Source organism: Pseudalkalibacillus hwajinpoensis, assembly GCF_039851965.1.
GTDB classification, from domain to species: domain Bacteria; phylum Bacillota; class Bacilli; order Bacillales; family Guptibacillaceae; genus Guptibacillus; species Guptibacillus hwajinpoensis_E.
Genome location: NZ_CP156674.1, coordinates 2,937,999 through 2,994,919, shown reverse-complemented (window position 1 = coordinate 2,994,919; position 56,921 = coordinate 2,937,999). Strand labels below are relative to the sequence as shown.

The 56,921-nt window shown below is 40.0% G+C and carries 63 protein-coding genes, 4 pseudogenes and 1 riboswitch (2 of these 68 cut by a window edge); of the genes and pseudogenes, 27 read left to right on the top strand and 40 right to left on the bottom strand.

The genetic code is table 11. The features are described 5' to 3' along the window. From ABFG93_RS15515 to ABFG93_RS15500, 4 genes are all read right to left on the bottom strand, one after another. Positions 1–691, bottom strand: the 5' end (the start) of a protein-coding gene (locus ABFG93_RS15515) for a 3-hydroxyacyl-CoA dehydrogenase/enoyl-CoA hydratase family protein (RefSeq protein ID WP_347548924.1). Its footprint begins 1,706 nt before the window's first position; 691 of the gene's 2,397 nt are visible here — the first part of the coding sequence; its start codon is at positions 689–691; its stop codon lies beyond the left edge, outside the window. A 183-nt stretch (positions 692–874) separates the two neighbouring features. Beyond that, positions 875–1,789 carry a proline dehydrogenase gene (locus tag ABFG93_RS15510; protein WP_347548923.1) on the bottom strand — a complete coding sequence of 305 codons (915 nt, stop codon included), beginning with the start codon at positions 1,787–1,789 and terminating at the stop codon, positions 875–877. A 356-nt stretch (positions 1,790–2,145) separates the two neighbouring features. Then, complete coding sequence (locus ABFG93_RS15505; protein WP_347548922.1) at positions 2,146–2,406, bottom strand: YusU family protein; 261 nt, start codon at positions 2,404–2,406, stop codon at positions 2,146–2,148. Between the two features lie 45 nt (positions 2,407–2,451). After that, entirely contained in the window at positions 2,452–2,784 is a 333-nt protein-coding gene (locus tag ABFG93_RS15500; protein ID WP_347548921.1) for a hypothetical protein, read from the bottom strand. A gap of 437 nt (positions 2,785–3,221) precedes the next feature. Here ABFG93_RS15500 and ABFG93_RS23135 point away from each other — a divergent pair. The 9 genes and pseudogenes from ABFG93_RS23135 to ABFG93_RS15460 all read left to right on the top strand — a co-directional run. Then, positions 3,222–3,266 (top strand): annotated as a pseudogene (locus ABFG93_RS23135) (hypothetical protein); the annotation flags it as partial. Between the two features lies 1 nt (position 3,267). Next, positions 3,268–4,005 carry a hypothetical protein gene (locus ABFG93_RS15495; RefSeq protein ID WP_347548920.1) on the top strand — a complete coding sequence of 246 codons (738 nt, stop codon included), beginning with the start codon at positions 3,268–3,270 and terminating at the stop codon, positions 4,003–4,005. Between the two features lie 52 nt (positions 4,006–4,057). Then, positions 4,058–4,237: a hypothetical protein gene (locus ABFG93_RS15490; protein ID WP_347548919.1), complete on the top strand. Its 180-nt coding sequence runs from the start codon at positions 4,058–4,060 to the stop codon at positions 4,235–4,237. A 76-nt stretch (positions 4,238–4,313) separates the two neighbouring features. Continuing rightward, a complete protein-coding gene (gene trhA / locus ABFG93_RS15485) occupies positions 4,314–4,955 on the top strand; it encodes a PAQR family membrane homeostasis protein TrhA (protein WP_431522005.1) in 642 nt (213 codons plus the stop codon). 137 nt (positions 4,956–5,092) lie between these two features. Beyond that, the gene (locus ABFG93_RS15480) at positions 5,093–5,947 is read left to right on the top strand and encodes an ABC transporter ATP-binding protein (protein WP_347552863.1); all 855 of its coding nucleotides are present in this window, start codon (positions 5,093–5,095) and stop codon (positions 5,945–5,947) included. Then, positions 5,944–8,181, top strand: coding sequence for an ABC transporter permease (locus tag ABFG93_RS15475; protein WP_347548918.1), 2,238 nt, complete (start codon positions 5,944–5,946; stop codon positions 8,179–8,181). Before ABFG93_RS15480 ends, ABFG93_RS15475 begins: the two co-directional genes overlap by 4 nt. A 16-nt stretch (positions 8,182–8,197) precedes the next feature. Then, entirely contained in the window at positions 8,198–8,764 is a 567-nt protein-coding gene (locus ABFG93_RS15470) for an RNA polymerase sigma factor (RefSeq protein ID WP_347548917.1), read from the top strand. Next, positions 8,745–9,539 carry a hypothetical protein gene (locus ABFG93_RS15465; RefSeq protein WP_347548916.1) on the top strand — a complete coding sequence of 265 codons (795 nt, stop codon included), beginning with the start codon at positions 8,745–8,747 and terminating at the stop codon, positions 9,537–9,539. The genes ABFG93_RS15470 and ABFG93_RS15465 overlap by 20 nt, the downstream gene beginning before the upstream one ends. Positions 9,540–9,549: 10 nt before the next feature. Continuing rightward, positions 9,550–10,407, top strand: a complete 858-nt coding sequence (locus tag ABFG93_RS15460; RefSeq protein ID WP_347548915.1) for an ABC transporter ATP-binding protein — start codon at positions 9,550–9,552, stop codon at positions 10,405–10,407. Positions 10,408–10,442: 35 nt separating this feature from the next. Here the strand turns inward: ABFG93_RS15460 and ABFG93_RS15455 are convergent, their stop codons facing one another. The 3 genes from ABFG93_RS15455 to ABFG93_RS15445 all read right to left on the bottom strand — a co-directional run bounded on the left by ABFG93_RS15455 (position 10,443) and on the right by ABFG93_RS15445 (position 12,381). Next, positions 10,443–11,447: a S8 family peptidase gene (locus ABFG93_RS15455; RefSeq protein WP_347548914.1), complete on the bottom strand. Its 1,005-nt coding sequence runs from the start codon at positions 11,445–11,447 to the stop codon at positions 10,443–10,445. 133 nt (positions 11,448–11,580) lie between these two features. Next, positions 11,581–12,150 (bottom strand): GNAT family N-acetyltransferase, encoded by a 570-nt coding sequence (locus ABFG93_RS15450; protein ID WP_347548913.1) that lies wholly within the window; start codon positions 12,148–12,150, stop codon positions 11,581–11,583. A 93-nt stretch (positions 12,151–12,243) separates the two neighbouring features. Next, entirely contained in the window at positions 12,244–12,381 is a 138-nt protein-coding gene (locus ABFG93_RS15445; RefSeq protein ID WP_347548912.1) for a hypothetical protein, read from the bottom strand. A gap of 132 nt (positions 12,382–12,513) precedes the next feature. Between ABFG93_RS15445 and ABFG93_RS15440 the strand changes: the two genes are divergently transcribed. Together ABFG93_RS15440 and ABFG93_RS15435 are read left to right on the top strand one after the other, a co-directional pair. Beyond that, positions 12,514–12,672: a Fur-regulated basic protein FbpA gene (locus tag ABFG93_RS15440; RefSeq protein WP_347548911.1), complete on the top strand. Its 159-nt coding sequence runs from the start codon at positions 12,514–12,516 to the stop codon at positions 12,670–12,672. A 139-nt stretch (positions 12,673–12,811) separates the two neighbouring features. After that, positions 12,812–13,084, top strand: coding sequence for an HU family DNA-binding protein (locus ABFG93_RS15435; RefSeq protein ID WP_347548910.1), 273 nt, complete (start codon positions 12,812–12,814; stop codon positions 13,082–13,084). A gap of 232 nt (positions 13,085–13,316) precedes the next feature. Here ABFG93_RS15435 and ABFG93_RS15430 read toward each other — a convergent pair whose 3' ends face one another. The 3 genes from ABFG93_RS15430 to ABFG93_RS15420 all read right to left on the bottom strand — a co-directional run bounded on the left by ABFG93_RS15430 (position 13,317) and on the right by ABFG93_RS15420 (position 14,896). Continuing rightward, entirely contained in the window at positions 13,317–13,958 is a 642-nt protein-coding gene (locus ABFG93_RS15430) for an MOSC domain-containing protein (protein WP_347548909.1), read from the bottom strand. Between the two features lie 90 nt (positions 13,959–14,048). After that, positions 14,049–14,171: an FbpB family small basic protein gene (locus ABFG93_RS15425; RefSeq protein WP_347548908.1), complete on the bottom strand. Its 123-nt coding sequence runs from the start codon at positions 14,169–14,171 to the stop codon at positions 14,049–14,051. Positions 14,172–14,284: 113 nt separating this feature from the next. Further along, positions 14,285–14,896: a TetR/AcrR family transcriptional regulator gene (locus ABFG93_RS15420; protein WP_347548906.1), complete on the bottom strand. Its 612-nt coding sequence runs from the start codon at positions 14,894–14,896 to the stop codon at positions 14,285–14,287. A gap of 148 nt (positions 14,897–15,044) precedes the next feature. On the opposite strand from ABFG93_RS15420, the gene ABFG93_RS15415 reads away from it, so the two are divergent. The 6 genes from ABFG93_RS15415 to ABFG93_RS15390 all read left to right on the top strand — a co-directional run bounded on the left by ABFG93_RS15415 (position 15,045) and on the right by ABFG93_RS15390 (position 20,416). After that, entirely contained in the window at positions 15,045–15,932 is an 888-nt protein-coding gene (locus ABFG93_RS15415; protein WP_347548905.1) for an ABC transporter ATP-binding protein, read from the top strand. Further along, complete coding sequence (locus ABFG93_RS15410) at positions 15,929–16,735, top strand: ABC transporter permease subunit (protein WP_347548904.1); 807 nt, start codon at positions 15,929–15,931, stop codon at positions 16,733–16,735. The genes ABFG93_RS15415 and ABFG93_RS15410 overlap by 4 nt, the downstream gene beginning before the upstream one ends. 21 nt (positions 16,736–16,756) lie before the next feature. Continuing rightward, on the top strand, positions 16,757–17,209 hold the full coding sequence (locus ABFG93_RS15405) for an NUDIX hydrolase (RefSeq protein WP_347548903.1): 453 nt from the start codon (positions 16,757–16,759) through the stop codon (positions 17,207–17,209). 271 nt (positions 17,210–17,480) lie between these two features. Beyond that, entirely contained in the window at positions 17,481–18,569 is a 1,089-nt protein-coding gene (locus tag ABFG93_RS15400; RefSeq protein ID WP_347548902.1) for a hypothetical protein, read from the top strand. A gap of 233 nt (positions 18,570–18,802) precedes the next feature. Beyond that, a complete protein-coding gene (locus tag ABFG93_RS15395) occupies positions 18,803–18,958 on the top strand; it encodes a DUF4021 domain-containing protein (RefSeq protein WP_347548901.1) in 156 nt (51 codons plus the stop codon). Between the two features lie 567 nt (positions 18,959–19,525). Further along, on the top strand, positions 19,526–20,416 hold the full coding sequence (locus ABFG93_RS15390) for a fructose bisphosphate aldolase (RefSeq protein ID WP_347548900.1): 891 nt from the start codon (positions 19,526–19,528) through the stop codon (positions 20,414–20,416). A 177-nt stretch (positions 20,417–20,593) separates the two neighbouring features. On the opposite strand, the gene ABFG93_RS15385 is transcribed toward ABFG93_RS15390, so the two are convergent. Then, complete coding sequence (locus ABFG93_RS15385; RefSeq protein ID WP_347548899.1) at positions 20,594–21,316, bottom strand: YebC/PmpR family DNA-binding transcriptional regulator; 723 nt, start codon at positions 21,314–21,316, stop codon at positions 20,594–20,596. Positions 21,317–21,504: 188 nt separating this feature from the next. Between ABFG93_RS15385 and ABFG93_RS15380 the strand changes: the two genes are divergently transcribed. From ABFG93_RS15380 to ABFG93_RS15370, 3 genes are all read left to right on the top strand, one after another. Continuing rightward, the gene (locus ABFG93_RS15380) at positions 21,505–22,566 is read left to right on the top strand and encodes a P1 family peptidase (protein WP_347548898.1); all 1,062 of its coding nucleotides are present in this window, start codon (positions 21,505–21,507) and stop codon (positions 22,564–22,566) included. 322 nt (positions 22,567–22,888) lie between these two features. After that, positions 22,889–23,539, top strand: coding sequence for a hypothetical protein (locus ABFG93_RS15375; protein ID WP_347548897.1), 651 nt, complete (start codon positions 22,889–22,891; stop codon positions 23,537–23,539). Positions 23,540–23,678: 139 nt separating this feature from the next. After that, positions 23,679–23,993: a hypothetical protein gene (locus tag ABFG93_RS15370; RefSeq protein ID WP_347548896.1), complete on the top strand. Its 315-nt coding sequence runs from the start codon at positions 23,679–23,681 to the stop codon at positions 23,991–23,993. A 9-nt stretch (positions 23,994–24,002) separates the two neighbouring features. Here ABFG93_RS15370 and proB read toward each other — a convergent pair whose 3' ends face one another. The 3 genes from proB to ABFG93_RS15355 form a co-directional block, all read right to left on the bottom strand. Further along, complete coding sequence (gene proB / locus ABFG93_RS15365; protein ID WP_347548895.1) at positions 24,003–25,124, bottom strand: glutamate 5-kinase; 1,122 nt, start codon at positions 25,122–25,124, stop codon at positions 24,003–24,005. Positions 25,125–25,288: 164 nt separating this feature from the next. Then, positions 25,289–26,326: a ribonucleotide-diphosphate reductase subunit beta gene (locus ABFG93_RS15360; protein WP_347548894.1), complete on the bottom strand. Its 1,038-nt coding sequence runs from the start codon at positions 26,324–26,326 to the stop codon at positions 25,289–25,291. 12 nt (positions 26,327–26,338) lie between these two features. After that, complete coding sequence (locus ABFG93_RS15355; RefSeq protein ID WP_347548893.1) at positions 26,339–28,564, bottom strand: ribonucleoside-diphosphate reductase subunit alpha; 2,226 nt, start codon at positions 28,562–28,564, stop codon at positions 26,339–26,341. A 132-nt stretch (positions 28,565–28,696) separates the two neighbouring features. Then, positions 28,697–28,872: riboswitch (cobalamin riboswitch) on the bottom strand. Positions 28,873–29,086: 214 nt separating this feature from the next. Between ABFG93_RS15355 and ABFG93_RS15350 the strand changes: the two genes are divergently transcribed. After that, on the top strand, positions 29,087–29,221 hold the full coding sequence (locus ABFG93_RS15350; protein ID WP_347548892.1) for a hypothetical protein: 135 nt from the start codon (positions 29,087–29,089) through the stop codon (positions 29,219–29,221). Between the two features lie 55 nt (positions 29,222–29,276). Here the strand turns inward: ABFG93_RS15350 and ABFG93_RS23130 are convergent. Then, a pseudogene (locus ABFG93_RS23130) lies at positions 29,277–29,507 on the bottom strand (sensor histidine kinase). Between the two features lie 75 nt (positions 29,508–29,582). After that, positions 29,583–30,674 (bottom strand): mechanosensitive ion channel family protein, encoded by a 1,092-nt coding sequence (locus ABFG93_RS15345; RefSeq protein ID WP_347548891.1) that lies wholly within the window; start codon positions 30,672–30,674, stop codon positions 29,583–29,585. Positions 30,675–30,779: 105 nt separating this feature from the next. Between ABFG93_RS15345 and ABFG93_RS15340 the strand changes: the two genes are divergently transcribed. Both ABFG93_RS15340 and ABFG93_RS15335 read left to right on the top strand, forming a co-directional pair. Beyond that, positions 30,780–31,319, top strand: coding sequence for a DUF4349 domain-containing protein (locus ABFG93_RS15340; protein ID WP_347548890.1), 540 nt, complete (start codon positions 30,780–30,782; stop codon positions 31,317–31,319). Next, the gene (locus ABFG93_RS15335) at positions 31,294–31,629 is read left to right on the top strand and encodes a DUF4349 domain-containing protein (RefSeq protein WP_347548889.1); all 336 of its coding nucleotides are present in this window, start codon (positions 31,294–31,296) and stop codon (positions 31,627–31,629) included. The genes ABFG93_RS15340 and ABFG93_RS15335 overlap by 26 nt, the downstream gene beginning before the upstream one ends. Positions 31,630–31,672: 43 nt before the next feature. On the opposite strand, the gene ABFG93_RS15330 is transcribed toward ABFG93_RS15335, so the two are convergent. Together ABFG93_RS15330 and ABFG93_RS15325 are read right to left on the bottom strand one after the other, a co-directional pair. After that, on the bottom strand, positions 31,673–32,632 hold the full coding sequence (locus ABFG93_RS15330) for an ABC transporter permease (protein WP_347548888.1): 960 nt from the start codon (positions 32,630–32,632) through the stop codon (positions 31,673–31,675). Next, a complete protein-coding gene (locus tag ABFG93_RS15325) occupies positions 32,616–33,542 on the bottom strand; it encodes an ABC transporter ATP-binding protein (protein ID WP_347552862.1) in 927 nt (308 codons plus the stop codon). Before ABFG93_RS15325 ends, ABFG93_RS15330 begins: the two co-directional genes overlap by 17 nt. Positions 33,543–33,880: 338 nt before the next feature. Here ABFG93_RS15325 and ABFG93_RS15320 point away from each other — a divergent pair, with 338 nt between their 5' ends. Further along, positions 33,881–34,483 (top strand): class F sortase, encoded by a 603-nt coding sequence (locus tag ABFG93_RS15320; protein ID WP_347548887.1) that lies wholly within the window; start codon positions 33,881–33,883, stop codon positions 34,481–34,483. A 428-nt stretch (positions 34,484–34,911) separates the two neighbouring features. On the opposite strand, the gene ABFG93_RS15315 is transcribed toward ABFG93_RS15320, so the two are convergent. The 4 genes from ABFG93_RS15315 to ABFG93_RS15300 all read right to left on the bottom strand — a co-directional run bounded on the left by ABFG93_RS15315 (position 34,912) and on the right by ABFG93_RS15300 (position 40,365). Beyond that, positions 34,912–36,321 (bottom strand): alanine/glycine:cation symporter family protein, encoded by a 1,410-nt coding sequence (locus ABFG93_RS15315; RefSeq protein WP_347548886.1) that lies wholly within the window; start codon positions 36,319–36,321, stop codon positions 34,912–34,914. Between the two features lie 212 nt (positions 36,322–36,533). Further along, positions 36,534–37,172: an SDR family oxidoreductase gene (locus tag ABFG93_RS15310; RefSeq protein WP_347548885.1), complete on the bottom strand. Its 639-nt coding sequence runs from the start codon at positions 37,170–37,172 to the stop codon at positions 36,534–36,536. A gap of 82 nt (positions 37,173–37,254) precedes the next feature. Next, positions 37,255–38,319, bottom strand: a complete 1,065-nt coding sequence (locus ABFG93_RS15305) for a GGDEF domain-containing protein (protein WP_347552861.1) — start codon at positions 38,317–38,319, stop codon at positions 37,255–37,257. Between the two features lie 123 nt (positions 38,320–38,442). Further along, positions 38,443–40,365: an endonuclease MutS2 gene (locus ABFG93_RS15300; protein ID WP_347548884.1), complete on the bottom strand. Its 1,923-nt coding sequence runs from the start codon at positions 40,363–40,365 to the stop codon at positions 38,443–38,445. 676 nt (positions 40,366–41,041) lie between these two features. Here ABFG93_RS15300 and ABFG93_RS15295 point away from each other — a divergent pair. Then, positions 41,042–42,394: an alanine/glycine:cation symporter family protein gene (locus tag ABFG93_RS15295; protein ID WP_347548883.1), complete on the top strand. Its 1,353-nt coding sequence runs from the start codon at positions 41,042–41,044 to the stop codon at positions 42,392–42,394. A 167-nt stretch (positions 42,395–42,561) separates the two neighbouring features. Here the strand turns inward: ABFG93_RS15295 and ABFG93_RS15290 are convergent. From ABFG93_RS15290 to ABFG93_RS15225, 14 genes and pseudogenes are all read right to left on the bottom strand, one after another. Beyond that, positions 42,562–43,032 (bottom strand): annotated as a pseudogene (locus ABFG93_RS15290) (glycine betaine ABC transporter substrate-binding protein). A gap of 64 nt (positions 43,033–43,096) precedes the next feature. Continuing rightward, positions 43,097–43,390 (bottom strand): glycine betaine ABC transporter substrate-binding protein, encoded by a 294-nt coding sequence (locus ABFG93_RS15285; protein WP_347548882.1) that lies wholly within the window; start codon positions 43,388–43,390, stop codon positions 43,097–43,099. A gap of 23 nt (positions 43,391–43,413) precedes the next feature. Then, positions 43,414–44,004, bottom strand: a pseudogene (locus ABFG93_RS15280) (ABC transporter permease). Positions 44,005–44,148: 144 nt separating this feature from the next. Next, the gene (locus ABFG93_RS15275) at positions 44,149–44,535 is read right to left on the bottom strand and encodes a hypothetical protein (RefSeq protein ID WP_347548881.1); all 387 of its coding nucleotides are present in this window, start codon (positions 44,533–44,535) and stop codon (positions 44,149–44,151) included. Between the two features lie 26 nt (positions 44,536–44,561). Next, positions 44,562–45,131: an ATP-binding cassette domain-containing protein gene (locus ABFG93_RS15270; RefSeq protein WP_347548880.1), complete on the bottom strand. Its 570-nt coding sequence runs from the start codon at positions 45,129–45,131 to the stop codon at positions 44,562–44,564. Between the two features lie 16 nt (positions 45,132–45,147). Continuing rightward, positions 45,148–45,801: an ABC transporter permease gene (locus ABFG93_RS15265; RefSeq protein WP_347548879.1), complete on the bottom strand. Its 654-nt coding sequence runs from the start codon at positions 45,799–45,801 to the stop codon at positions 45,148–45,150. A 197-nt stretch (positions 45,802–45,998) separates the two neighbouring features. Continuing rightward, positions 45,999–47,372: a hypothetical protein gene (locus tag ABFG93_RS15260; protein ID WP_347548878.1), complete on the bottom strand. Its 1,374-nt coding sequence runs from the start codon at positions 47,370–47,372 to the stop codon at positions 45,999–46,001. Positions 47,373–47,556: 184 nt separating this feature from the next. Further along, entirely contained in the window at positions 47,557–49,314 is a 1,758-nt protein-coding gene (locus ABFG93_RS15255; RefSeq protein WP_347548877.1) for an ABC transporter ATP-binding protein, read from the bottom strand. A gap of 164 nt (positions 49,315–49,478) precedes the next feature. Further along, positions 49,479–50,114, bottom strand: coding sequence for a nitroreductase family protein (locus ABFG93_RS15250; protein ID WP_347548876.1), 636 nt, complete (start codon positions 50,112–50,114; stop codon positions 49,479–49,481). 102 nt (positions 50,115–50,216) lie between these two features. Then, positions 50,217–50,717 carry a Crp/Fnr family transcriptional regulator gene (locus ABFG93_RS15245; RefSeq protein ID WP_347548875.1) on the bottom strand — a complete coding sequence of 167 codons (501 nt, stop codon included), beginning with the start codon at positions 50,715–50,717 and terminating at the stop codon, positions 50,217–50,219. A 71-nt stretch (positions 50,718–50,788) separates the two neighbouring features. Further along, positions 50,789–51,205: an RrF2 family transcriptional regulator gene (locus tag ABFG93_RS15240; RefSeq protein ID WP_347548874.1), complete on the bottom strand. Its 417-nt coding sequence runs from the start codon at positions 51,203–51,205 to the stop codon at positions 50,789–50,791. 70 nt (positions 51,206–51,275) lie between these two features. Continuing rightward, positions 51,276–51,626 (bottom strand): IDEAL domain-containing protein, encoded by a 351-nt coding sequence (locus ABFG93_RS15235; RefSeq protein WP_347548873.1) that lies wholly within the window; start codon positions 51,624–51,626, stop codon positions 51,276–51,278. An 87-nt stretch (positions 51,627–51,713) separates the two neighbouring features. Beyond that, positions 51,714–52,715 carry an LLM class flavin-dependent oxidoreductase gene (locus ABFG93_RS15230; RefSeq protein ID WP_347548872.1) on the bottom strand — a complete coding sequence of 334 codons (1,002 nt, stop codon included), beginning with the start codon at positions 52,713–52,715 and terminating at the stop codon, positions 51,714–51,716. Between the two features lie 193 nt (positions 52,716–52,908). Then, the gene (locus ABFG93_RS15225; RefSeq protein WP_347548871.1) at positions 52,909–53,670 is read right to left on the bottom strand and encodes a DeoR/GlpR family DNA-binding transcription regulator; all 762 of its coding nucleotides are present in this window, start codon (positions 53,668–53,670) and stop codon (positions 52,909–52,911) included. Between the two features lie 163 nt (positions 53,671–53,833). Between ABFG93_RS15225 and purU the strand changes: the two genes are divergently transcribed. Continuing rightward, positions 53,834–54,745 carry a formyltetrahydrofolate deformylase gene (purU, locus tag ABFG93_RS15220; protein WP_431522095.1) on the top strand — a complete coding sequence of 304 codons (912 nt, stop codon included), beginning with the start codon at positions 53,834–53,836 and terminating at the stop codon, positions 54,743–54,745. A 46-nt stretch (positions 54,746–54,791) separates the two neighbouring features. Here the strand turns inward: purU and ABFG93_RS15215 are convergent, their stop codons facing one another. From ABFG93_RS15215 to ABFG93_RS15200, 4 genes are all read right to left on the bottom strand, one after another. Then, positions 54,792–54,878, bottom strand: a complete 87-nt coding sequence (locus ABFG93_RS15215; protein ID WP_136948892.1) for a YjcZ family sporulation protein — start codon at positions 54,876–54,878, stop codon at positions 54,792–54,794. A 39-nt stretch (positions 54,879–54,917) separates the two neighbouring features. Next, positions 54,918–55,097, bottom strand: coding sequence for a YjcZ family sporulation protein (locus tag ABFG93_RS15210; RefSeq protein WP_347548869.1), 180 nt, complete (start codon positions 55,095–55,097; stop codon positions 54,918–54,920). A gap of 306 nt (positions 55,098–55,403) precedes the next feature. Continuing rightward, positions 55,404–56,021, bottom strand: a complete 618-nt coding sequence (locus tag ABFG93_RS15205) for a flavodoxin family protein (protein ID WP_347548868.1) — start codon at positions 56,019–56,021, stop codon at positions 55,404–55,406. 148 nt (positions 56,022–56,169) lie between these two features. Further along, complete coding sequence (locus tag ABFG93_RS15200; protein ID WP_347548867.1) at positions 56,170–56,427, bottom strand: EthD family reductase; 258 nt, start codon at positions 56,425–56,427, stop codon at positions 56,170–56,172. A gap of 449 nt (positions 56,428–56,876) precedes the next feature. Between ABFG93_RS15200 and ABFG93_RS15195 the strand changes: the two genes are divergently transcribed. Continuing rightward, on the top strand, positions 56,877–56,921 hold the 5' portion of the coding sequence (locus ABFG93_RS15195; RefSeq protein ID WP_347548866.1) for a hemolysin family protein. 1,245 nt of this gene lie beyond the right edge of the window; only the first 45 of its 1,290 coding nucleotides appear in the window; it begins with the start codon at positions 56,877–56,879; its stop codon lies off the right edge, out of view.

Below are 56,921 nucleotides of genomic sequence, written 5' to 3'. Positions count from 1 at the left end.
AAAAGCCTCTATTCAGCATTTCTCTCACGGTAACGAGGAGGCCATACGTACCGATTCGATTCGCAATAAAGTTCGGGGTATCTTTTGTTTCCACAACACCTTTACCTAAAACACCCTCCCCAAACGTCTTCATATAAGAAAGGACTTCAGGGTCTGTGTCCTTAGTAGGAATTACTTCAAGAAGCTTTAAGTATCTAGGCGGGTTAAAGAAATGAGTACCAAGAAAATGTTTCCGGAAATCTTCTGAACGTCCCTCAGCCATTGCTTCAACTGAAATACCAGACGTGTTTGAGCTGACAATTGTGCCAGGACGTCTATATTCATCTACTTTTTCATACACTTTCTTTTTAATTTCTAGATTTTCAACAACAACCTCAATCACCCAGTCAACTTCCTGTAATCGCTCCATGTCATCTTCCATGTTCCCCGCTTCAATTAACTGAATATGGCCTTTCTTTGAAAGCGGAGCTGGCTTTTGTTTCTTAAGCTTTTCTATCGCTTCAGAAGCCAGACGGTTTCTTACCGAACGATGCTCAAGAGTTAGACCGCTCGCTTTTTCTTTATCATTTAATTCATTTGGTGCTATGTCTAATAATAAACTCGGAATTCCTACATTCGCCAGGTGTGCGGCAATGCCTGATCCCATTACTCCTGCTCCTAGTACAGCAACTTTATGAATGCTACGTGTCATAGCGAACCTCCCTTATTGAATGAATGCTCATTCATTTTTATCTAAAAAAAAGAGCGAGATCATTTCCTCTATCTATACTATAAAATATATTCTGAAATTTAGCAATATACTGTTCAGAGTTTTTTCCATTTTTTTGTGCTCTTCATTTTGCGGTTGGAAAAGCGGACCATGGCCCGCTTTCATTCATTTCATCATGCCTTTAAGAACAAAAGCTACGTTTGCTGGACGTTCGGCAAGTCGTCTCATAAAATATCCATACCAGTCTTTTCCGTAAGGTACATAGACTCTCATCTTATAGCCATCTTTGAGAAGCTTTTCTTGCCTCTCTACACAGATTCCATACAGCATTTGAAATTCAAATTGTGTGCGGGGAATATTGTATTCTTCAACTAGCTTTTTTGTGTATTCAATAATCTGGTCATCGTGGGTAGCAATCGCTGTATAATTCCCGTTTAAGAGATGCATTTTGATAATTTTCCTGAAGTTTTCATCGACGTCCTTTTTATCCGGAAACGCTACTTTTGCAGATTCTCTATAAGCCCCTTTTACCAATCTAAGATTGGGAGATAGCTCATTTAACTTCTCGATGTCTTCAGCTACTCGATACAAGTATGCCTGAAGTACGGTACCAATGTTCTCGAACTCTTTCTTAAGTTCGGTAAAGATATCTATTGTCTTCCCACATCTCTCGAAATCTTCCATATCAATTGTTACAAAGACGTTGTTCTTATCGGCAGCTTCAAGAATCCTTCGCATATTCTGGACTGTCATATCATAGTCAACATCGAGACCCATTGACGTAAGTTTCAGAGAAAGCTGGGAGTCCAGGTTTTCTGCAGCAATTCGTTCGATCGCATCTATACAGTGCATGGTCATCTCACCAGCTTCTGCTGCATTATCGACAAATTCACCAAGATGATCGATTGTTACCGAAAGGCCCTTTTGATTCAACTTCTTGATCGCATTAACAGAGCTATCAAGCGATGCCCCTGCCACAAATCGACTAGCCCCGAAACGCATCCCATATCGCTTAGCTACTTTCGTCGCTACTCTATTCTTTCCCATGTATAAAAAGAAATTACGCATTACCTGTTCCATTATAATCCCTCCGTGAAAACGCATACATTGCATTATAAAAAATATATAGCGGAGAAAAACGGCATATCATCTCATAAACAGCCATATTTCGCCTTCAACTCTATTCTACCATGAAATGCTTTGAATAGACCTGTTTTTGATAGATTTTCTCCATGGTTTGTTTTGTTAATATTTTACTGATTAATTGTACATTACCCCCCATTTAGTAAACTAAAAACATAGGATTATTCTATTCTATTTTTATTCTTCTTTACTTGATACTCCAAAATTCAGCTATACTAGAGACTTTGTGAATAAACGGTCAACTAACCGAGCCAAATAAAAAAGAAGCCAGGTTTCCCTGACTTCTTCAAAAGTCAATCATTAGTATCTTGAGACTTTCGATGTTCTTCGTTCAGCTTCCTAATTTCAGAAATGAGTTCTTTCATTTCATCTTTTGCATCAGGATAGGTCTGGTTCCAATGTTTGGCGAGTGGTGGCATTGTTTTGGAGAGATGCGTATACATCGCCCAAAGCTTCACCTTTTCTTTCAGCTCTGGACTACTATCGCCGAGAAGAAGTTCGGTATATTTCTCCATTAACCCATCAACTTGTTCTTGAAGTGTTTCAAGACTCATCCGATTCACCCCGATCACTGACAGAATATCCTGATTATAGCATATTTATTGAGAAACCCGTCCATTGAACTGAAGGTCCCGTAATCTTTCATAGTCAATTCTTTGCTGATTATCTTTAATTGCCATGATCAATTCTTCTATTAGAACTTTTTCATCTGTAACAATAAAAAAGCGACATGAAATCATCGCGAAGTCTCCGAAGAAAGCTTTGCAACCGGAATATCTTTTTGCATCTCGAACTGGCTGGTATGGAAAAATAAAATTCCCACTCTGCTCAAATGCTGGATCTAGTGGCTGTTCTTCCAGTATCTTGATCAGCTCACGGATCGTTAGTTCTCGACCGTGTTCGTTTCGTCCTATTTCAATAATCTCAAGCAAGGTTCATTACCCCCCTTCTTTAAAGAGTTCGAATAAGAATTGTGTTGATCGAGGGCCGAAATATGTAAACTGTCGTAACTATAGATTATCAGCTTTTCTCTCATACTAAAAAAAAGTGAGCCAGGCATTCTCCTGGCTCCAATTATGGGTCACAAGAGTGAGTTTGCGAAGGGGGACCTGGCCTCACTCTTACTTTATCTTATGTACCACTTTCTACATTGGCTGGACAAGTAGCTTGGGTCAAACATGGAATTTTATATCATTATGACCATCTACCTGTTACATCTGGTTACTTCTCTCACCATCGCACACACATCCATTGATGCCTTCACCATTTTTTAGCATTATAATAAAATTAGACAAAGTTACATCGTGGAGGGGTTTAGGTGGAGATCATTGTGATTGGAGCCGGGATCGCCGGTCTTACTGCCGGTGCGATGCTTACGAAAGTTGGGCATGACGTTACCTTACTGGAGGCTTCGAATGAATGGGGAGGTTCTGCAGGGAAATTCCGCAGAGGCAAAACGCTGGGTAGCGGTTGTTCAAAAAGGCGAAAGCTGGAGAGCCGACCATCTAGTTTGTAACCTACCTGTACAAGGATTTGTTCCACTTCTACCTGATCCAATTCTGAAACAACTGCCAGAGAAACTTCTGAAACGAAGTAAGATTTCACAATGGGGCGCTTTTACAATGTATCTTGCACTAAATGAAGATGTTATCCCTCCTTATACAGCCCTCTTTAATCAGGTTCTTTCATCCAATGGATCTATGACGGAGGGAAATCACCTGTTCCTCTCACTTTCAGAAACTGATGATACACAACGGGCTCCAGATGGTTTCCGAACGTTGACCGTTAGTACCCATACTGAATTACATCACTGGAATACGAAGGAGAAATATGATCTTTATAAAGAAGAACTAACAGAAAAAATTCTGTCAGGGATCGAACGCGTGATTCATGTAAGAGATGGAATCGAGTTGCAAATGACCGGTGCTCCTAGAGCCTGGGAGAGATTTACGAATAGACCAGGAGGAATGGTTGGTGGATTCCCTCAAACTAACGAGTATAGTCTTTTTAATAGTTTATCTCATCGTACTGGGATAGATGGACTATGGCTATGTGGAGATAGTGTCTTTCCTGGAGCAGGAACAATTGGTGTATACAAGCGGTTATCACATCTATCAATCCATCTCAAATTGTTAATCAAGAATATTTTTTGACGTTCTTTGGAAGAATGATACTATCATTCAATAGAAGGGACGGAAATAACACATGAACGCCAAAAACAAATTAGTAACACCAGAGGCGACGCAACTGCTGGCCTCTGTACGTGAAGAAATTGCAGAGGAATTTTTGGTAATGGAAGCCGTCACAGAGCAAGTGGAAGAAAAAAATTTCTACACATACCATCTCTTAAAAGAAGCTGAAAAGCTTAGAGACAGCGCTAAATAAGACATCTTTGATAAATGACGAACCAGCATGAGTGTAGTATACTTTCAGTAACTGATTTAAAGGAATGATGCGAAATATGACAACACATACATTTACTGTTGGTGAAGAGCGTGCGAATTATATAACTCATGGAATTGGTGCCCTGATAAGCCTTGCTGCTCTTGTTGTCTTGATTGTCTTTGCATCTCGATACGGAACAGCCTGGCATATTGTAAGCTTTACATTGTTCGGAGCATCGATGTTACTCCTATATACAGCATCTACACTAGTTCATAGTTTTCCACCGGGTAAAGCTAAAGACTTTTTTGAAATACTTGATCACTCTTCCATTTACTTTTTCATCGCTGGAACCTATACCCCATTTTTATTTATTGTAATTGAAGGAGCGCTTGGCTGGACCCTATTTGGCATCGTATGGGGACTCGCAATTGCTGGAACAGTGTTCAAAGCATATTTTGTGAAAAAGTTCTTATTTATTTCTACGATTCTTTATGTCTTAATGGGCTGGTTAATCGTCCTAGCATGGAATCCACTTACACAGAACTTGCATCCTAATGGTTTAACGCTACTTGTAGTGGGTGGAATTCTGTATACGATTGGTGCAGTTTTCTATGTTTGGAGAGCGTTTAAATATCACCATGCGGTCTGGCACCTATTTGTAGTCGGTGGCACTCTCGCTCATTTCTTCTGTGTTTTGTTTTATGTACTACCTTTGTAGGTGCAGGCATCACCCCACCCCTCTGTATGACCTTTGTGCAGAGGGGATTTTTGTGTCCAGCTTTCTTAGAACCTTTTGTAGTCACTATTCGTCTTATTTGTAGAATATCAGTTAAAGGATGAACTATTTTGATAGAAGTGTCGCAGCTTTCCAAACGATATAAGAATAAAATGATTCTTGAAGATCTTAATGTATCTTTAGAAGGTGGAATGGTTGGACTGATTGGACCTAACGGTGCTGGAAAAACCACCTTCATGAGGTTACTTTCTGCAGTTTCAGCGCCAACTTCAGGAGATATTACCGTGAACGGCTATTCGATGAAGCATAAAGCTTCCCATGTTCGGAAGCACATCGGCTACCTTCCACAGCATTTTCAACTCTATCCACAGCTTACAGCTGCCCAGTTTCTTGATTATGTTGGTAACTTAAAATCCAATGGCAAGTGTGACCATGAAAAAGAAAAATCATGGTTGCTCAATGCCCTAAACTTAAATGATCAAAAGAACCAGAAGATCAAAACGTTCTCTAATGGAATGAGACAGCGACTCGGCATCGCTCAAGCTCTATACGGTGAGCCTGACATCATCATATTTGATGAGCCCTCAGCTGGGCTCGATCCTGAAGAGCGTTTACGCTTTCGAAACTTAATGGCAGACGTATCAAGTAGGAAAATGGTTATCCTCTCCACGCATATTGTTGAGGATATTGAAGCAAGTTGCGATACACTGATCGTGCTAAACAACGGAAGGATTCTTTTTCAAGGAACTCCGGCAGAGTTACAGAACAAAGGGAACGGCGTTGTTTGGGAATTTAATCTGGTGGGTGAAAACTGGAATATGCTTTCAGGGTTGCAAGCTACCTTAACAAAGCGAACGTCTGAGGGCCTGCATTGTCGCGTCATTTCCCCTGTGGCCCCTTTCCCATTTGCAGAGGCCTCAGATCCTACGCTTGAAGAAGGATACATGGCTTTGATTGGGCGTGATCATCTGTGAAAAAATGGGTTGTTCAATTCAAGCTTGAGTTAACTTTCTTATTTAAAAACTGGTTCTTCACACCATTGCCTTTTCTTTATTTAATCTGGTTAGTATTTAGCATGGGAGCAGGGCCAGAAGAAGTAAATGGAAATTTGTATCGAACCACTTACGAGACGACCCATGCGCTTATCTTTATTCTCTTAGTTGGCCTGAGCATTTTAATTGGTGTCTACATCATCCGCCGTGATGTGGGAAATGAAGCATTTGAATGGCATCGCGCCTTCCCTGTTTCCAATTTTGTATTCATAAGTGCTAAAATATTGTCCGGTTTAATCTACCTGTCTATTTTTACGTTATTAATGGCGACCATGTATGCACTATTCGCTAACAACCGTGGGATTCCGAATGAAGAGACGATTTCTGTTCTTAGCTTTTTTATAGTTCAATATGAAGTCGCTTTTGTAGTTAGCTTATCTCTTGGAATGCTTTTATCTGTCCTCATACGAAATCGGTTCGTTTATTTAATAGCTTTTTGTGCCTGGATGTTTGGTACTTTATTTATGGAAATATTTATTATCCAACGAGGGGATTTGTTTTTCCTTAAAGCATTCCATCTTACATATCTATTTAATAACTCGATTCTTGTAAATGGAACATGGGGCATCGAACTTCTGAGTGAAGAAGTAAAATGGCAAAGATTGTTTGTTCTAACGTTCTCGTTATTATTGCATACGCTTATCATGCTGATCCTCAATATGAAACGACCTAATCAATACCATAAACTCTGGAAAGGAATCGCGATATTCAGTATCCTCCTGGGCCTCCTTTCCTTCGTTCCATATGGTCAGTTCTGGGACAAAAGAGTCACTGAATTTGACCAGGTTAAAGAACAATCGCCTTTTATAACAATGGAAAACGAGCAAGATGAGGACATATACATGAAATCCCCTCCTCTCTCCCATCCTGATGGCATAGTTGTAGGAGAAGGTGAGCTTTATAACCCGGACCGGTTTCTCGTTAAAGAATTCGATTTAAAAATCGATAATGATAACGATTTTCTTACAGTATCGGCTGAGCTCTCCCTCCCAGAAGATGTCTTTCAAAACAGAGAAGAGTTAGCATTTACCCTAAACCGCACCTTCGAAGTTAAAGCGGTTTATATTGATCAATGTGCTATTCCTTTTGAGCAAGAAAATGACTTTGTCACGATCAGCTTACCTGACACCATTCATGATTTTAGTGTCACCTTGCAATATGAAGGAATGTATCAACTCTGGAGTTACCATTCAGGTCAAGAGTATTATCCAGGCTTCGTTAGTGATGATCAGCTCGTCATGCCATCACAAACAGCATGGTATCCATTACCCGGACACCAGTATTTGTTCGATATGTACGGGACATCCCGTACGGATGTTGGCTTAATGAATAGAGCGGAATTTAATGTCTCGCTAACAGGAGTAAAGTCAGAGGTATTTAGCACGATTCCTGTGATTAGTGACACTCCCTATCAATTTAAAGGTGAAACCGCCAAGCTTGATCTTTATGGTGGTGATTTAACAGAAGTCACCTCGACTCATTACCCATTCTCAGTCGTCACGACCTATTATAATCGTAATTTAGCTGAACAGCTTATTGAGAAGTTAGATGAACGAATGCTTTATACAGATCGTTATGTAACAAAGGATATCCAAACAATTCGACACTTATTTTATCTCCCGGTAGAAAATATCAGATGGACAACTTACTTTTCCCAGCAGGGATTTATTGACCAGAATTACCTACTTAACGATACACCCACATTCGCATTTAATACTAATCATCATTATTTTATTACTGAACTACTCAAAATAAATCTATTTCATGAAGATATCGGTATCACTGGAAATGGTGAAGGTGAAATGGTAACAAGCGTCATCCAATCCGCCTTCAATTACATTTATGAACTAGAGCACGGCATGTTAGCGGAAGCAAATGAAACGCGATCTTCTGTTGTTTATACCGGTAATGAGATTAGTGAAGATGATCGAAGTGCTGAAGAAAAGAAAGCGATACAGGTTTACGCTATGATTAAGAAGGCGATGAACCAGGGCAAAGAAAAGCAAGTAAAAGAAGTGCTGAACCGTTTCTATAGCGAAAAGTGGGACGACCCTGGTTTCGCTAATGATTTCAATTTATACCATGAGCCATCAACCATCATTACGTTTGCAGAATGGAAAGCTGTTTGGAACGATGTCATGAAACATAACAGTTAGAAAAGGGGGGCTTGAGATGACAGATGAAGAATTAGTCATTGCAATGTCCAGGGGAAATCAAGCTGCCTTCGAGGCATTTGTTCATCGCTATCATGCTCCATTACTTGGTTACCTTGAGAGAATGCTGCGCGATCGGAAAAAAGCAGAAGATGTCGTACAGGATACGTTTCTTAAACTCATTAACCAGCTTAAATCCAAGAAAATACCTGACAAAGTGAAACCATGGCTATACCAGGTGGCAACGAATCAGTGCCGAGATTACTGGAAAAGCTCAGGTTATAAATCAGAAAAACAGATTCTCGACAACATACCAGATCAACCTGACCATGAACCCTCCGTTGTTGAACTATTTGAGAGACAGGAAGCAAGAAAGGAATTTCTAGAAAAGCTTGATACGTTATCAAGTACACAGAGAGAAATCGTCTACCTGCGCTTTTATCAGGAGCTAAAATATCAAGAAATCTCAGAAACGCTTGAGTTACCACTCGGTACTGTGAAATCGAATTTGTTCCATGCTTTAAAGAAACTGAAAGTATCACTAGAACGAAAGGAGGAAGTTAGCCATGCGAGACATCGATCTTGAGTTAGATAATTTAGAAGACGAAATGGAACAGCCTCTCAAATCATATTTAGCAACGTCACCACGTTCTGAAGATACCCAGAAGCTCATCATTTCCCTTCAGGATTCCTTTGATGACCTTAAACCATCGCAAATCGAGTTTGACTTTGATACTGAACCGGAAAGACCTTCCTTGTATAAACAGTGCTTGAATCAATTTCGCTCGTACCACTGGGCTTACTGGTTAATTAGTCTACTTATCTTTACGATGTTAACGATAATCTCTTCAGGATCTATTGACTCCGAGAGTATGTTTCCTGTGGTCGTACCGATTTATCTCCTATTTAGTGTGCTTTATAGCTACAAAACGTGGAATAGAGAAATGCGAATGGTTGAGTCAATAACTCCTTTTCCACCAGCATTATTGCTACTAAGCAAGTTACTCGTTGTGCTAACCGTTAATATTGGATTTAGCCTTGTTTCGACAATTTTTATTGTTTCAGGGAATCCCTATACGGACCCACCTTTGTTTCTTTTGCACTGGTTTGCTCCATTGCTTTTCTTAACAGGGCTTCTCGCCTTCGTCATGTTTCACAAAGGGATAATCGCAGGATTCGTCGCAGCACTTGCTGGATGGGCCGTAACATTCTTATTACTGCCGCTCATGCTTTTCGAAGCATCTGGGATGGCGACTCAACAGGATCTACTATTTGTCAGTTCTCACCTTTTAATCTTAAGCCTTGGCGTAATGATGTTATTCTTATCTTACCGAAAAAGTTTGCACCTACAATATATGTGAGGTAATCATAATGATTTCAATTAGTCACTTAAAGCATACTCGAAAAAATTTCCGCCTATCCATCCCTGAGTTAACCCTTACACCAGGGATTACGATTTTAGTTGGTAAAAATGGGGCAGGGAAATCCACTTTCCTTCAACTTCTAGCTACCGCTCTCAAGCCCCAGCAAGGAACCATTGAATATGGTGGAAAGACAACCGATAAGTCTCTACCATTTATTCGAAAGCATATTGGGTTTCTTCCAACAGGGATCGAATTGTACGATGAGATGAAAGTAAGTCGATTCCTTACCTATATGTGTGAATTAAAGGGTGTGTCCAATCCGCAAGCAGTTGACCAATCGATAGTGGCACTATCGATTGAAAATCTCAAAAGGAATAAGATTAAAACGTTATCTCAGGGAATGAAGCAGCGGATCGGTATTGCACAGGCACTGCTTGATTGTCCACCCATGCTCCTACTTGATGAACCATTAAATTATCTAGATAGTCACGAACGAAAAAATGTTGTATCGCTTTTGTCTCGTTACGCAGGGAATAAACTTGTCGTCATTGCGACACATGAATTAAACGAATGGGAAGAACTCGCAGATGATGTCATCTGGCTACATGAAGGAAAAATGCTTTATCACGGATCAATCAACTGCTGGAAGAACCAGCTACCGGATCGAATCTGGCAGGGAAAAGTCTTGCCAGAAAAGATGGCGCTTCTTGATCAAGACCGAATCATCCATATCAAACGGAGAGACGGCAGCATCTTTCTTAAATACATGCATCCATCAAAGCCATTTGAGCATTTTACTGAAATACCACCCCGGATAGAAGATGCCTATTTCATTCGAAAAAAAGCATGGGAAAACGGTCGTTAATCCGTCCCATGCTTTTTTTCACAAATCTTTTCTCGTCATTTTGTCACCTTTTCAGTTTTTACTTCAGTTTGTTTCCAGTTCGTTGTGTATACATTAAAGAGAGATTCAAGCTGGTTTACTAATCCCAGTGCTAGAAGACCATTACCCTCTGCTTGCCTTGAACATCCGATTGGAATCGTCCGTTTAATAAGCTGCGAATAGATTTCAGCTTCACTAAGTGTTCGGTTGAAGTCACGTTCAGAAATATTTATCAATAGTGCAAGTGCACCAGAGACATGCGGAGCTGCCATCGATGTACCAGAAAGCACGGCATATTCTCCCTTAAGATAAGTGGATAAAATATCGACACCTGGAGCGATAAGATCAATTTCGTTATTCGTGTTTGAGAATGGAGCGAGCGTTCGCTGAAATGAAGCAGCTCCTACTTCAATTACTTCATTGTAAGCACCTGGATAGGCATATTCAGAAGTATCTTCCCTGGCATCCCCTTCATTTCCCGCCGCACAAACAACTGAAATATTCCGATTAACAGCTTCCTTTATAACATCGTGTAGTTCTGGGAGATCTGTTGGTCCTCCAAGCGACATCGAAATCACGTTTACTCGCTCTCCATCCGGACCCTTCCAATCGATTGCATAGCGAATACCATTAATAATAGACTCATAAGATCCACTACCAACGCCGTTAAGTACCTTCACAATAACGAGATTAGATTCAGGAGCAACTCCTGACAAACCATTTTCACCACTCATCGCTGCAATCGTTCCTGCAACATGTGTGCCGTGCCCGTTGTTATCATCATACTTATCAGATGAACCACCGTAATCAGCAGTAAAGTTCTTACCATCAATAATTCTCGATTGGAGGTCCGGATGATCCACCTGACATCCGGTATCTATTACTGCAACGACTTTCCCTTTTCCTTTTTGTGACGCTTCCCATATGGCCGGGGCTTGAATCATTTCAACTCCGTTTGGAAGAGCATCAACCTGTTGAACGACAGCTTCTACTTTAAACGGAATTAACCTCATTTCACTCATGATTTATCCCTCCCTCTCTTTTAACAGAATTATCTGATAAAAACGCAAGGTTTGTCCAGTTCCATATGGGCCATTTTCCCATTTTTTCATTCTTTTAATTTCGTACATTTGTACTAGTTGGAGAAGACGATGCTTATTCAGTTAAACCGAATTTCTCTTCCCCCTTGTCATAGATATATTGTTTAAAAACGGCATATTCTGAAAATCCTAGTTTCTTTACTATAGGTTCAGAAGTGCCCTTTCTAGCCTGCATTACAGCTACCTTGCATCCCCTTTTCTTGGCTTCAACCAAGCGCTTAGCAACCATTCCACGGTAAATTCCTTTACCTTGATATGTCGGTAGTACTCCCGCTCCATTTAAATAGAGCACTCTCCCATCTGCACTGTATCGATAATTTGAATAACCAATTGATTTGTCACCATCGAGAGCAATCATGTACCCTCCACGACGGTCCGAGAACTTTATATAATTCATCCGCTCTTGAAATGCTGCTTTTCTAGCCGTTTCATTATAGTTCCAAATTTCAGTTGCTACTTGAACATGTGCCATCACATCTTCTACTGTACTAACCTCTCTAAATGTGTAAGCTGACACCGGTTCGTACTCATAATCAAGTATCTTAGCTAGCCCCGAATAGGTATCAAAGTGCTTCATTCCATGATGAGTCAATACCCTTTCAAAGCGATCTGATTCGTGATTCATTTGCAACCACCAGGAGAACGGAGTGTTCTCAAAAAAAGCAAACACCTCATCAATTTCCTCATAACTCTTCTCAAACCTGACCACTTTGTTTGCTTAGAAACTGGCGGATTTTTCATTTTTTATGATCACAATGTCATCTTTTTGAATATAGTGAATAGATTCAGGTACAAGAGTTTCTTCATAATCCCATTGAATCGCTTCAATTGCCTTGATCATTTGTAAATCATTCATTGTGATCCTCCTAAGAAATTGACATCATCTGTTTATTAACTAATCTGTCACATCTGAAATCTGAATTGTGATTAAAACACATAAACTCGGGAGATACTGGGAATGAAAAAAAAGGATAAGGAGGTTGTGCTCATGGAAACAAATCAGCTAAGGAAAGCGCTCGAACAACGGAGACATTATTATATTTCAAAGCTGATTGAAGCAGGTGCGTATTCAGCTGCTGATCGTCATCTTTATCAGTGTACGCTGACAGATCTTGAAAAAGAGTACAAACAACTCTCCAACTATTAACTTAACAAAACGTCAAGAGATTCGATCAGAGTCTCTTTTTTTATGTAATCAAAAGTAAATTCAAATGTATAAAAAGGCTATGGGATGGTGAGAATGGTGCTATAGAATTGAAACTAGCAAAAAAGAAAGGATGAATGAAATGAATAAAGCAGAATTGCTGTCAACTGTTGCGGAGCGTGCTGAAATGTCAAAAAAAGATACTGCAAGAGTGGTAGACACATTGATGGATACGATTGCTGAGGCGCTTGCAAAAGGTGAGAAAGTTCAACTTGTAGGCTTTGGTAACTTTGAAGTAAGAGAACGGTCTGCCCGCAAAGGCCGTAATCCGCAGACTGGTGAGGAAATCTTAATTCAGGCTTCAAAAACCCCTGCCTTTAAGCCAGGGAAAGCCTTAAAAGAAAAAGTAGTCTAATAATGAAACTTCTCATCAGATGGACTTCATCCCTCTGATCGTTAGTTGAACCAACCACACCTTTAGAGGCAATGGGAAAATTATTGAAAGCTGGGCCTCTGCGGTCCCAGCTTTTCTCATGAGGAGAATAAAATGGACTATATTAAACTCATTAAATATAGTGTCACTTTAGCTACAATAATCATGCTAATCATCTTCTACTATCGTATGGCTAAAAAGAAATAGCGCTCGTTTAGAGCGCATCTAATTGTTTGCGTAATTTGTTGTACCAGCTTTCCGAAAGCTCTGTGGCAAGCATCGCCTGTTCAAGCCCTTTGTAATCAGAGCGATCATGGTAGGTTAGTCGATTTATGAGTGAAACAGTCACATCATGAGTTGGGCGATTTTCAATCCTAACGTCGTCCCCTTCTTTGACATACCCTTCTTCAAGCACTCGCAAGTAATAACCGCTATACCCATTCTCCATTACAAAAAGATGCATGTTATCAATTTCAAATTTTTTCGCAAGTTTGTAGCATGGCTGCCGCGGTAAACTTACCTGCACGGTAATTTCCCCAATACGGTAAACGTCGCCAATGCGTGCTTCATTTTCATCTAAACCAGATATCGTAAAATTTTCTCCGAAAGCTCCAGGAACTAGCTGACGTCTGAGCTTCTCTTCCCAGAAGGAATAGTGATCGCTCGAGTAAACGCAAATCGCTTTCTCCGGTCCCCCGTGATGAACTAAATCCGACTGTGCGTCACCTTCAACCTGAACACTGGAAACATAAACAGCTTCTTTCACTGATTGTTTATAAATTCCTGTTTCAATCTGTTTCCCCTTGTACTCTGTTTCAATAGGCTTTCCTACGTTCACGCTTACTAATTTTGGCATCGCTCCACCCTCCTCACACCTTATTTTAGCACATGAGATTCAAGTCTAAATACGATCAAATAAACGAAAAAACAGCCGTTAGACGACTGTTTAAACGTGTTTATTATCAATTCGCTTTTCTATTTCAGCAAGTTCCTTTTCATTCTTTAGAAGTTCTGCTTTATTCTGATCTACAAGTTGTTTAAAAGTTAATTTTTTCAGCTTTTTCAACAAAATTCACCAACTTTCCCTCTGCATGAGTACATTATACAACAGAAGCATGTCAGATAAGTTAACAAACTATTAAAATTTTGTGAAAATTTACACACATTTCAGTTTATGAATGTTTATTCTTTTTTATAACTTGAGTTAAATGATTTACCACTTAACCCATAGAAAAATAAGTGTAAAACGTCATCCAGAAAATCCTCTCGCTGTGACCAGGTTTCTGCTGGAACACGTTGTACCTCAGATTTTAATGCATTGAGATATAGCATCACTGCTTCGATCGACAAAGAAGTAGTGATTTCACCGCGCTCTCGGGCTCTTTCGAGTACTTGAATAAATATCGGGAGAGTTTGCGTTTGATAAAAATGATCAACATATTCTTTCAGTTCTTCATCTGAAGTTAACATTTCCTCGAGAAAAGAAGGATCAAGACTCTGAACAGCCTGATGCTTCTGAAATATAACCATTTCAATAATTTCAGAGAAAGTATAGTCTTCCCGGGACATCTCTTTAAACGCAGTAAATTGTGTGTTCATATAATCCTTTATAACCTCTCGCACAAGTTCTTCCTTGCTAGTAAAGTGATTATAAATGGTTACTTGAGATACATTCGCATCCTGAGCAATATCACTTATTTTCACTTTCTTCACACCCTCTTGATTAAACAGCTTAAAAGCAGAAGTCATAATATCTTTTCGTTTCTGTTGTTTACGCATTTCAAATCCATTCATTTTCATCACCACCCTAACTATACCATTTAATGAACTATTTATTAAATTTTAGTTCATTAAATATTGATTAATTTTGACCAGTCATTTATGATAAAAATGAAATATATAATTAATTATAGTTCAAAATTTAACTGAGGGGGAAACCTCAATGATTGAATTAAATGGATTAACAAAGAAATTCTCAAATGGAAAAGGGATTTTTGATGTTACATTTTCCATTTCAAAAGGCGAAGTTTTTGGTTTTCTTGGGCCGAATGGTGCTGGAAAGTCTACAACAATTCGCCATTTAATGGGATTCATGAAACCATCAAGTGGCTCTGCATCAATCTCTGGTTTGGATACGTGGAATGACGCTGCAAAGATACAGCATAAGGTAGGATATCTTCCCGGTGAAATCTCTTTTCTAGACGGTATGGATGGATTGGAATTTCTTAGATTAGTAGGTGGAATGAGGGGTCTTAAAAATACGGACTACCGCGATGAGCTCATTCATCGGCTTCAATTCGATGTCAAAACACCAATTCGTAAGATGTCAAAAGGAATGAAACAGAAAGTAGGCATTGTCGCTGCTTTTATGCACCAACCTGAAGTTATCATTCTCGATGAACCTACTTCAGGTCTTGACCCTCTTATGCAACGAATTTTCATTGAAATTGTTACTGAACAAAAGGAAAAAGGGACAACATTTTTAATGTCATCTCATAGCTTTTCAGAAATTGAGCGAACGTGTGATAGAGCGGCCATTATCAAAGATGGAAAGATTGTCGTCGTTGAAAATATCCATGATCTGCAGCAGAAGCAACGCAGGATATTTGATGTTACATTTGGTTCAATTGAGGAAGCTGGAAAGGTGAAGCTGAGCGGTTTGGAGGTAGTCTCTCTTAGTGAGAACCGTGCTGAAATTGCTGTCCAGGGAGATTATAATCAATTCATTCAAGCACTCAGCTCCTATCATATTCGAAACATTGATATTCACGAACAGAACCTTGAAGAGGTATTCCTCAATTACTATGATAGGGAGGCAGATCAATCATGAACATAACACTTTATGCAAAGATGCTTAAAGTGCATGCGAAATCAATTTCAAGTTATGCAATTGGATCTGCTCTTTATTTACTGTTGATCATTGGCATCTATCCTTCCATCGCAGATGCGCCGGGCCTTAATGAACTAATGGAATCTATGCCTGATAGTTTTCTCGCAGCTTTCGGAATGGAAGGTGGCTTTCAACATGTTAGTGATTTCATTGCTGGAGAATATTACGGATTATTGTATATCGTTATCCTTTCGATCTTCTGTTTAATGACCTCTTCTCAGCTCATGGCGCGACATATTGACCGCGGCTCGATGGCATACATTCTAGCAACACCGAACTCCAGAACAAAAATCGCTTTTACACAGGCATTTGTACTCCTTACAGGGCTTCTCATCATCGGCTTAACGACGGCGTTTGCAGGTGTTGTTGGCACTGAAGTCTTAATCGACGATAAACCTTTTGAAGCAATGACTTTTATGAAAGTAAACCTTGTTGGTATTCTGTTGTTCTATGCGATTTCTGGTTATTCGTTCCTTTTCTCTTCCTTATTAAATGATGAAAGACAGGCGCTCGGAATATCAGGGCTATTAACAATTGTTTTCTATGGCATGGATCTTGTAGGTAAAATGAGTGATAAGCTCGATTGGTTGGTGAACCTTTCCCTTTTTGCTACATTTAGACCAGTTGAAATCGCAAGAGGATCAGTCGACATTTGGCCCTCAGTCACGTTCCTTCTTCTTCTCGGAACTTTTCTTTATGGCCTAGGAATCTTTCTCTTCTCTAAAAGAGACCTTCCTTTATAATATGACGATGGAGGCATGCATTTGAATTATGTAAAAGAACTTCGCAACCTGGTCGGACACCGTCCCCTCATTCTTGTTGGCGCAGTGGTTTTGATTTTTAACGCTAACAGAGAAATCCTCCTGCAACAGCGGAATGAACGGAATAAGAGATGGGGATTACCAGGGGGGCTAATGGAGCCAGGGGAATCTACTGAAGAAACAGCTACAAGAGAAACATTTGAAGAAACGGGCTTAACTGTGCACAACCTTAACCTCTTTAAACTTTACTCAGGAGAAGAATTTTTCACAAAAGCGGATAATGGAGATGAGTTCTTCTCTGTTACGACTGCTTATTATACAGATGAGTACTCAGGAGCAATTAAGCTCACTCAGGAGAGCCTCGCATGTGAATACTTTTCCTTAACGAACCTACCCGAAAATATGGTAGGTAGCCATCGACGTATGATTATTGATTATTTCAATGATCATGGATGAAATGAACTTAAAAAAGCAGTGGAGATCGCTCTCCATTGCTTTTTTTGGTGCTTTTTTTCAAATTTCTTAATTGACCACTTTGTATATTCTTAGTATACGAAATAACAGATTCCCTTATCTCCCCAATTCCCTCCTTATACTCATCTACCTATTTCGACCTAATTTTCATCTCCCCTTCGAATTCTGTAAGGTTATGTTAGAATAAGAGGGTTGTTTTTCGGAAATGAATCTTTGAATCTATCAATTAATATTACATAGGGATGTGAACATTATGAAGAAGTTATTTCTGTTGCTACTATTAGCTTTGATTGCTACTATCGTTACCGCTTGTTCTGAAACAACATCCACCTCCACCGATAATAAGATGGATGGAAAATCTGAACAGCAAGCATCAAACGAAGGGGAGAAGAAAGAGAAAAAACCCCAACCTTTTGAACCACTGACACCTTCCAAAGACGCCAAACCCTTAAAGGAAACAATGTCTGATGAAGAATTAGCTAAGATGCCAGTCGTTGAAGCACATGGAGAGGACCGAACAAGGAATACACCTGTTGGTCAAACGTTAATTGAAGGAAAAACTGATAAAACAGAAGGGCTTTTGAAGAATTACCGCCTTGTCGCCTATTATGGACAACCAAACTCTACCAAGATGGGGATTCTCGGTGAGATGGAGCCAGATGCTTTGATGGCAAAGTTAAAGGAGCAAACGCAGGCGTATTCAGATGCTGATCCCTCTCATCCGGCCATACCAACAATTGAGCTGATCACGACGATCGCTCAACGTGATCCTGGACCTAACGGGTTATACTATCATATGACATCAGAAGAGGATATTGACGAATACGCGAAGCTCGCTAAGGAAAACAACGCCTTGCTGATGCTAGACGTTCAGCTCGGCCGTGACACCGCTCTTCATCAGGTACAGTTGCTTGAAAAATGGCTGAAGCTTCCTTATGTTCACGTCGCAATCGATACGGAATTCCACGTCGATGAGGGTCAGACGCCAGGCGTTGATCTCGGTAACGTGGATGGTTCTGAAATTCAGGAAGCCGTCGAATATGTATCAGAATTCGTAGAAGAGAATGATTTGCCTGACAAAATCATCCTTGTCCACCAGTTCACCGACCATGCAGTCACAAACAAACATAAAATCAAACCTACCGATAACGTTGAAGTTGCCCTGAATTTCGACGGTTACGGGGACTATGCCACTAAAATGTCCCTCTACCGCAAGTTCGTCCGTGATGAAGCAGTACAATACGGTGGCTTTAAGATTTTTTATAACAAAGACGAACCAGTCCTGACACCATCAGAAGTCTTGCAGCTCGATCCAAACCCCGCGATTATTAATTATCAATGAAGAATGTTTAATCAGAAACTCAAAATTAAAATTGAATAAACCCGATGGATCGTTGTAAAGTCGCATCTCAATCTATTTTGGATTGAGATGCGACTTTAGTTTGTAGCGAGGTCTAAATTAACTAAAGCTCCACTAAAATTAAACAATCTATTTTCTTCCTACAGTTGCTATCTATTCCCTAATAGGTATATTAATTTTGCTTTGAGCCACCATAAATATTGGAGGTGATGCACATGGATAAGAGAACAAATAACAAGGAAGTCATCGAAAATAAGAAATTGAATAAGAGCTCCAATGGCTTAGGTGTTGATCAAGATGAACAGGAAATGAATGGATTATACGGGATGTTAGAAACTAAGCAGGAAGATAGGATTCATGATTCAAAGTAACAAAAAGTGTAGGCATAGCTGTAAAGTTGTGCTTACAAATTCAAACACATCTGCGTCGTTAGCACACGCCATGATTTTATTCTTAACACCATTCTCTTCTTTTGCATGGCATGAGAATGTTTCCTTGCCTTCCAAACGCTCATCTTGATGTTCCTTACCACTTAACAACTTTAAAAAATTCACCAGCCTAAAACTTACAAACCTAGCTGTTTAACTTGATATCCTAATGGGAAACAGCTATGTAAATTCGTTTAAAGCGGACACGGATTAGTTTATGATGAGAAAGAAAAGTTTAATGATGAATTGCTAAAACTGTTAAAATAATTAACCAACAGGGCTGTATGCTGAGAGGCAAATGGTCCTGTTTTTTGATCCAGTGATTTCGAATTTTTGTGAATTCAGTTCGTGATATTGATCTCTTTCTTGTATCGTTCAACATTAAAATTCATATGCTCCATTCCTTTCTTCACAGAAAAAAATTTCGTGTTAAATATGATGGAATAATGGGAAGAGTATAGATGGATGTTTTTTTAAGACTAGAAACAAAAACAAAAAGGAGTGAATAACATGAACAACAGTCAATTCGACAAAATCAAGAACGGTAAAGGGTTTATCGCTGCGCTCGACCAAAGTGGCGGTAGCACGCCAAAAGCATTGGCAGAGTACGGCGTGCTTGAAGATTCTTATTCTGGCGAGGACGAGATGTTTGATCGGGTACATCAAATGCGGACCAGAATCATCACATCCCCTGCCTTTAGTGCTGATCATATACTTGGCGCTATCCTATTCGAGCAAACGATGGATCGTGAAATTGAAGGCAAATATACAGCGGATTATCTTGCCGATAAAGGCATCGTCCCTTTCCTGAAGGTGGATAAAGGACTAGCGGAGCAGGAAAATGGCGTCCAGCTCATGAAACCAATTCATGATTTGGATGAGACTCTACGCCGTGCCAACGAACGAAAGATTTTCGGTACTAAAATGCGCTCTGTGATCCATGAGCCGAATACAAGCGGGATCAAGGCTGTAGTGGACCAGCAATTCGAAGTTGGAAAGCGTATAGTCAACTCCGATCTGATCCCAATTATCGAACCGGAAGTTAATATTCACAGTGAGAATAAGGAAAAATCCGAAGAAATTTTGCGGGATGAAATCATCAAACACCTGAATGACTTATCGGAAAATGAAAACGTGATGCTGAAGCTCTCGATTCCAACGAAAGCCAATGCATATAAAGAATTGATTGAGCATCCGCGTGTTATACGTGTTGTCGCTCTCTCAGGCGGCTATTCCCGTGATGAAGCAAATGAGAAGTTGAAAGAAAATGATGGTCTAATTGCGAGCTTCTCTAGGGCATTGGCTGCTGACTTAAATGCCAATCAGTCTGAGGAAGAGTTTAATAAGGCGTTGAAGAGTGCGGTAGATACGATTTACGATGCTTCTGTTAATAAAAAATAATCGTATAAGCTTTGATGGATAGATAATTCATTATAGACAAACTGAAAAAAACCTTTATGGCAGGACTTATGCCGCAAATGGGACATGAATAGCAGTAACAAGCGTGAAGCACTATTCAAAGTAATACGAAAGAGAGGGCCTCCGGATTTCGGTGGCCCTCTCTTTCGTTAATCTAACCTACTCTTCACCTAAGTCAACATTATGATAGACCTGTTGCACATCTTCCAATTCCTCTAGTGCATCTATCATTTTTAAGAACTGCTCCTGATCTTCATCTGGAAGCTCGACATCATTTTGCGCGAGCATTGTCAGTTCTGCAACGGTAAATTCTGTAGTCCCTGCGTTTTTAAATGCTTCTTGAACCGCATGGAACTGATCAGGTTCAGCATACACAATAACGACCTCATCTTCTTCCATAATGTCACGTAGATCAAGATCCGCTTCCATTAAGAGTTCAAGAACCTCGTCCGCTGTCTTTCCTTCTATCCCAAATACAGCTGTTGCATCAAACATGTAGGCAACAGATCCGTTCACACCCATGTTACCACCGTTTTTCCCAAATGTGGAACGGACGTCTGATGCTGTCCGGTTTACATTGTTCGTCAGCGTGTCGACAATAACCATTGACCCACTCGGACCAAACCCTTCATAACGAAGAGTATCATAATTTTCATCTGCTCCGCCTTTTGCCTTCTCAATAGCACGATCAATAATCGCTTTAGGGACATTGTACGTTTTTGCACGTTCAAGAACCAATCGTAGTGCCTGGTTTGAAGCTGGATCAGGTTCTCCCTGCTTTGCTGCTACGTAAATCTCACGTCCGAATTTTGCATAGATACGACTAGTATTCGCATCTTTTGATGCTTTCTTTTCTTTAATGTTATTCCACTTTCGCCCCATACTATTTCACTCTCTTCTACAATTATCTCTTCCATGACAAAGTTCACATTACTAGTTATACGTCTCTTCAATTATACCATATTTCACAGTTAAAATTCGGTTATGAGAATCTGTGCTCCTCCTTATCTGTTTTGGTAGAGTAGAAAGAATAGTAAGATGAAAGAAGAAAGAAGAAAGAGGTGATGAGGATGAAGCAAAAGAGGTTACGAGAATTTGGTGTGATGATTGGTGAGTTAGAACCTGGAACGAGGAATTCCATTACTGATGTGGAAGGAGTGACGGTTGGCCATACAACTCTGAGCGAGGGCGAAATTCAAACTGGCGTGACGGCCATACTCCCTCATCAGGGGAATACCTTTCAACAGAAGCTACTTGCTTCAAGCTACGTTCTTAATGGCTTTGGAAAAACAATGGGGACAATCCAAATGAACGAGCTTGGCACGCTTGAAACACCGATTATTTTGACGAACACGTTGAGTATTGGAACTGCAGCAGATGCATTAATTGATTATATGCTTGAGCGCAACCCTGAAATTGGGAGTACGACAGGTACGGTGAATCCGATCATAGGTGAGTGCAATGATATGTTCTTAAATGATATTCGGGCGCGTTCTGTTTGTCAGCATCATATACACGATGCCATCGCTAATGCTTCTTCTATAACGGAAGAGGGATCAGTCGGCGCCGGCACAGGCATGTTGTGCTATTCATTAAAAGGAGGGATAGGTACTTCTTCAAGAAAGATCACCATGCAGCATGCTACATATACGATCGGCGTATTGGTTGTGACCAATTTTGGAATTCTTCGTGATCTGGTTGTAAACGGGAAGGCTGTCGGACAGGAGCTAAAAGAAGCCCTACTTCAATCGTGGAATGAAAAAGATAAAGGTTCAGTCATGGTGATCGTTGCTACAGATCTTCCCGTCTCTGAACGCCAGCTTCACCGGATTATTAAAAGGGCATCCACAGGCTTAGCACGAACAGGTTCAATCATCACAACCGGCAGTGGGGAGATCATCATCGGCTTCTCAACAGCTAACAAAATTCCTCATCAGTATGGTCTGACCACACTACCCATTGAAACTATACACGAAGAAGAGATTGATACTGCTTTTCGTGCAGTGGGAGAAGCTACGGAAGAAGCGGTCTTAAATTCACTCGTCACAGCTACTCACGTTGTTGGCCGCGATGGGAATGAAAGGCCATCACTAAAGGACTTACTTGATCAATTTAATATTAAACTTACGTAAGAAGCGGCCTGTCATTATTTTGACAGGCCTACTTCTTCGGCCCACTTATCCTAACACTCGACATTGAAATTATTGATCATCTATTTCTAACTTCTCCTTTTAACCTGATTCTTCTCAGAAAAATGGTGTTATTTGTAAGCTTACTCTTTATACTATAAAAATATCTATATAACAGTAATCGAATCAAAGGGGCTTCATCTATGTTATCCAATCAAAGACACCCTAGAGGAGTTATGTCCTCATTCACCTTAAGTCATATTCACCTGCGAAATCCAAATGCAATTATGTGGTGGTCAGCCCCCTGCCCGGATTTGGTCATATCATGCTATGCAAATATTTACTTGGCTCCGTGTTAATTCTCTGGGAATTTATTCTCAATACACAGGCGGGACTAAATTTAGCAGTAATTTATTCCTTTACAGGCCGCTTTGATCTTGCAACTCAGGTTCTTGATACTCGCCTGGCACTTCTTTATATCCCTATCTACTTTTTTGCAATTTGGGATAGTCGACGAATTGCAATCGATTTGAATAAGTTTGCGATTTTGGCTGAACGAAAAGGATCAACACTTCAACAAATTAAAATTACCTCTCTTGAAGTGAATTATTTATCGATTCGAAAACCAATCTACACTGTTATCTGGAGTTTTCTTTGTCCTGGCCTCGGTCATATTTATATTAATCGGTTATTTACTGGACTTTATGCAGTAAGCTATTTTGTCATTTGTGTTTATTTCTCTAATGTACTCCCAGCTTTGCTTTACTTGATTGAGGGCGGTCTCAAGCAATCTGTTGCAAGCATTAATCCGGAGTGGTTTCTATTCCTTCCTTCTCTGTATGGCTTTAGTGTCAGCGATTCTTTTACTAACGCTATTGAATACAACCGACTTTTCAAAATGGAACAGGCCCAGTATTTAGAAAATACGTTTCAACCAGCAAGCTTTCCTTTACACGTCATGTTCAAGAAAGAGTGATGTTATGTTTATCGTTTCTTCTTTTAATCATAATGTGTCACTTGAACTCGCCCTCATTGACCTTGAATAAAGCGGCATTTCTAATAATCGGATTCTCGCTATCCCTCTCGTAAAACAATCGAATCATCAGCAAGGCCTTTTGCATGGAAATGTATCTAACCGAATTGACTCTCCCATGGGCTGGGGTACTGCTATTTCCGTCATCAGCTCTGCAGTTGGATTTATCTTAAAATGGGGACCCATCATCTGGGGATTAATTGGTTTTGTCATCGGCGTCCTTCTCGGCTTTTTAATCCAATTCACTCTACATAAAGTAAAGAATAAAAAAGGAAATAACACAGAAGTATTTGTTCTCATTCATTGTACAGAAGAGGAAGTGGAAGGAATAAAAGAGTTGCTAAGGACCCATCAGACGCTTGGTATGGCAATGGTCCATCATTTAAAAGAGAGCTAATAGAATCTTCTACCTGGAACTTCGATATAACTCGTTCAGCCCCATGATCCATTGATTACGATGTATAACCTCCTGGGTAGGGTGTGATCGACCGATTTCTTTTGGATCGGTCCTGCAGATAATATTTTCTAACGCTTCTGAAGAGTAACTGATCTGTCCATGTCCAAGAAAGCCTGTTGTTCCATGCACTTCAACAACATCTCCTTCCTGGAAGTTCCCCATCACTTCCTTAATCCCATTATGAAGCAAGCTTTTTCCATTCGATACAAGTGCTTCTTCTGCCCCTTCATCAATCCTGATTTTACCCGAAACCGCAGAATGCATCGCAATCCACTGCTTTTTAATCGTGACGGATGACACCCCCGCCGTAATGTATGTGCCATCACCCTGTCCAGAGAGGATCTTATGAAATTTATGTTGTCCTGATTCTTTCCCAATGAAAACTGGTACTCCAAGAGTTATCGCAGTCTTCGCTGCAAGTAATTTGGATTTCATTCCTCCGGTGCCTCCACTCGTCCCCGCTCCCCCAGCATTTTCAATCATCTTAGCACTAATATCGGTTAATTCATTGAACTTTTTGGCATCAGGGTTCGTTCTTGGATTCGATTCATAGATTCCGTTAATATCTGTTAAAATAAACAGGTGATCGGCATGAATAAGACCACTAACGAGTGCCGAAAGCATATCATTATCTCCAAATTTTAACTCTTCAGTTGAAACCGTATCATTTTCATTAATAATTGGCATTACGCCTCTTTCTAATAACTCTGAGATCGTATCAAACGCATTTCTATATTGAGCTTGATTGGAGAAGTCGGGTCGGGTCAGCAGAATTTGGGCTACCGATAGATTCATTTGTTGAAATTTCTCAATATAAGATTTAATCAGTAAACCTTGACCAAGTGCAGCTGCAGCCTGTTTCCCTTTCAGTGTAACTGGTCGAGCCGGGTACCCAAGCTCTTTGAATCCAGCAGCTACAGCACCAGAGGAGACAAGGAGTACCTCATGCCCCTCGTGACGTAGAGATGTAATCGCATGAATATGATCATCTAATTTGTCGTGATCAATTTCTCCCCTGCCATTCGTTAATGAACTGCTTCCAATCTTAACCACAATTCGTTTCTTTCCCATGATACATCTCCTCGAATTTATGCATCCTGTCCCTCACAGCACAAAATGAAATTTTTAAAATTTTAACACATAAATAGAATTCTGTGTTATATTTCTTCTCCGCTTATTTCATATCGTTAAAAAAGACCAACTCAAAATTGAGATGGTCTTCTTCAACGCATGTTCTATAAATCATCAAATCCATTATCATCAGACACTTTTGTATACTGACGCGATTTCTGCTCGAAAAAGTCACTTTTTCCAGCATTCACGTCCGAGTAAGCTTTAATCCAGCGTATTGGATTTTCTCGATGTCCTTCAAAAGGGCGCTCAATGCCGAGCTGGTTAACCCGTTTATTCGCCATAAATTTAATGTAGTCACTGAGCTCGTTCATTGTAATACCAGGAAAGCGATTTCCAATGATATAGTTACCCCATTTTATTTCAAGATCGGCCGCCTTCTGGAACGTATTTGTAATAAAGCTATGATTTTCCTTCGTATTTAATTCAGGGTGCTCGTTGAACAGTTCCTTCACAATGTTTACAAAAAGCGTCACGTGCAGCTGTTCATCTCGGTTAATGTAATTAATCATTGTTGAGGTTGATACCATCTTTTGATTTCGAGCTAAATTATAAAAGAAAGCAAATCCTGCATAAAAGAACAACCCTTCTAGAACAATATCGTACACAATCGACTCAAAAAATGTTTGTGGTGAAGGATTTTGTACAAATTGTTCGTATCCGGCTGCTATAAATTCGTTCCGTTCTAAGAGAACGTCGTCGTGCTTCCAGTATTCGAAAATACGATCCTGTTCCTGTTTATTTACGATGGATGATAACACATAGCTATAAGACTGGTTATGCACCACTTCCTGAAAAGAAAGAACCTGCATCAGTGCCGAAAGACTTGAATCTGTTAAATAATCCGCTACTTTACTTGAATAATCAGTCTGAATGGAATCGAGAAACGCGAGTAATCCAATAATTTTCTTAAACGTATCCTGTTCCTCTTCGGATAACGACTCCCATTGTTTGACGTCTGAAGACATATTAATTTCAAAAGGAGTCCAGAAGTTTCCTAGCATATTTTTGTACATTGGATAAGCCCAGTTGAAACGGACATCATCCCAGTTCAAAACATTTGAACTTTCTCCATTGATAATCCCAGTCGATCCATTTGGCGCACTAATGTCATAAAGCTTTCGTTTCTGTAACGTACTCATCTTATCCCTCCTTTAGCTAGCACAGCTATCACAGTCTTCAATTTCAACCGAAGTGCTTCTCGTATAATAAGTTGTCTTCAACCCTTTTCGCCATGCTGTCATGTGAATGTGAAGAAGATCCTTTGCTTTTATCGTACTTTGCACATAGATGTTAAAGGAAATCGATTGGTCAATGTGGCGCTGACGTGCTGCATTCTGCTCAATACTCCATAGCTGGTCAATATGATAAGCAGACTTATAATACCAGGTCGTAGCTTTCGATAAGTCAGGAGCCGTAACCGGGATTTTGTAATTCTTCTTCTCCTCTGAGTACTCTTTTTGAAAAATCGGATCGATCGATGCTGTTGATCCTGCGATCAAGCTTGTAGAACTGTTGGGGGCAACAGCAAGCAAATATGCATTTCGGACACCGTTTTTCTGAACTCTAGCCTGTAGCTTCTGCCATTTTTCATCATAGTAACCCCTGGATGCGAAATAATTCCCGTTCTCCCAATCTGAACCTTTGAAAAGTGAATATGGTCCTTTCTCCTCCGCCAGCTCTTCAGTTGCTTTAATCGTGAGATAGTTAATCGTTTCATATAGTTCATCAGCATAATATGCTGCTTCATCGCTCTCCCAGACAATGCCTTTCTTAGCAAGTAAATGGTGCCAGCCGAACGTGCCAAGACCAATGCTTCTATATTTTTCATTCGTGAGCTGTGCCTGAGGGACATCGATGGTATTGATATCAATCACGTTATCAAGCATCCTTACCTGGATTGGGATTAATCTTTCAAGCACATCAGCTGTAACGGCACGACCTAAATTAATGCTCGATAGATTACAAACTACATAGTCACCAGGGGCTTTTGTAATGATGATCTTTCCATCTTTGGTCACTTCTTCTTCCACAGTCGTCGCACTCATATTCTGCATAATTTCAGTGCATAGGTTCGAGCCATAAATCATGCCAGCATGCTTATTCGGGTTCGCGCGGTTAACGGTGTCACGATAGAACATATAAGGGGTCCCTGTTTCTAATTGAGATTTCATAATACGCTTCATAATATCAATCGCAGGTACTGTTTTCCTTGAAAGTTCAGGGTGGTTCACACACTGTGCATACTTTATACGAAATTCGCCTTTTCCTTTTTCCTTATCATACGAATCTTCAAGTGAGAAACCCATCACTTTTCTAACTTCGTGCGGATCAAACAAGTGCCATTCTGCTCGTTCTTCCACTGCCTCCATAAACAAATCAGGAATGCATAGTCCTGTAAAAAGATCATGTGTCCTCATCCGTTCATCACCATTGTTTAGCTTTGCATCAAGAAATTCAAAAATATCGCTATGCCAAACATCAAGGTACACCGCGATCGCTCCTTGGCGCTGACCGAGTTGATCCACACTCACTGCCGTATTATTTAATTGTTTCATCCATGGAAGCACGCCAGAGGAATTTCCTTTGAACCCTTTAATGTCACTACCGCGAGAGCGAATTTTACCAAGATAGGCGCCAATCCCTCCCCCATTTTTTGAAACGGTTGCAACATCCGTATTGCTATCATAAATACCACGAAGACTGTCATCTACCGTATCAATAAAGCATGAACTAAGCTGACCATAGCTTTTCCCTGCATTCGAAAGGGTTGGTGTCGCAACTGTCATATATAAATGTGATAAAGCCCAATACGCTTCTACAATAAGGTCCGTTCTTTTTTCTTTTGGCTCATTCATCATAAGTGTCATCGCAATAACGAGAAATCGCTCCTGTGGAAGCTCATAAACATTCTTCTCATGATCAGTCGCAAGATACCGATCAGCAAGCGTGCGTAGTCCGATATATGTAAAAAGGTTGTCTCGTTCTGGAACAATCAACTGTGCTGCCGTTGTGATTTCCTCTTCTGTATAAGAGGTCAATAGATTTTGATGATAAATCCCCTCTTTTGTCAGCTGCTGCAAAAGACGATAGAAGTTTCCCTCACCATATACGTAAGAATCCCCGCGGTTTCTAAGTGATTCTTTATAGAGCGTTTGTAGATGAACAGAAGCTGCTACATATGTCCAGTTAGGTTCTTCAGCCGTGATTCTCTCAAGTGCATTTAGAACCAGTACATGTCTTATTTCTTCTTCAGAATTTGTTTCGGTTATGCTATTAGATGTTTTCTCGAAAAATCTTTCACTGTTAAGAGATGGAAAATTCTCTATAATCTTTCTCACTTCTTTTAAGCTTTCCCGTTCATTCAGCACCATGCTCATAGTAATCTCTCCTTTTTAATCAACATAAAAGGCTCACTCTGCATCGAGTGAGCCTTGGAGAAAACGACATAAAAAGAATACAAAACACGCATTCAGTCTGCCATTTCTCACCCTCAATCCCCGAAGAATAGAAACGTTTTTGAATACACGGCAGGTCTACTGGCTTGTGCTTCTTCCTTGGCAAGCCTTCCCGGAAAATTCTCCAGTGGCATTTTGCCTCGTCCACACGACAGTTGCGGGGACAGCTCCGGATTCAGACCGGATTCCCTTTCAAGTCGTTATACGACACCGCATACTCAAATATTCAGTTAAGGGGAAAATACCCCATATATAGTATACCAAAACCAAAACCAACACTAAATGTTGATAACATCATCTTACATCACTCTCACATTTTCCACAAGCTCTATTGTTGCACCGAATGACTATTATTTCAACTCGGAAGATAAATGCCTATCACTCATGCGTTTTCATCGCATATATTGTTGATAATAAAAAAAGTTTCCTTGAGGAAAGAAAGGAATGATTCGTTTGAAGAAGCCACTTGATTCTTGTTTTAATAAGCTTGCTGGTTATACTCTGCTATGCCAGAAGTTCGGATTGCTAAGCGAACAGGAAAGTAAAGATATTATACAGAAATTATCACAGCTGCGTTAGTAACGATCTTTCCGTTTATTCAAAAGGAAGGGTAATGCTAAACAATGCACCTGCATCAGTTTAGCGCTTCAATAGTTCCATGGTGTTTTTCTACAATCGTTTTTGTAATGGAGAGCCCGATACCTGATCCTGATTGATCTCCTGTATAAAATCGTTCGAATATTTTATCGGTGTCATCTCAGAATCCAGGACCATCATCCTGAATCTGAATAGAGACGAGCTGATCTTCCAACTTCAGCGAAACATGTATATATGATGTCGCAAATCGGATCGCATTAGCTAGCATATTAATTAAAGCCTGTTTCATTTTATCCAACAATGTACGAAGAAATTTGAAAAGACTATGTGAAAATGATGGGAATTAGAGTGATTTATTCTTTAGTTGTTCAATAATGCTTTCATCAAGACTTCGAACATGCAAATCTCTCTGAGGAAACGGGATTTCGACTCCGTTTTCTTCAAAGATTCGATTCAAGCGAAAATTGAGATTGCTCTTCGTTTCCACAACAGCCTTTGGTGAAGAAATCCAAATGAACAGTTGAAAATCAAGGGAAGAATCTCCGAAACCAAAGAAATTGACAAAAGGTTCAGGAGTTTCAAGCACATACATAGATTGTTCCTTCTCCTGATCTGCAACAGTCAGAAGAAGAGTTCTAACAAGCTCCACATCTGAACCGTATGCCACTCCAATTGGAACAACCAGCCTCAGTTTCGAATCTCCATAGGAGTGATTAACAACCTGTTCTTCTATAAAGTACGAATTTGGCATAATAATCCGCTCATTATCAAGCGTACGGATAATCGTTGCTCGCATGTTAATCTTCTCAACATCACCGATTATATCGTTAATAATCACTCGATCTCCTACTTTAATTGGTCTTTCAAACAAAATGATTAAGCCAGAAATGAAATTATTTGCAATATTCTGCATCCCAAATCCAATCCCAACTCCAAGCACACCTGCAAAAACAGTTAGCGCACTGAGATCCAGACCTACCGTTGTTAAACTAATTACAACTGCAATCACCATCAACGTGTAGTGAAAAATACGGTTAAACGTAAATTGTAGTCCAGTATCAAGACTATATCGATCATACAGTGGGGGCATCAGAAACGAAGTGAAAATTTTTGAAAGACGATTCGCCAATGTAATGATAAATAACGCAATTAGAATAAGAAACAATGAGATTTCAACACTACCGATAGAAAATAGCTGCTGAAACATCCATTTTGTATCTGAAAAATAAAAAAGAACAAAAAGTAGAATAGCGTAGACAGTTGTCCAATTCAGGAATGAAAGAAACGCAGGTTTTATGGCTTTTGGATACCTTTCTTCTTCACCTTTTCCTGTTAGCCATAGTTTTATCATAAATCTCAGGAGATAAAGACCGAAGATCACGAGAGCAGTAATCAGAATATCTCTGGTGAGCGAATTCCCCATGAATGAAAGCAAAACGTGCAACCCCTTTTCGAATCAGTTACCTTTTATCATACCATTTCTGTGTAACCACTTTCGTACTAATTCCGTCTAATAAGAGAAGGTCCAGGGGGTTAAAACATGCGCAAACGGTTCATCTTTCTCATATGTGGCATTCTTCTAACATCAGGTTGCAGTTCAAATGAAGACCTGTCTTCGAAAAGTGAGGCAGACACGGGGTCTATTACCGATACAACGGACAACAAAGTGGATGATGTGGAGAATCCAGACGAAAACGAAATATCCTCTTCTAACGGAAGTTCTGATTTGTCTCTATCGCAAGAACGCAAAGTAATCTTTAACGCAAACTTGTCATTAACTGTAGAGGATCTCCCGCAGGCTATTGATAAACTTAACCAGTTCACTAACTCATTTAAAGGCTACATCGTCGAGGCGAGCACCTATACGGAAGATGAAACCGTAATTGCATCAATGACTGTTCGAATTCCTCAGAATAAGTTTAATTCGTTCCTAGATAAAGCGGAAGCGATCGGAAAAGGAACGCCACAAAAATCGATTACAGGATCTGACGTAACGGAAGAATACATTGACTTTACTTCAAGACTGAAAGCAAAGGAAACGGTGAGGAAAAGGCTTGAGGATTTTCTTAAAGAAGCCTGAGAAAACAGATGACCTCCTTGCTATATCTAATGATCTTTCACACGTCCAAGAAGAAATTGAACAGCTTAAAGGACGTATGAACTATTTAGATAACCAAAGTGAATTCTCAACGGTAATAATCTCTATTGCACAGAAGAAAATTACCGTACCCTCTATTAGTAACAAGGAATTAAACACACTGACTGAAGCTAAGGAGAACTTCAAATGGCATAATCATCTTCTTCTCAATAGCCGTTGTATATCTTATTGGCCTGTCTCCTGGCATTCTTCCATTACATGCAGTCGTTCTCTTCTTCATCTTTCGCCATAGAAAACAACCAAAAAAGCCGATCAGATTTCCTGATCGGCTTTTGTTAGGCAGCTACATCTCGCTTCGTAAACAGTAGCCAGGATAACAATATAAATATGACAAAATAAATAGTCAGTGTAACAAGTGAGAAGCCAAGCGTCATACTTTCGACGATTGGGGAGCCATCAAAGTAAACACTTAAATCAGTATTTGCAAAGAGAATATATTTTACCCAATCATATTGACTCAATACAAACGTTAACTGACTTCCTGTAAACATTAAGAAAATGGAAAGACCAATTGCAAGGGAAGAGCTTCTGAAAATGCTAGACAGCATGAAAGCGAACGTTACCATCATTAAAAGATTCACACTGGCAAGTGCATATTCCACAATATAATGAACGGCCATGCTTGTTTCAGATACTTCTCCACCAGAATACGTAAGGTATGGCTGATCAATCGAATCAAACCCTAGTAAGAGACCACCGATCACAAATGATGAAACATAAAGAATGACAAGGGAAAAGAGAGCAAAGATCAACGTAGCAATAAATTTTGAAGCAAGAATTTTTGTGCGCGTCGCGGGCCTAATAAGCAATAATTTAATCGTTCCCCAGGAAAATTCACTCGCTATGATCCCGGCCCCAATAATTATAGTAAAAATGGCAATGAGGCTTACAATACCTGTCGAGTTATCCATAAAGCTCCAGAGTGAGTCGCTTGCTAGAGGTGGAAGGTCCTGTGCCAACCTGTATTCATTGATTGCAATTGTACGTTCTTGAATATCTCTAAATGCTTTTGGCATCCCTTCAGAGTCCTGCAACGTTTGTTCTGACTGTTGAATGGAATTTTGTGCCTGTGTGCGCCATTCTGTTGAATTATCGCTTCCGTTCATATTTGTAAAAATAGCTGTTATAAGAACCGCTATAACTACCAGGCTCAACATGACCCATGTACCAACCCTGCGATAGATTTTCATGTTTTCATTCTGGATAAGATTCATTAGATTAGACAACCTGCTCACCTCCTGTTACTTCCAGGAATACGTCTTCTAGAGTTTTAACCGATGTTTGAATGCCATAAATTCGAATTCCTTTTTCAACGAGCTTAGTTGTAACGTCTGGAATAAACTCATGCTCTATTTTCATTGTTAACTTACCGTTCTCTTGCTGAATCTCATTTTCCGGAAATGCCGCTTTAATCGCTTTGACAGCATGTCCGACTGGGTCAACTTCAAATGAAACCATGATGGCTTTATCCTTCTGTATGAAATCATTCACCTTTTGCACATCCACCATTTTCCCGCTCTGAATAATACCAACACGATCACACATTAATTCTATTTCAGACAGCAAATGGCTTGAGACAACCACAGCTACATTCTCTTCTCTCGCAAGTGTTCTTAAATACTGTCTGATTTCTCGAATTCCTGCTGGATCAAGACCATTTGTTGGCTCATCTAGAATTAGTAGTTTCGGTCGATGGAGAAGCGCCTGAGCAAGCCCAAGCCTTTGTCTCATACCAAGAGAATAGCCTTTCACTTTGTCATTGATTCGATCTTCAAGACCAACCAGTTTAATCACTTCATCGATTCGATCTTTCGAAATTCCTTTCATCATACGTGAATAATGAAGCAGGTTTTGATAACCTGAAAGGAATTTATACATTTCTGGATTTTCAACAATCGCACCAACTTTAACGATCGCGTCCTCAAAGTCTGTTTTGATGCTCGTTCCATCAATCAGCACTTCACCTTCTGTCATTTTCATTAAGCCAACCATCATCCGAATCGTAGTTGTTTTCCCCGCACCATTAGGTCCTAAGAATCCGAATACTTCACCTGGGTACACATCAAAAGATAAGCGGTCGATAATCGTTTTCTTTCCGATTACTTTCGTTAAATCACGAATCTGCACTATTGGTTCTGTTGCCATTTGCACACCTCTTCCTCCTTACTATAAATACACTTTATCCATTCTACTACTCTTATACGATTTCGCTCGCGAATAGTTTCAACGTTCTCCATCGCAAATATTTTTCCATTGCGAATCGCAATAAGAGTTGTGCCATCGAACAATGGACTGAACCAGCTGCTTGAAACTATTCACATGAAATTTACAGTAGAGTACGACTAACTTATATCGAAAAAAATGATAAAGGATAATTCCTGAAAATTATGATCCATATGGACATGAGTTACGTTAGCTATGTAAGATTAGTATGAGAAGAGGATTAGAGCATGCATCTGAAACGAAAAAAGAGGTGAAGAAAGTTGAGGAAAGTTATGCTACTCATCGTTGGGGTCATTATCTGGCTTGTGCTAGCGGGTTATAATAACAATTTCGCTGCAGATCCTGCTGTACCAGCAGACGAGCCTGTTGAATCACAGACACAGTTAGAGTTAGAACCTGAAAAAGAACTTGAGGAAGTGAAAAAGCCTGACACCCTTTCTGATGAAATAGATGCGCAGAAAGATAAAATTAAAGCAGCTAAGGATGCCGAGAAGGATACTGAGGAAGGAATTGTTCCTGTTAAAATCGATATACCAGCCATTGATGTTTCAGCAAATATTGAAAATGTAGGTGTGTTAGAGAACGGACAGATGGGGGTTCCATCAAATATTGACGATGTTGGTTGGTTTGAGCCTGGCTATAAACCCGGTACTACCGGAAATGCTGTTCTAGCAGGACACGTTGACAGTAAAACGGGACCGGCTATTTTCTTCTATCTTGATCAACTTTCAGAAGGTAATGAAATCATTCTGACTGATAAAGATGGCAAAACACTCACGTTCGTGGTGAAAGGAATGAAAGCTATCCTTATACAAACTCCCCAATCGAGAAAATTTTCGGACCAACTGACACAAAGAACTTAAATCTGATTACGTGTGCCGGCACATTCAACCGGTCCAAAGGTACACATGAAGAAAGACTTGTTATATTTACTGAGTTAAAAGAAGATGCAAGCGAGAAAGACAAAGAACTGACTGTCGATCCGAACGAAATTCCAGATGCTCCAACGAACCTTAGTGTAAGTGGTAATTTCTTATCATGGCATGCTGTCCGCGATGAGAATGTCGTCGGTTACCGCATTTATAAAGCAGATGAGAACGGCTCATTCAAACAAGTTGAAAGCATCTCAAGCATCGAGCGTAAAAGTTACTCTGATGAGGCTGCCTCCACATCTTCTTACCACGTTACAGCAGTAGACATTTTTGGAAACGAATCTGCCGCATCAAAGAAATACATCTCTGAAAAATAGAAAAAGCACAGCTGGGTCAATTCCAGCTGTGCTTTTTCCTTTCTAGCTTGCACGTTTCATTTCAGCTTCGGCCAGGTAACGATCAAAGTAATCGTCCGTTTCACTTTTAATCACCTTATGAAGTAGCAAGAGGGCGATTAAGTTTGGAATCATCATAAGGGCATTAGCCATATCTGCAAAAGCCCAGACGGTTGTCAGATTTGCTATTGTTCCTACAAAACATGCTAGAACATAAATTGCTCCATAATACACCGTTACTTTTGTTCCGACAAGATATTCGAAACACTTATAGCCATACACATACCAGCCAATAATGGTCGAAAATCCGAAGAAGATCACAGAGAACGTAACGATATATTCTCCAATGATTCCAAGACTCGAGCCAAACGCCGCTGTCGTTAGTGCACCTGCTTCAAGACTGGCATCGTGAGCAACTCCTGAGAGCTCTCCTCCTGTCGGGTCCCAAAACCCTGTCATCAGAAGAACCAGCCCTGTCATCGTACAGACAATAATCGTTACAATAAACGTACCAGTCATGGCGACAAGCGCCTGTCTCACAGGATGTTCTGCTTTTGCATTACCAGCAATAAGCGCAGCTGTACCGAGACCAGCTTCGTTTGAGAAAATCCCTTTCGACACACCTGATTTTACGGCTTCCATCACAATAACTCCTGAAAACCCTCCAACTGCTGATAGTGGAGTAAAGGCATATGTAAAAATTAATTTTAACGAGGGAATAACAGCATCGATGTTGATCACAATGATGATAATTGCTCCAATGATATATAACACTGCCATGATCGGAACAAAAAAACTAGCGACAGAGCTAATACGCTTTACACCACCAAAGATAATGAGCGAGGTAAGCGCTGCTAGAATAGCTCCAGTTACCCATCCATCAATTTGAAAGCTTTCATCCACCACACTTGCGATCGTATTGGATTGAACACTGTTACCAATTCCAAGCGAAGCGATCGCTCCAAACAGGGCAAAAGAAATTGCTAGCCATTTCCATTTAGGACCAAGCCCTCTCTCCACGTAATACATTGGCCCACCTGCGAATTCGCCATTATCGTTTTTAACACGGTATTTCATAGCTAAAAGCGCTTCTCCATATTTTGTTGCCATTCCTACAAGTCCAACAATCCACATCCAGAAGATTGCTCCTGGACCACCGATTGTAATAGCAGTAGCAACACCCGCAATATTACCATTCCCAATGGTAGCCGCAAGTGCCGTCATTAACGCTTTGTAGTTACTTACATCTCCTTCAGCACTACTGTCTTCTTCCTTTTCTTTTGAGAAAGCAAGCTTGAACGCATAACCCAGCTTTCGAAACTGCAGTCCTTTCAGTATCAGGGTAAGGAATACACCGGTTCCAAACAAAAGAATAAGGCTCGGCGCCCCCCATAGAATTCCATTAATTTTCTCAAGCCATTCTAAGATGTTCATTCTCTCTCTACTCCTTTATGTGTTAACGCTTTCATCGCTCTACCACACTATCATGTGAATCCATTCTTCGCAATTTAAATTTAACAAAATGATGAATTAGTCACTATTCCGTTTTACTATAAATCTGCTCCAAATACAATTAGTAACTTTCACCATAAAAAAGAAAGGCTCAATAGGTTTAATTGAGCCCCTCTTAAGATCTGTTTTACTTTTTATAGTTGTCCTAGTGCGTCACTAATTTTGTGATCACCGTTCAGAATTTCAAATGTGCGATGAAATGTGTTTTCATTTTCAAGGATTTCAGTCAGAACAGCTGCAACATCTTCACGTGGAATTTGACCGGATTTATCATCCAGTGAGGTTGCTGCTCTAATCTGTCCTGTTCCTGGATCATTTGAAAGACGTCCTGGACGAAGGATTGTATAGTTTAAATTAGTTGCTTTTAAATGCTCATCCGCACGTTTTTTAGCATATAAGTACGGCTTCATGTTGTCAGGTCCCAGCTCAGGATTGTCAGATCCGACCGTGCTTAACATAACAAAGCGTTTAATACCCTGTTGCTTCGCTTCATCTATTGCTTTAATTGCACCTTCCTGATCAATCATAATCGTTTTATCGGCTCCGGTGTGAGGACCCGAACCAGCCGCAAAAATAACAGCTTCACAACCATATAAGGCTTGAGAAAAATCTTTTTCAAGATCACCAAGCACTGTTTTGCCGCCAGCATCTTCTATCGTTTTCACCTGATCCGTATCTCTTATCATTCCAACTGGTTCATGGCCACGTTCAGCCAGAGATTTTATCACATGTGTTCCAACTTGTCCGTTTGCTCCGATAACTAGTACTTTCATCTCTATCTTCCTCCTTTAAAAACCTTAACACGTGTTATATTCCGCAAAATGGAATAGTTAAACCCATGAATGTTCAAGTTTGTTAAACCCATACCTGATTTCTTCCATTATCCTTTGCTTTGTATAACTGTTGATCTGCTCTCTCAATCGCTTCCATAATTGATTCACCTGGGGTTAGTTCAGCAAGGCCGATCGAAATCGATACGTCTTTAATCACATCACCAGCTTCCGTTGTAAATGTGTGGCGACTTAGGGCGGATTGAAGGTCTTTCATTTTATCGATCGCTTCAGATTTTTTATCGATATCAATCAAAACGATGAACTCTTCTCCCCCATAACGACCTATAACCCATGATTTGTCCTGTTTTAATAGAAAATGCGCAAACTCAGCAAGCACGCGGTCGCCATTTAAATGACCGTACGTATCGTTGATCACTTTAAAATAATCTAGATCAAGCATGGCGACTATTCTAGTAACTGACCCTTCTCGCTCATCAACCTGTTTAAGAAAGCTTCGAACATTAAGGAGACCTGTTAGAGAGTCATGCTCTGCATAGAAACGAAGCTGTTCACTCATCTCCAGATTCTTAGTGCTTGTGTGTATAAAAAAATACATGATTATTGCCGAAAGCTGGAACGATAGAAAACGGAGAGCAAAGGCTGAAACCATATGCTCATTTCCTGAAGCAACTAGCACAAGCATTACATCAGAAATGAACCAGACGACAGTGAAATATACGAATAGATTAAGATAGGAGAGCTTCTCCATTATTTTCTGCCTGAAAAGTAAGGTAACGATAGATGGGATAATGATTGTAAAAAGTATTTCAACCACTATTTCTTCTCCAGGAAAGATGAATCGCGCCAAAGTAACCATCATTATCACAGGAAAACCATAGTTAAAGCCATGATAGATCAGCAGGAAGACCAGCGGAATCGTTCTTAAATCAAAGGAATAACTGTTGATCGTGACAGGAAGCATATAAAGAATAATGATACCTACCGTAACAATTAGTATGTGTATCACCGCAACAAAAGTAGCGGGCACACGATTTCGAAATGCCAGGTAGTAATTGCTTTGTATACAAAGATGCATAAATAAAAGAATTGCAAAGTTTGCAAGTAAAGACTGCAACATGATCGTCACTTCCAATATGTATTTTTCCTTAACTCTATCTATCATCAAATGACAGACTTATACTCATCTTAGCATCATTAGAAAATGGTGGGAGTTAAATACAATAAAAAAAGGAGAGTTATCTCCTTTTTTTTACTCATCATAGTCAATTTTCAAACCTTCTACATGCTTACGGTTCATAAGTTTCTTCTTCTTTCTATTTTCAACAGATTCAAACAAAATATCGAAATCATAGTTTTCTGGATACAGTTCGATTGCAGGTAATAAAAGCTTTAAACGTTTAACATGTATCGTTTCTTTCTTTCCATCTATCATAACTATGACATTTCCAAAATCATCTACAGGTTTATAGACGATCCCTTTTCGATCCACTGAAGGAATCAGAATGCTATCTCCAATCGAATAGTCTTCGAATAATTTCTCCCCTCCAACCTTTTTCTTAACCTGTGGTCTTACAACCTTTTTACTCTGAAACTGTTGTTCGTAGTCCCACACACGCTCTTCTAGGCCTCTGTAAGTTTCATGCTCCTTGTACGTAATTTCATGAGCTCGCTCAATAATAGTAGGATGCATTCCAAGCCTTAGAGCTATAGCAAAGGCCTGACTCTCACCGGGAATTCCCATACGAAGTCTGAAAGTAGGGCTTAAAGAATCTGGATCAAACTCCATTGACGCATTCTCAAAATCTGGATGAGCTGAAGCAAAATTCTTCATTTCACTATAATGAGTCGTAGATAGAATGGTTGCCCGAAGACGATTCAAATGTTCAAGAATCGAGACAGCAATCCCCATCCCTTCACCAGGATCCGTGCCGGAACCAAGTTCATCTAGAATAACAAGTGAATCAGATCCCGTTTCTTTTAAGATCGATATAATATTGGAGATACGAGATGAGAATGTACTGAGCGACTGCTCAATGCTCTGTCCATCCCCAATATCAACAAGAATCGAACTGAACAAACCAAAGACTGAGGTTTCATCTGCTGGGATGTGCAATCCACACTGTACCATCATCGCAAGAAGACCAACCGTTTTAATAGCGACGGTTTTCCCACCGGTATTCGGTCCAGTAATCACAAGGCCTTTATAGGTGGTTCCAAGCTCAACTGAAAGCGGTACGGCATTTTCTGAAAGCAATGGATGTCGACCATTCACGACTGAAATCATTGGCTGAGTGGATAATTGAACTTTATTTCCCTCAATCGCTGCACTATATTTTGCTTTGGCAAATATAAAATCATAGTGCGTCATGGTTTCAATGTTAATCGAAAGTTCTTGTTCATAACGCTCTATCTCTCCAGTCAATTTACTTAAAATTCGCTGCTCTTCAAGGTACTCATCTGCTTTTAATTCATTGAGCTCAACCTGGACTTTTCGTACTTCCTCCGGCTCGATATAAACTGTTGATCCACTTGATGATTGGTCATGCACTATTCCTTTTATCTGCTTACGGTATTCCTTTTTAACGGCAACGACATAATGACCATTTCGATCACTTATGATCGCATCCTGTAACGCCTTTCTTTTTGAAGGTGATCGTAATAGTTGATTTAATTTCTCTTTCACTCGATCTTCATAAATGGCTATTTTCTTTCTTATTCTCCCGAGTTCTTTGCTTGCCCCGTCGTCAATTTCACCATTTCGAATGGCACTTTTCAGATCCTCTTCTAGTTCATTCAGATCATAAAGAGACAGCACATAGCTTGAAACGGTTGGAGCAAGCCACTCTTTTCCAACCATAAACTGTTTCATTTTCCGACCACTTTCAATTAACTCTAGAACTGTTACAAGTTGATCCGGCCGTAAAGCAACACCTTTATTTAATTGCTTCATCACTTGAAGAATGCCGTGAAGACCATGAAGCGGTACACTTGAGATTTTCTTTACAATTGCCTTTGCTTCTGAAGTTTCATTTAATCGATTTTCCACTACCATTAAATCAACAGACGGGGTAAGGGTCTGAATATCTCGTTTTGCTTCTTCTGATAGCGCGTAATGTGCTATCGCCTCTCTTATTTTATCAAATTCTAATGCCTTTATCGTTTGTGTATTCATTGTTCTTCCTCCTTCGATTTTTGGTCGTTCTGTTTATTAATAAGGTTTTAACAATCAGCATGAACGCACTTCCTTTTGAAATTGAATTAACCTGGACTCATAAAAAAAGAGCCTCAAATGAACACAGGTTCATCCGAAGCTCTACTTGTAAATGGGTAGACTGATTCACTTAGTGCATGCCCTAAAAAGCATACAAAAAGCTGCGCACAGAGCGCAGCTGGAATGGTCGTCTTTCTTCATTCATGAGCTTATCTGTGTTCTTAACTAATTCGACAGAAGGGCATGCTTAAATAAACATGTGATTTTCCATTTTAAACCATCTGTCTATTAAATTACGTTAGTTAAGAATCACCGATAACATAAACTTTTCCCCTTTTTATTTTCAGGTTATCGTTATTATAATGTATGCTCTCTATCACATCAAGTGCAATCACTAAAATCCGAAAAACGGGAACAAATCTGTTATGCCAAGCAGTGAGAGCTCCTGAGCCAGTTATTTCGTGAGTTGATCAACTCTTTCTTACTTGGACTAAGTCTCACCAGTTTTTCCATCCATCTTTCCACTAATTTTCATACATCTCGACAGTATTTTCAAAAGTTTATTTTGTATTATAAAGGTTTTTGTGATAATTTGTTAGAATATTTAGTATTAACTTACATAAAGGAGGAGTTTGTATTGGAAGCAGCATTAAGTACTATTAGTGGATTAGTGTGGGGGTGGCCACTGCTCATTCTACTCGTTGGGACGGGTATCTACCTTACCGTGCGCCTTGGATTTCTTCAATTCACCATGCTTCCATATGCATTGAAGCAAGCTTTCACGAAGAACCAGGACAAAACGTCTGAAGGGGATATTTCTCACTTCCAGGCTCTAATGACTGCCCTTGCTGCTACAATCGGTACCGGTAATATCGCCGGTGTTGCTACAGCTGTTTTTGTTGGTGGCCCTGGAGCAGTTCTATGGATGTGGATTAGTGCCCTGTTTGGAATGGCTACAAAATATGCAGAAGCGATCCTTGCTGTAAAGTATCGCTCAGTTAACTCAAAGGGCGAAATGTCCGGGGGACCTATGTACTATCTTGATAAGGGTCTTAACATGAAATGGCTAGGGATGATTTTTGCTTTCTTTGGTGCATTTGCAGCGTTCGGTATAGGAAACATGGTGCAATCAAACTCTGTTGCTGATGCTGTCGCTACATTTGGAATCGCACCGTGGATTACGGGTCTAGTGCTTATGTTCTTTACTGGACTTGTTATTCTTGGAGGTATTAAAAGCATCGGACGTGTTACAGCGTATTTCGTTCCGATCATGGCACTCTTTTATGTGATTGGCGGCTTAATTGTTATTTTCATGAATCTTAATTTAGTTCCCGCCGCAGTATCACTTATTTTCTCTGATGCCTTCACAGGTGAAGCGGTTGCTGGTGGTGCGATTGGTGCCGTTATCCGTTACGGTGTTGCGCGTGGTGTGTTCTCAAATGAAGCGGGTCTCGGATCTGCACCGATTGCAGCCGCTGCAGCAAGAACAGATTATCCAGGTCGTCAGGCACTCGTTTCAATGACTCAGGTATTTATTGATACGATTGTCGTTTGTTCGATTACTGGTATCGCGCTTGTTATGGGTGACCTCTACATGGGTGACTTAAATGGTGCGGCACTGACAACAGCAACGTTCGAAAAGTTCCTTGGTGTTCCTGGTGCACTTATCGTAACGATTGGCTTAATCTTATTCGCTTATTCAACGGTACTCGGCTGGTCCTACTATGGTGAAAAATGCTTCTCGTATCTCTTCGGAGACGCCTCTATTAAGTACTATCGCTTTGTATTTGTGCTTGCTGTTTTTGTAGGAACGACATTGAAGTTGAACGTTGTTTGGCTATTAGCCGATATCTTCAATGGTCTTATGGCGCTGCCAAACTTAATCGGTCTTCTTGGTCTTTCAGGTGTCGTAGTCGCTGAGACGAAACGATTTATGGTGAAAGTGAAGGAAGAAAAACGCGAAGCCCATTCGAGGGGAGTTTCAAATTAACATTACTGCTGTTTATAGAAAGGCACACACAAAGATACGCAGGGTTTTAACTACCTGCGTATCTTTTTATATTTATATTTGTATTAGACAGTCCTTTTTGAAATCATTCCTTCAATAATCCATTCTCGACCAACCAATCATGAGCCACACCAGAGACACTATTTCCTTCAATATCCACTTAATTCACGCATAATGTCACTGTTTAATTTTTCAGCTAATTCTGCAGTGATACCTTTTATTTCGGGATATTTCTCGCAAACCTTTTTATTAATACTGACCGCTGCACGATAGGGTGGAAAGAAATTTTCGTCATCTTTAAGCGTTACAAGGTTATAGTCTACGATCGTCGCATCGGTTTCAAAGGCAACAGATACGTCTACCTGTCTATTATGTAGTGCCCTTTGCGTTTAGCCAAGGTCCATTTGTTTTATTTGACTAGAATCAAATTCAAAACCATACATATTCTCAACGCCAGGCAACCCATCGGGTCGGTTGGCAAATTCGGCGTCAGAGGCCATCATGAGAGAACCAGGGTTGTCATTAACATATGCAGCTAAATCACTGATTGATTGAATGCCTAATTCTTTTGCCTGATCTTTGTTCATCGCGAGTGCGTATGTGTTATTGACATTCGACATATTCATCCAGTGGATGCCTTGTTTCGCATCTATTTCTTTCACCTTCTGAAAGGCTTTTTCAGGATCAGAAATGGGTTCTTCCACCCATATAAGTAATGAGGGCAGTACCCGTATATTCCCACATCATATCGACCTGGTTATTTTCCAACGCTTTACGAACAACCGTACTTCCATGATTATTCATTTGCTTTACTTTAAAACCTTCTTCTTTTAAAAGAAATGCGGTCATTTCAGAAAGTAAGTATTGTTCTGTAAAGTTCTTACCTCCAACAGAGATCTGCTTCCCTCCATACGAGCAAGAGGTCAGCACAGAGAGTATAGCTATAATACTTATCCAAGTGAGCAATCTTTTTCTCATAAAAAACACCTCCTGGCGATCGATTACGTTTCTTGTGAGGGCCTTGAACCTTTTGGCACGATAAGACGCTCTAGTAATCGAAGTAAATAATCAACAAAAACAGCTAGTAACGTGACGGGAATGGCACCTGAAATTAAATAGCCATTATCAAACAATTGGATACCCGTGAAAATCCAGACCCCGAGTCCACCTCCGCCTACTACATAAGCTAGAGCAGTTGTTCCAATATTTAATACGACTGCTGTGCGAATCCCAGCCAGAATGGAGTAAGCGGCATTAGGTAATTCAATTCGGAAGAGAATTTAGATCGGCTTCATTCCCATTCCTTTAGCAGCATCAATCAGGTTCTCATCAATGGAATCAATCCCTGCCACTGTGTTGCGATACATTTGCAAGAGCGAATAAATAAACAAGGCGAATATTGCTGTTTTAAATCCAATCCCCAATATGCTGATCATCAGTGCAAGAACGGCTAGACTCGGAATTGTTTGCACGAAGTTCACTGTATTTGAAACAATCCACTCTGCTCTCCGAAAGCTTCTTCGTGTAACCAGTATCCCAACTGGCACCGCAATGATCACTGCTAACAACGAGGAAACAAGCACGAGTTGCATATGCTGCTTTAATAAATGAAGAAACGTATTAGATTGACTGAAAATGTAGTTAAAGTAGTCGTTTCGAATGGCCCAAAAGAAGAATAAAATGACTAGACGAAATAGCGAACAATACGACTAATCATCTTTTTTGTATTCATGAAATCATCCTTTCTGAACCAGAGTAGGCTTCGCTTTAATTTCAAAATGGAGGTACTTTTGAACAAGATCAATTGTGATCGCACCAAGCTTATTTCCATCATGATCGCTTTCAATGACTTGTTCTGCTTCTTGATTTAGAAGCATAGATAAGGTATTTCGCAAATCATGATGAACATTAATGGTCTTTGTGTCTGTGATCGTTTCATCAAACTCTACAAGACCAATAATCTCCTGAAGATCTTTAATGGTATGTAAGCTTAAGCTTTTAATGGCACGGTCCTTTCCAAAAAACTCCCTAACGAAATCATTCTTAGGACGGACGAGCATTTCTGAAGGAGTATCATATTGCATCACTTCTCCATCACGTAAAAGCACTATTTTATCTGCCATTTTGATAGCTTCATCAATGTCATGACTCACAAAGAGGATCGTTTTCTTAACTTCTTTTTGAATTTGGAGAAATTCATCTTGGATCTTTTCACGGATAATTGGGTCGAGTGCTCCAAAAGGTTCATAACAGGTGGATCTGCTGCCAATGCTCGAATAACTCCAATTCTCTGTTGCTGTCCTCCTGATAATTCATGAGGGTACCGTTTACCAAATTCCTCACCAGATAAACCAATCATTTCCATTAGCTTATTAAAACGTGTCTTTTTTTCTTTTTTATTCCATCCTAATAGGTCAGGAACAATCATGACATTTTCTTCAATAGTCATATTCGGGAATAATCCATTGCTTTGGATGACATATCCTATTTGTCTTCTTAATTCAATTTGATCTAATGCCATCGAATCCTGGCCATCAATCATGATTTTTCCTTTAGAAATAGTCTCGAGTCGGTTAACCATTCTAAGTAGAGTTGTTTTCCCGCAGCCAGAAGGTCCCAGCAGCACAACAATTTGACCTTCTTCAACGGTGAAATCAACTCCTTTAACGGCTGTTACATCGCCTTCATATGTTTTGGTTGTTTGATCAAATGTAATCATCTTTTCACCTCTTTACTTAATTCGCAATACTCTTTGGTGTATAACGTTTTTGAATCCATAATAGAATTCCATCTGCGATCATAGCAAGATTGGCGACAGCCACCGATCCGCTAATGATTAAATAATTATCTCCTCGCGAGATGCCTTGAGTAATTAATACACCAAGACCCCCCGCCCCGATATAAGCTGCGATAACTCCTATTCCAATATTCAACACCACAGCAGTCCGAATTCCAGCCATAATAATCGGGAATGAATTTGGAATCTCTACACGCAACAGACGCTGATGAGTTTTCATCCCGACTCCCTTTGCTGCATCTCTCATCTCTGGACTAACATTTCTAATAGCTGTATATGTATTTCGTATAATAGGGAGCTGTGAATAAAGAACTAACGCTACAAATGCTGGGACAAATCCAATCCCCTGATTGATAATTGAAAAGACTGGAATCATCACCCCGAATAAAGCAATACTCGGGATTGTTAACATAACAGAGGCGATTTGTAATACCGTTTCAGCTAGATAATCATTTGTCGTTAAGTAAATTCCAAGGGGAACCCCAATTAACAGTGCAACTATAATCGCTAATCCGACTAAAACTGCGTGCTCAACAGTGAGATCTACAATTCGCGAGGCATTTACCTCGAGAAACTTAATCCAGTTTTCCATGAAATCCTCCTCTAAACGTAATCCTCACAATCATTCGGTTTAGTATAACCATGTGATGATCTGCCAGCATTCTAACGAAAAGGATACCTCTGTGCTAAAGAAATAATACAAATCACAGTAAATCCATAATAATAAAAAAAAGAACCCGGAGGTTCCGGATTCTTTTGGTGAGTGATTACATTTTCATAAAACACCATTTAGTATATGTATAGTGTGAGCAATGCGACTGACACTCCAATGAAACCACAAAATAAGCTATATGGGAGGTTTTTCAGCACAATTTTATAAGGATTCATTTTTAAACCTACAGACGTAATGGTTACAATGAGTCCATAAGGTGCAGACGGAACAGTGGCTATAGCGCAACTCGCCAGGAGTACAGTTAATGTCACAGAAGGCAGGACTCCCATGAGAAGTTCGCTAATACCTCCAAAGATTCCCATTGTCGCAAGTGGATGAACGCCTAATAAAGTCATAATCAGAAATGCTGCTTGAATAAAGAGCATGATATAAACGGGATGACCTTCTAACGCAACGATTGGATCCTGCAAATATTGCAAGTACGGCGAAGCATTCAAAGTTTGAGTAAGAAATGATAGAGATAACAATAGAACGATGAAATTATTTAAATGGTTCGTTTGTCTCTTCCAGGTTGGCCATCCAATTCGCAAAAAGCTTCTCTTCCGATTCATTAGAATCGCCCATGTAAACGCAAAAGGGAAAATCGCAACCGTTACCGCAAATAAAAAATTGAACTGGATCACATTAGCAAGGAAAACCACAACCATTAAAAATAGGACAAGTGCGATGATAAATTCTACTAATTTCTTTTTGTTTTCCCCTGCACGCTTCGTTGTTGTCTTATGCTCTTCGACGTCGTGGTTTCGAAAAATCACTTTGCCGATACTCGCATCCAAGATGAAGCCGAGTAGAGCAACAAGCAGCATCCATGGTAAAACTTCTAAATAATTCGCATCCGTAATAAAGATAGACGTTGCTAATAAAATCTCCAAGGGACTCCAGAGCAATGCAAGGGAATATCCTCTAAGAGTAGATCTTGAAATAAAGCTATTTCTCACTTTTGTTTTCACTTTCTTCAATTGACTTTTTAACAGGTCTTGAGAAATGGTGGCCGAAGATAAATTCAAAAAAGCGGCCAGAGAAACCATTGTCACTTCACTTCTTACGTAAAGAGAACCCATCCCTTTAACATTCCCACCAAGCAACGATTGAAGCAATTTATTGTACCTTCCTGCCTTCACGACAGTATTCATCCATGGAAGCATCGACAAAAGCAGAAGTAAACCTATATTTCCAGCGAAGAAAGAAGGTATGACATTGACAGATACATCACTCGAAATAAAGAAGAAAACCCCTGCCGCTAAAAGGATGATTCCAAGTATTTTAAAAACGCGATCCGCTCCAGGAAAGTTAATCACGACCATGATGATTCCTAGCGCGCCAATCACTGAATAAAGAACAGGATTAGCCCAAAATACATGAATCACATTTAATAAAAAAACGAACGAATAAAAAATATATAAGTGATTCGAAACGAATGAATTACGCAAAATCAGACTCCAATCCATAGGCAAACGTACAATCCAATTCTTGTCACCTTAAATTTAAGTTTAATGACGTTCATCTACTTCTTTTGTTGTTTCTAAAACAAATAATATGTCCTTATATTAACATATCTATCCAATCATACATGATAAAACAAACAGTTCAAAATTGGACTGTTTGCGTATCTCATTAAGAGCTCTCTTCTAATTGAAACTGCTGGTGTGCAAGCTCTTTATAGAGTCGACTTTCTTGCATAAGTTCTTCATGTGATCCCTTACCTGACACAGCGCCATTTTCCATAACAAGAATTTGATCGGCATGAACGACTGTTGAGAGTCGATGGGCGATAACGATTGTTGTTCTGTCCTTCATCAGATTATTCAATGCTCGTTGAACCTGAACCTCTGACGTGCTATCAAGACTGGACGTCGCTTCATCTAATAATAAAATATACGGGTTCCTCACAATCGCTCTTGCAATCGCAATCCGCTGTCTCTGGCCTCCTGATAGCTTGATTCCTCTTTCACCGATTTCTGTTTCAAAACCAGCAGGAAGATCAAGAATAAATGGAAGCGCGTATGCCTGCCGAGCAGCAGCGTGTAATTCTTCATCTGAAACATTTTCTTCTAAGCCGTAAAGGATATTCTCTTTAATTGTCCCTCCAATTAGCGGACTCTCCTGTGACACATAACCAATTTGTTTCCGCCATGACGTGAGTGAGAAATCATAAACATCCTTTCCACCAAGCATAATCATTCCTTTTTGCGGCTTATAGAAGCGCTCAATTAATGAAAAAGTTGTTGTTTTCCCACTTCCGCTTGGTCCGACAATCGCCGTGACCTTACCAGGAGGTATATCAAATGAGGCCCCTTTAAGAACAGGCTCTTTCCCATAAGAAAAATCAACTTCTTTAAATACTAATGGGTGAGCTGGATTTAAAACGTCCTCGCCGATTGATCGTTCTTCACTCTCATGGTGAAGAAGAAATTGAAGGCGTTCGGTAGCACCCATCGCTTTCTGGATCGCGGTTAAAAAGCGAGCCATTGAGCTAAAGGGAATGATAATCTGGAAAAGATAGAGAAGGAAGGCGACAAGCTCGCCTGCCGATAGTTCTCCAGTTGAAACGCGGACACCTCCATAACCTACAATAATGACTAGAACTCCCATTAACAGTAACGTCATGAGCGGCATCAAGAGGGCATAGATTTTGGCTTCCTTCATGCTGTATGAAAAAACGTTTTTTATGCCATGCCTCCCCTTTTCCTCTTCCACATTCTCTGCCATTGAAAATTTAACGAGACGAACTTCAGAGAGCACTTGAGTGATCGTTGCTGTGAATTTAGCCGTTTCTTCCTGAAGTCCTTTCGACACTTTATACATGCGTTTCCCAATGAAACGAATCCCAATCATCATAACCGGAACGACCGCAAGAAGAATGGCGGTTAGTTTCCAGTCTAAATAAAGAAGAATACCGATTGAACCAACTATTGAAAGTGTACTAGTAAGCAAATTAATTAAATGGTTAGAGACGAGATCCTTAATCACTCCCGTATCATTCACAATTCGACTCGTCGTATCGCCAACACGATTGCTATCAAAGTACGCTACCTGAAGGGATAATACCTTACTCATCAATCGTTCACGGAGACGCGCTACCACTGTTTCTCCAATATAGAGAAGGAGATACATCGAGAGACCAGAAAAGATCGCCTGAACGATAAATGCCGTAATTAATAAGGCGATTACTCCTGATGAAAGGGTACTAGTCGAGAGTTGATCCACTAAATTCTTTGTAAAGAAGGGAACAATCAGCCCAGCTACTGTACCAACCACACTCATAAAAATAGCAATAAACACAAGAAGCTTTGATGGTTTTGTGTCCCGAATTAAACTGGCAAGATCACGCCAGTTCATTTTCTTGTCCTGGACGTTTGTTTTCTCATCCATATTTTCAACCCCTTTTGTAACCCCTTCTAGTATAGCGTGAAATCGCAGTGAATGAATCAGGTATTGCTCTACAAAATGGTAAAAAACCTTTAATTTGGGAAAATTATTCATAAGACGCAAAAAAACGGAGGGGGAATCCTCCCCTCCATTTAACTATACCTATTTTAGAAACTATCTTTAACAACGACTCGTTCTAATGGGAAGCGAGCAGTTCCGTATGCTTCAACTGCTGCTTTACCGACAGAGATCAGCATGGTGGGCACATAACGAGCAGGAATATTGAACTCTTCAATCAGTGCTGCAGGATTAAAGCCACCCATCGCTACTGTATCGTATCCTTTTGCTTTCGCTGCGAGCATAAGCTGCATCGCTGCAAGGGAGCTATTCTTTAGTGCTTCACTCATAGCGAAACCATCTCGCTCATAAGCACCGTTGATCTGGCTTACTAGCGTTTCTTTCACCGCATTCTCCATAAAACCTAGCTCAACAGCCTGACCGTAAATTTCTTCTGCATGAAGATTTGCCTCAAGATCGCCTAGAATTACAATCGTAGCTGAGCTATCTACGATTTGCTGCTGGTTAAAACCAATCGGAAGAAGCTTTTCTTTCTGTGCTTCACTTTCTACGACAAGGAATTTCCAGTGTTGCAAATTCCATGAAGAGGGTGCTTCGATCGTAGCCTTCAGAATTTCTTCCATTGTTTCTTCTGGAATTGTAACACCTTTTTCGAATTTCCTTACAGAATGTCGGTCTTTCATAACTTCCAATACATCTTGTTTTGTTTGCATATCTACAGACATTGTTTCTCTCCTCTTTCTACCCAAAAATATGTTTTCTTTATCATTAGCATATCTATATAACTTAATGTAACATATTTAGTTACAGTTAAAAACTGAAAACAATTAGCAATCGTGACAATATCTTCCCTTTTTAGTCGTGTTTTTATTAACCCAGTTTTGAACACCGTTTTTCATTTGTTGAAAAAATGAACTCGAAGCTCGTTCAGGGAAATCGATAATTAATTTCAATCTGGATAATTCAGTAGTCAGTTTTATCGCAAGTTCGGGATAGGCGAGATACAAGGCACGAAAAGAAATTTGATCAATTTGAATGAGCTCAACATCAGCAACTGTTTTTGCATACAAATTTTCATGTACAAAAATGGAGCGATTTCCGAGTACATCATTCGTTCCCAGAACAGCAAGCGGCTTTTCCATGTTTTCGGCATGATAAATCGCAACGCTACCTTTTTTGATAATATAAACATTCCGATTTGTATGCTCCGGCTTTATCAAGAATTTTCCATTGTTTCGCTTGATTAATTGACCCGAACGTTCCAACCTGTTCCAGTCTTTCCCATTAAGCTTACTTTCATAATTTCTTTCAACCAGACCTGTACCCATGTCTGCTCACCCCCAGAAGTATTATTGAAATTATTTTTGTTACAGTTTGACTATAAAACAAAAACAATCAATTATAATTGTTTTTGCTTCAGGCTTTGAATAATATCACGGATTGTGTATTGTTTCAAGAATGCTGTTAAGTGGTTCTCAGCATCCGTAAATATGTCGCCTAGCACATTTGATAGATTTGCTCCAACAAGGCAGTACTGGTTTGCATCCGGACACCTCGGTTGAAGTGCTCCAACTGACGTCAGGTTATAAATCTTATCAAGCGTAACATCTTCAACTCGACAGGAAAGGGTAAAACCACCACCAGCGCCTTCTTTTGAAGTAATATAACCGTTTTTCTTGAGTAAACTTAGAATTTTCCTCATACGAACGGGATGGACTGAAGCACTTCCGGCAAGATAGTCGCTTGTGGCCATCTTGCCGGGCTTGATCGCAAGGAGTGCCAGACTGTGTACGGCGAGAGTAAAATCACTATTCAATTGCAGCGCCTCCCAACACTTTCTTCACTTTCCATCCTATCTTATTTCAATTATAGCTTGCAAGAAAATTTTAACAGGGAACTACTTCCTTCGACTCATGTCGAAGCTCTTTAAGCTGAGCTGAAAGTTCCATAAACCATTCTTTATCTTTTGTTATTAATGCTACTTCAATTAAGTTTAGCAGGTATGATTCATCTTGTTCAAAATCCTGTTCTTCAAGCTGTGAAATACGATTCTGGAAAGTTTCAATTACTTTTCCTACTGTTTCTGGGTTATCACATTCAAGAACGAAAATCTTTATTGTTCCAAGATAGTTATTTACTGATTCAACATACCCATGGATCAATTCATCATGGACAGATTTTCCTTTTACCCAATCACTTTTTTGGTATAGAGATTGTTGATGTAGTTGATTCATCATTATTCTCCCTCCTTATTTGGAAGACTATTTTCGTGTTCCAACTGAGGTATAGTGTAATTTTAAATATTACAGTTGGTTTTGTCAAGTTTAGCGTTTGCCATTTAAATCGAACGCCTCTGCAATAAGCTTGTATGACTTCAGTCGCGATTGAAAATCGTGCGTAATCGTATTAACAATCACTTCATCACTCTGATAAATATGACCAAGTTCTTCAATTTGTTCTTTAACTTGTTCAGGAGTACCTACGATCATCCTCTTTCTGTTTTCCCGAATCCGTTCTTTATCAAACACCGTATAAGGGAAGTGATGTGCTTCATTTGGTGATGGAAAGCCTTCTCCCGATTTCCCCTGTTCAATCAAAAGAATGGAAAGATCGAGACTAGATGCCAGGTATTCCGCTTCCTCTTCCGTTTCACCACACACAACAAAAATCGCAACATTTGTTTTGGGCGTCTCGTTAAATTCAGATGGTACAAAACGATTGCGGTATCTATCAACTACATTTGTTCCACCATAACCATTTATAAAGTGAGCAAATGAAAAGGCGAGTCCACGCTGAGCTGCAATCATCGCACTTGCACCACTTGAACCGAGAATCCACATCTCAGGGATCGTGCTGCCAAGCGGGGTTGCTCGGACATCCATTCTCTCCGGGTCCTCTCCTTGAAGATAAGATGCTAATTCATTTACCTGCTCTGAATAATTGTCGATACCCATACTATTACCACCAGCAAGAGCTCTTGTAACATTAGGCATTCCACCGGGGGCCCGTCCTAATCCAAGATCGATTCGATTGGGGTTAAGCGTTTCAAGCATTCGGAAATTTTCAGCCACCTTATAAGGGCTATAATGCGGTAATAAAACTCCACCGGATCCGATTCGCATATGCGATGTGTTCGCTGCGAGATGCGAAACCAACACTTCAGGGCTAGAGCCTGCAAGACTTTTCGTACTATGATGTTCGGATACCCAGAACCGATGAAACCCAAGGTTTTCTGTTTCCTGTGCTAACCTAGTCGTCTCGCGAAGCGCTTCTATAGGAGTACTACCTTTTGAAACAGGAGATTGGTCAAGTACACTCAATTTCATATCTGAATCGCTCCTCTAATTGTAAAATTAATCGTTACAGTTAATCATATCAGCTTTTGTAATCAATACCAACAAAAATGCTTTTTTAAGCGTAGTGCTCTATCCACTTTATTGCCTTCTGGTCATTGTTACCCTTTTTAAACATAAAAAAACGGACCGTCACGCCCGTTTGGTTACGCCGGTCCATTTCATATTATCTTTCTGCAACGACTAGCTTCACTTCGTGTTTTCTTAACATCTCCTGCACTAGTGAATCAGGGATTTTATCAGTAATAATAAGATCAATATCTTCAAGCTTCGCAAATCGAAAAAACTCGGACTTTTGAAATTTGGAAGAGTCAGCCAGCGCAATCACATAATTAGACTGCTCGATCATTTTTCGCTTCACCATTCCATCTTCTTCATGAGCAATCGTTAGTCCCTGGTCTGAAATACCAACGACGCCAATAAAAGCGATATCTGCATAATAGGCAGAAACTTTTTCCACTACAGCTGATCCATAAAGAAAGCGATGGTCTTTTTCGAGTTTTCCTCCTAAAAGAAGAATGTCGAGTCCGGCACCGCTTGAGAGGATATCCGCCTGGTGGATCGAGTTAGTAATCACAGTAGCATGCTTTTCGATTAGAAACTCAGCACACGCCTGAACAGTTGTGGAGGCGTCCAGGATCACTACATCTCCTGTACCTACATAGTCTGCGGCCGCCTTACCAATTCTCTTTTTCTCATCTGAGACAACATTTAAGCGATCCTGATAACTTTTAATTTCATGACGTAATTGTGGAAGAACAGCACCACCTCTCGTTCTTGTTACAGCACCTTCTTCTTCTAACTTAACTAGATCCCGCCTCGCTGTATCTCTTGAAACAAGAAATAGCTCACAAATTTTATCGACAGAAATACGTTCGTATTCTTTTAGATAATCAAGGATCGATAACATCCGTTCTTCCTGGTACATCACGCATCCCTCATTTCCATTCGTTTACATTATAAGTGTTTATAAGTATAAATGCAATCGTTAATAAGTATTGTTTGTTTTAAATAAGTGATTGTAAGTTTTGGTCTTATTGTCCTAGTTATAGTGATTATAATCCTTTTATCCTTTTGCGCTTTAACCTGAAATAATGTATTATTTAAAACATTTAATAGACTATTGGAGGCAAAACATGAAGCAAATCATCGAAAAAGGTATTTTATTAGTATCCTGCCCAGATAGGGAAGGGATTGTAGCAGCTGTATCGAATTTCCTTTTCTCAAATGGGGCAAATATCGTGCATTCTGACCAACATTCTACCGATCCCGTAGAAGGACATTTTTTCATGAGAATTGAGTTCAGCCACCAGAATTTGAGTGAGGTGCTTCCGACGTTAGAAGAAGCATTTGCAGTAACCGCTGCCCCTTTTTCAATGGACTGGTCAATCACCCTTGCATCTAGAAAGGCTCGTCTCGCTATTTTTGCTACAAAAGAAGATCACTGTTTACAGGAATTAATCTGGCGTTGGCAACTGGGGGAACTACATGCGGAAATCGCTATGGTGATAAGCAATCATCCTGATTTCAAAGAGTTAACTGAAAATGCTGGCATTCCGTTTTATCATGTCCCTGTAACGAAAGAAACGAAAGTCAGTGCAACAGAGACTCACCTGCAATTACTGAAAGAACAGAACATTGATACGGTTATCCTTGCACGGTATATGCAGATCATTCCAGGTGACATCATCCACCTTTTTCAGAATGAAGTCATTAATATTCATCATTCCTTTCTTCCCGCGTTCATTGGAGGTAGTCCCTATCAGCAGGCCTTCGATCGTGGCGTAAAGTTGATCGGAGCCACTGCTCATTATGTGAACGAACAGCTTGATGAAGGCCCAATCATTGAACAGGATATTACTCGAATTACGCATCGGTACAACGTAGCCGATTTAAAGAGACATGGTAAAGATATTGAACGTATCGTCCTCTACCGGGCTGTCAAATGGCATCTCGAAAAACGAGTAATCGTACACGGCAATAAAACAATTGTATTTCAGTAACGTCCCACCAAACCAAAAAGCACCCGAGATGGGTGCTTTGCTTATTTTAGTAAGCCCATACTGCTCCAACGATAATCAAAAGAATAAACAGTACAACGATTAACGCAAAGCCCTGACCATAACCGTAACTCATGCAAACCCCTCCCTTCATACTATTTCATTCAAGAAAGGTTTAGTAGCCATAACCGCCGTAACCGCCGTAGCCACCTTTTCCGTAACCACCGCACTGGCCGCCGTAACCAGCTCCGCCAACTGCAGCTGCCCCAACGATAATCAAAAGGATAAACAGTACAACGATTAACGCAAAGCCTTTACCGTGGCCGCCGCCACGTACTTGTTCTTTTCCACTCATTAGAAAACCCCCTTTCCTGGAAGGTTACTAATACTATATGTCGGAAGTGAAAAGAAGGGTTAGGCGGATGTCCGTGGTCACCTCGAAATAATCGAATTGATGATTGAGGAATCAAATTATACCTGCCACTGCGAGTAAAATAATGATGAGAAGAATAAACAAAACAAGAAATAGGATTAGCTCATCCATCGAAATCCCTCCGGGTAATAGTGATGTAATAATGTATGCACCCTGGGCTTTACGGTGAATAGGACGAGTAGAGTATTAAAAAAAGCCCCCATCACAATGTTGGGGGCATCAAAAATCTTATTCCATTGTATTTCCTTTTGCCGGGATAGGGTTATTAGCAAATATCCTTGCGAAGTGAATGAGATTATACGCCATAGTTTTGGCATGTCCTGTTGTAAAATCATTCTGATAGCCTTCTGCCTCAATATAAGATGAGCCTGGTCCCGCTTCACCAACCCAGTAAGTATCAACATTTGGAGGTACCGTTATGCCGATATGTGAGAAGCCGTAAAGCACGGAAGCTGCAGCATGTTTCGCCCCATCTTCATTACCTGTAATAACGACTCCACCGACCTTATTGTAGTAAAGTGATTGGCCCTTTTCGTTTGTTAAGCTACTACCTCCATAAAGGCGTTCAACCGCGAGCGTTGCGATACTACTCTTCTCGCCAAGCCACAATGGTGTGCCAAGCACGATGATGTCCGCTGCCTTTACTTTATCAAAAATCAACGGCCACTCATCACCACTTCCTTCGTCTTCCGATATTCCGAACGCGATTTTGTAATCCGCAAGTCTGACGCTTTCTGATTCTACTCCTTCTTTTTCAAAGATGGCTTCGACCTCTTTGTATAGTGCCTCTGTGTTAGAAGTGTTTTTGCTATCCTTCAATGAACAATTTAGAAACAATGCTTTCATCAAATAAGTCTCCTCTCCCCATAATTTATTTATGGTACTATTACCTTTTAAAGGAAAAGTTAAAACAAAAAAACATCCGAATATAAGATCGGATGTATTATGTTTTATTCTGTTATTAGGAGTAGAGGCGGATCATTTAGAAACTTCATCATGTTCTGCCCATCTTCAGATACTTTCGCCCATGCTGGTGACTGCATTGCGTCTTCAAGCAGTTCTTTTGATTCAAACTCATTGTTGCTGTAAGAAAGTAAGGTTTGTCTGTATTCATAGCAGCAGCAACGTAATTCACTTCAGCATGCTTCACATTTGGTACGTCCTTCACAAGAGCCATGTGATTATTCTCATAATAACTCTTAAACTCGTTCACTTCTTTTGGATCCTGATAAATAACCATAATCTTAGCCATAGACAATCGCTCCCATCATTTCATTAGTTACTTTTTGTGTACATTCATCATAAAGTGAAACTTCCATCAGAGGGGGTTTTGCTTCATCCCCCTCTGATGGTTAGTTGAACCAATCGGACCTTTAGGGGCAGTTGACCTCCACCTAATCGTCTAGATTGATTTACATTCCTGAGGTGGGGGTTTTACTGCCCCTTAAGGCTGGGATAAATTACCCCGCTTTTGAAAAAACTACATGGTGAACCGATAAAGGTCTTACTTATTTTTATGGTAGTACCCGAGAACAGTTGTATTTCAATCTATCGCGCACTGAACTGCCGCTTCTTTTATTGACCAAACTCCTGGTCATTTTTGTTTGATTGTATCCATATTGAGGGAATCATCCGTATAATAGCAATATGATTACTATTACCTAGGAGGAGGTGAACCCTTACGAATTTGTAAGGGCCTGATTGGAAATTATTAAAATTATCGTCGTTATTCTGTTGATTGTACTA

Coding starts and splice junctions, on each gene's coding strand:
- ABFG93_RS15510 (WP_347548923.1), bottom strand. CDS start 1,789: ATGGAACAGGTAATGCGTAATTTCTTTTTATACATGGGAAAGAATAGA.
- ABFG93_RS15505 (WP_347548922.1), bottom strand. CDS start 2,406: ATGAGTCTTGAAACACTTCAAGAACAAGTTGATGGGTTAATGGAGAAA.
- ABFG93_RS15495 (WP_347548920.1), top strand. CDS start 3,268: ATGAATGGGGAGGTTCTGCAGGGAAATTCCGCAGAGGCAAAACGCTGG.
- ABFG93_RS15490 (WP_347548919.1), top strand. CDS start 4,058: ATGAACGCCAAAAACAAATTAGTAACACCAGAGGCGACGCAACTGCTG.
- trhA (WP_431522005.1), top strand. CDS start 4,314: ATGACAACACATACATTTACTGTTGGTGAAGAGCGTGCGAATTATATA.
- ABFG93_RS15470 (WP_347548917.1), top strand. CDS start 8,198: ATGACAGATGAAGAATTAGTCATTGCAATGTCCAGGGGAAATCAAGCT.
- ABFG93_RS15465 (WP_347548916.1), top strand. CDS start 8,745: ATGCGAGACATCGATCTTGAGTTAGATAATTTAGAAGACGAAATGGAA.
- ABFG93_RS15460 (WP_347548915.1), top strand. CDS start 9,550: ATGATTTCAATTAGTCACTTAAAGCATACTCGAAAAAATTTCCGCCTA.
- ABFG93_RS15455 (WP_347548914.1), bottom strand. CDS start 11,447: ATGAGTGAAATGAGGTTAATTCCGTTTAAAGTAGAAGCTGTCGTTCAA.
- ABFG93_RS15450 (WP_347548913.1), bottom strand. CDS start 12,150: ATGAATCACGAATCAGATCGCTTTGAAAGGGTATTGACTCATCATGGA.
- ABFG93_RS15445 (WP_347548912.1), bottom strand. CDS start 12,381: ATGAATGATTTACAAATGATCAAGGCAATTGAAGCGATTCAATGGGAT.
- ABFG93_RS15440 (WP_347548911.1), top strand. CDS start 12,514: ATGGAAACAAATCAGCTAAGGAAAGCGCTCGAACAACGGAGACATTAT.
- ABFG93_RS15435 (WP_347548910.1), top strand. CDS start 12,812: ATGAATAAAGCAGAATTGCTGTCAACTGTTGCGGAGCGTGCTGAAATG.
- ABFG93_RS15430 (WP_347548909.1), bottom strand. CDS start 13,958: ATGCCAAAATTAGTAAGCGTGAACGTAGGAAAGCCTATTGAAACAGAG.
- ABFG93_RS15420 (WP_347548906.1), bottom strand. CDS start 14,896: ATGAATGGATTTGAAATGCGTAAACAACAGAAACGAAAAGATATTATG.
- ABFG93_RS15415 (WP_347548905.1), top strand. CDS start 15,045: ATGATTGAATTAAATGGATTAACAAAGAAATTCTCAAATGGAAAAGGG.
- ABFG93_RS15410 (WP_347548904.1), top strand. CDS start 15,929: ATGAACATAACACTTTATGCAAAGATGCTTAAAGTGCATGCGAAATCA.
- ABFG93_RS15400 (WP_347548902.1), top strand. CDS start 17,481: ATGAAGAAGTTATTTCTGTTGCTACTATTAGCTTTGATTGCTACTATC.
- ABFG93_RS15395 (WP_347548901.1), top strand. CDS start 18,803: ATGGATAAGAGAACAAATAACAAGGAAGTCATCGAAAATAAGAAATTG.
- ABFG93_RS15390 (WP_347548900.1), top strand. CDS start 19,526: ATGAACAACAGTCAATTCGACAAAATCAAGAACGGTAAAGGGTTTATC.
- ABFG93_RS15385 (WP_347548899.1), bottom strand. CDS start 21,316: ATGGGGCGAAAGTGGAATAACATTAAAGAAAAGAAAGCATCAAAAGAT.
- ABFG93_RS15380 (WP_347548898.1), top strand. CDS start 21,505: ATGAAGCAAAAGAGGTTACGAGAATTTGGTGTGATGATTGGTGAGTTA.
- ABFG93_RS15375 (WP_347548897.1), top strand. CDS start 22,889: ATGCTATGCAAATATTTACTTGGCTCCGTGTTAATTCTCTGGGAATTT.
- proB (WP_347548895.1), bottom strand. CDS start 25,124: ATGGGAAAGAAACGAATTGTGGTTAAGATTGGAAGCAGTTCATTAACG.
- ABFG93_RS15360 (WP_347548894.1), bottom strand. CDS start 26,326: ATGAGTACGTTACAGAAACGAAAGCTTTATGACATTAGTGCGCCAAAT.
- ABFG93_RS15355 (WP_347548893.1), bottom strand. CDS start 28,564: ATGAGCATGGTGCTGAATGAACGGGAAAGCTTAAAAGAAGTGAGAAAG.
- ABFG93_RS15350 (WP_347548892.1), top strand. CDS start 29,087: ATGATTCGTTTGAAGAAGCCACTTGATTCTTGTTTTAATAAGCTTGCT.
- ABFG93_RS15340 (WP_347548890.1), top strand. CDS start 30,780: ATGCGCAAACGGTTCATCTTTCTCATATGTGGCATTCTTCTAACATCA.
- ABFG93_RS15325 (WP_347552862.1), bottom strand. CDS start 33,542: ATGGCAACAGAACCAATAGTGCAGATTCGTGATTTAACGAAAGTAATC.
- ABFG93_RS15315 (WP_347548886.1), bottom strand. CDS start 36,321: ATGAACATCTTAGAATGGCTTGAGAAAATTAATGGAATTCTATGGGGG.
- ABFG93_RS15310 (WP_347548885.1), bottom strand. CDS start 37,172: ATGAAAGTACTAGTTATCGGAGCAAACGGACAAGTTGGAACACATGTG.
- ABFG93_RS15300 (WP_347548884.1), bottom strand. CDS start 40,365: ATGAATACACAAACGATAAAGGCATTAGAATTTGATAAAATAAGAGAG.
- ABFG93_RS15285 (WP_347548882.1), bottom strand. CDS start 43,390: ATGAGAAAAAGATTGCTCACTTGGATAAGTATTATAGCTATACTCTCT.
- ABFG93_RS15275 (WP_347548881.1), bottom strand. CDS start 44,535: ATGGCAGATAAAATAGTGCTTTTACGTGATGGAGAAGTGATGCAATAT.
- ABFG93_RS15270 (WP_347548880.1), bottom strand. CDS start 45,131: ATGATTACATTTGATCAAACAACCAAAACATATGAAGGCGATGTAACA.
- ABFG93_RS15265 (WP_347548879.1), bottom strand. CDS start 45,801: ATGGAAAACTGGATTAAGTTTCTCGAGGTAAATGCCTCGCGAATTGTA.
- ABFG93_RS15255 (WP_347548877.1), bottom strand. CDS start 49,314: ATGGATGAGAAAACAAACGTCCAGGACAAGAAAATGAACTGGCGTGAT.
- ABFG93_RS15250 (WP_347548876.1), bottom strand. CDS start 50,114: ATGTCTGTAGATATGCAAACAAAACAAGATGTATTGGAAGTTATGAAA.
- ABFG93_RS15245 (WP_347548875.1), bottom strand. CDS start 50,717: ATGGGTACAGGTCTGGTTGAAAGAAATTATGAAAGTAAGCTTAATGGG.
- ABFG93_RS15235 (WP_347548873.1), bottom strand. CDS start 51,626: ATGATGAATCAACTACATCAACAATCTCTATACCAAAAAAGTGATTGG.
- ABFG93_RS15230 (WP_347548872.1), bottom strand. CDS start 52,715: ATGAAATTGAGTGTACTTGACCAATCTCCTGTTTCAAAAGGTAGTACT.
- ABFG93_RS15225 (WP_347548871.1), bottom strand. CDS start 53,670: ATGTACCAGGAAGAACGGATGTTATCGATCCTTGATTATCTAAAAGAA.
- ABFG93_RS15215 (WP_136948892.1), bottom strand. CDS start 54,878: ATGAGTTACGGTTATGGTCAGGGCTTTGCGTTAATCGTTGTACTGTTT.
- ABFG93_RS15210 (WP_347548869.1), bottom strand. CDS start 55,097: ATGAGTGGAAAAGAACAAGTACGTGGCGGCGGCCACGGTAAAGGCTTT.
- ABFG93_RS15205 (WP_347548868.1), bottom strand. CDS start 56,021: ATGAAAGCATTGTTTCTAAATTGTTCATTGAAGGATAGCAAAAACACT.
- ABFG93_RS15200 (WP_347548867.1), bottom strand. CDS start 56,427: ATGGCTAAGATTATGGTTATTTATCAGGATCCAAAAGAAGTGAACGAG.